Origin of the sequence: Dapis brunnea BLCC-M229 (genome assembly GCF_050015995.1) — a bacterium.
GTDB lineage: Bacteria > Cyanobacteriota > Cyanobacteriia > Cyanobacteriales > Microcoleaceae > Trichodesmium.
This window is the reverse complement of sequence record NZ_JBNHEP010000183.1, coordinates 1-55,959: the sequence shown is the minus strand read 5'-3', so window position 1 is coordinate 55,959 and position 55,959 is coordinate 1. Positions and strand designations below refer to the sequence as shown.

Sequence of the window (55,959 nt, the reverse complement as noted above, 5' to 3'; positions counted from 1 at the left end):
TAGTTGCTCTTGGCAGTTATAATCATTCCCTACCCCATCATATTGAGTGGATACAATTTTTTCATCTTGGGTAGCAGTTGGATAATTAGAGCAATTTTCTCTCATGTTGACTAGAAAAATTCTGTCTTCTGTTCTCAGCATAAGTGCCTTTAAATCTCTGTTTTCTCTGTTAATGAAAACTGCTATAACTTCTAGCTGTTTTGTATTCTTAGTAGCTTTTGAGTTATATTGGTTAGAGGACATTTTTTTACTCCTTTCATAAAAAAAGGAGTTAAACCTGAATCGCCATAAAACAATAATTTAATAAGTTACACAAGATAATATAGATATAGTTGAATTAACTAAAGCATTTACTGTATCTTGACTAAGAATTGGTTGAGAGTATATAAAGTTCAAAATCATTTTATTTTCAAAGGTTGAAACAGCAACAGAAAAAACACTTCCTAGAACATTTAGAGATACAGCATAACTAATTTTTTCTAGTTTAAATAGACCATAGTCTGATGAAATTTTTACCTTACCAATATTAGTAACAAATATAGAAAAATAACTCCGCTCAGGATTATTTAAAATATACTTTGTTCCTTCACGATAAGATAAAATTACATTGTAAATTTCTGGTGTTTTTAATCTAGCTTTAATTTGTGATTTTACCTGTCTCGCTAAATCCCAGAATGATGTTTTATTATTAACAGTATGAAAAGAATTTAAAGCAGAAACCAACATGGCAATATTTTCATCACCAATAGGTGGATATACTCGTCTTCTAATATCCACAGAAGAACGACAACTAAAATAAAAATCCTTGTTTTCTTTTTTCAATTGTTTAGCTAATGCTAACATCATTGCCGAACATATTGCTCCATGAACTGTTGATTTTTCTTGTCTAGAGCGCTCAATTATCTGTTCAGTAATATCCGTATTTAGCTGTTTTTGAATTAATCCACAGCGACGTTGTTGATGAGGTACATATTTTTCAAAAGGAAGTGTATCAATTTGTCTGTTTAATTTGGGTAATTCTTCATTTTCAACAGTGTAATTAGCAATTATTTTTTCCAGAGATTGATAACTTTCCAACTGATTAACTTGAGTAATTTGATAATTTGATGCGATTTTATGACAAAAACTAATAATCTCTGAATGTAAGTAAATACCACACATTGCATCTGCAATTGCATGATGAATTGTAGTGATTAAATAATTGTTTGTGCTTTTTTCACTTGCTTTAATTAGAGTAGCTCTAAGCAAAACTTTTTCACTATCAATTTTTGTACTTAATTCATTAATAACAAGAGTATGCCAATATTCTGGAGATGGATTCAAAACAACTTTTAAAGGTATTTGCTTTGTACCTTCAGTTTTAAACATTAAATTATCTAGCACCTCTACAATATGAGAATTTAATCGAGGATGACGAATTTGCACTAAATCTAGGGATTTTCTCAAAACTTCTCGATCTAGAAATCCTTTGATTTGACTAATTATTACCACATTTAATGAATTGGCATAGCGATTAAAAAGTTCCATACCTTCTTCCATAGCAATAAGCTTTCTCTCATCAACCATATTTTCATCCTAATTAAATAAATGTTAAAAAAAATGCGGGACTAATCGATTTTAGCCAGGCTAGCAATAGGCGAATATTGCCTTCTTTAACCAGTTGTTCAAACCTAGATTTGTTGATTTCTGCCAAAGCTCTTGCTTGCCCTAAAGTCAGTTTATCAGTTTAAAATAGCATAATCGCAATTTCTAGTTTAAATTTGGTTTGTGTCATGCCACAGGAGGTTAAGGTTGAATCGGGAATAATTACACTCATGGTTGTTGGTTAAAATTGAGTTACTATAGTTTTTGATTTGATTACAAATAATAATATAAGAGAAATTTTTTCCCATGCAATTTAACACTTTTGTCTCATCCATCAACGACTTAAAAAGATCCGTCAACGCTCCTAATTTACAAGAGGTTTTGCTACAACCAACCCTCCTTGCAAAACAGGGGCAACTCTCACCACAACAAACACAGTCATTAGCATCAACCGCAACAGAATATGGTTTGCGTCCGGTATTGGTGTGGGATATTTTGATGCCAGAAGAAGTTATGAACCAAATTTGCCAACAACTGACTCAGTGGGATATGAGCAAATTTCTAGCAGTACGGGTTGCTGATCCAGGAGCAGCTTGGTGGTTGAAAATTCATCATCCGAATATAGCACTACAGTTGATTGTAGAAACAGGTAATCACAATTTAGAAGCTTTGCGGGGTTGGTGTGAGATTTTTTCTGACTCTTTGGAACGTTTGATATTATCTATCGAACTGCCAAAACAAAAATTGATTGAATATTGTCAAACTCTCCCCGTTGCTTGTGAAGTTTTGGGAGTGGGGCAAATTTTGTTGTTTTATTCCCCACGTTCCCTACTGTCTCGACATTTGTTAGACTCTGACTCAGAAGAAAAATTTCCCCTGCAAACTACTGTGTCATCAGAGGATAGCAATAACCGACCTTTCCCTACTTTGGAAACAGCGCACGGTACATTTATGTTTTTAGATAAAGACCAATTTATTCTGGATAAACTTGAGGGTTTACAAAACGCTGATTTACATACAGTTTGTATAGACTTGCGACATTTGGGAAAAGATGGTGATGTGGCAGTAGATGTTGACAAAATTTGTTCTCAGATTTTAACTGACCCCGTTTCTTTGCGGAAAAACTGGGCTAGACCGACGCGATCGCCTTTTTTTAATGCTAACCGCACTACTTCTATATTTTCGCGGATGAAGTCTAAGCACAAGTTAGTTCAATATCGACAAGAAATTGGTTTAGCTGAGGTTTTAGCTGGAGAAAGTGGAAATTATGTTGTGTTTCAAAGTTTGCGACCTTTTGCCGTTACTCAAATAGAGAAAATTATTATACCTACTGGAGAAGAAATTGAAATTCCTGCAGAAATAGTATTTCGGAACTTAAATGGTGAGATAGTTGAATCATGCGATCGCGAACAAATATTAATTACAGACTGGATTAAAAAAGCGATGCCAGGTTCATTATTGTTAGGTAAAAATCAAGTTTGAAATGCTATAATTAAAAGTACAAAATATTATGGGAGGCAAGATGGTTTCTCAACTAGAATCTGAGCTAGAATCTCCAAAAAAATCAACTATTATTTATCCAGAAAGTGATGGTAAACCTATGGCAGATAACACCAAACAATTTCGTTGGATAACAGTTATCCATGGTAATTTAAGCTGGTTATTTGCCAATGATGAAATGGTGTTTGTGGCAGGAGATTTACTTTGGTATCCGGTAGAAGGAAGTCCGAAAATTACCCAAGCTCCTGATGTGATGGTAATTTTTGGAGTGCCGAAAGGCGATCGAGGTTCCTATAAACAATGGGAAGAAAATAATATTGCGCCCCAGGTAGTATTTGAAATCTTATCTCCTAGCAATACTCAAAAAGAGATGAGTAAAAAGTTGTTATTTTATAACCGCTACGGGGTAGAAGAATACTATATTTATGACCCAGATAAAAATGAATTAAGTGGTTTATTGCGCTCAGAGGAAAATTTAGAAGTGATAGAATCAATGGATAATTGGGAAAGTCCGAGATTAGGTATTCGCTTTGATATGTCTGGGGAAGAATTACAACTTTATCATTCTAATGGGCAGATTTTTCAAAGTTTTGAACAAATCAAGGAGCAGTTACAACAGAAAGATGAACAGTTACAACAGAAAGACGAACAGTTACAACAGAAAGACGAACAGCTACAAATTTTAGCTGCAAAGCTACAGGAAATGGGTATTAACCCAGATGAATTAACATAGCAAATAGGGAGGAAATTAAATCTAAAGTAATTATTTCCTCCCACTATTTTTATGAATCAGCGATCGTTATCAATAATATCAAACATCTCAAATTATCTAAATATCATACAAATTAAAGAAAAATTAAAGTTCGTAGTAAGGCTTCAGCCCTATCTATAATTAGGGCTAAAGCCCTACTACAAACAAAAACTTTTTTATTACTGATTATCCGGACATGATATAACTGTTCAACCGGAAATGATATCAATTGAACTGTTCAAGACATAATTTCAAAGTTTCAGCTAACACTTGAACATGAGGTTCTCTCAACATGGTACTATGATTACCAGATAAGATATGAACATCAACGGGTAAGCTAGAAAACTGACTCCAACCCCAAGTCTCATCAGTGGGAAACTCGCCAAACATTGCCAGTTCTTCGCTTAAGGTACTGGTACGCAACAGGGTAATCCGTCCTTGATAGCCCACCTTTGGAACATAACTGAGAAAAGCTAGTTCATCAGCTTTGATAGTCTGGATAATTCCGCGTACTAATTTACGATCAGAGTTGTCGGGCAATAAATTGACCGCTTCCATTCGCAATTTCAAGTAAGATAATTGCCCTTCGTAATCTAGAGAATCAAGAGTTGCCGAGTCAATTGACAGACTTTGACCAGATAATGATTCTATAATCGACGCAATAACAGTCAACCATTGAGTGTCATTCCAATCTAGCTGCTTTGGGGTACTGTTAGCAAACCGTGCGGGATGGTCTAACAGCGCAAGTAGGGCGACTTTTTCCGATCGCTCTTGTAACTGTTGTGCCATCTCGAAGGCAACGTCAGCCCCAAAAGAGTGACCTCCCAGTAGGTAAGGGCTGTGTAACTGAATTGTCTGTATCGCCTCAATGTAGTAACTGGCGATGTCTTCAACGCGCTCGAAAGGAATCGATACTCCATCTAAACTAGGAGGTTGCAAAGCGTAAAAAGGATGTTCGCGGAGCGTCTCCCCAGGAGAATCGCCTCTTAGATGACGCGCCAATTGGTGGAAATACACGACATTTCCGCCTGAACCGGGCATCCAGAAGAAAGGCAAACCCTCACCGTCTGGTTGAATGGCAACTAAGGGAGACCAAGATTGGTCAGTAGTTTCTTGGTGCATAAGCATGGCTAACTTTTCAACTGTCGGACTTTGGAATAATGCTGCTAAAGATAGATGTTTGCTAAATTTTTGCTCTATCGTTGCCATCAAGCGCACCGCTAACAGGGAATGACCTCCTAAGTCGAAGAAATTATCCCTCACTCCGATGGGAGCAACATTGAGAATTTCCGACCAAATTTGCGTCAGTTGCAGTTCAAATGCGTCACGAGGAGCAATAAAATCTATTTTAGTTGGGAGACTGGAAGGATCGGGTGCTGGCAAGTTATGGCGAGAGACTTTTCCATTGGGTGTTAGGGGTATTGCTTCTAATCTGACAAAAGCTGCTGGCACCATGTATTCCGGTAGTTTGGTTTTCATAAAATCCCGTAACTCTGGAACTGTGGGTGGTTTGGTGTTAGCTACTATATAAGCTACCAGGCGTTTTTCACCAGGTATATCTTCTCTGGCAATGACTACTGCTTCTGTTAATAGCGGATGTTGGGTTAATACTGCTTCAATTTCTCCCAACTCTATTCGGAAGCCCCGAATTTTGACCTGGTTGTCAATGCGACCAAGAAATTCGATATTACCGTCTGGCAGATATTGAACTAAGTCTCCAGTTTTGTAGATTCGTACTCCTTTTTCCTGGGTAAAAGGATTAGGGATAAACTTTTGGTAGGTTAAGTCAGGGCGGTTTAGATAGCCTAGAGCTAAACAAATACCACCAATATGCAATTCTCCTGGTACACCAATGGGAACGGGTTGGAGATTTTTGTCTAGGATATAGGTTTGAACATTAGCAATAGCACGTCCTATTGGAACTTCTTTCTGGAGAGCGATCGCTGCCGTTAGTTGGCATATTGTTGCCCCAATTGTGGCTTCTGTTGGTCCGTAAGAATTAATTAGTTTCGGATAGTCGCCAACTTGCTTGTGCCAGGTTTTCACAGCTTGCGGAAGCACTTGTTCTCCCCCAATAATCACCAAGCGCAGTAACTGGGGTAGGTGTAAAGCAGCGGTTTCTAGTTGGCTAGTTATTTCCTGCCAATAAGCTGTCGGCAAATCCCAAACGGTTATGCCCCATTCCTGAGATTTTTGCACGAATCTAGAGACAGAACTTAACATCTCATCGGTTCGGAGGACTAGAGTTGCACCAGCAGTGAGACATGAGTAAATTTCTTCAGCAGCTACATCAAAGCTAATTGAAGCAAATTGCAGGAGGCGATCGCTATTTTCGATCTCGTACTCAACCTGAATCGCTTGGACAAAGTTGCTCAAAGATTTATGCGCGATCGCTACTCCCTTTGGTTTACCAGTTGAACCAGAAGTGTAATTTACATAAACTAGATTATCAGGTTTTACTAGGTTAAGAAGATTCTCCTGATTGAAACTGCTAATTTGCCTCCAATCGGTATCCAGACATATCACTTTTGCATCACTTAAAGTTAGGGAATCAACTAACTTTGACTGCGTTAATAAGACTGACAATGACGAATCCGCAAGCATATAGGCAATGCGCTCTTGAGGATAAGTTGGATCTAGCGCTACATAAGCTCCACCTGCTTTGATAATTCCCAACAATCCCACTACCATTTCAATAGAGCGTTCTACACAAATACCCACCAATACTTCCGGTGCCACCCCTAGAGATTGCAAATAATGTGCTAATTGATTAGCTCGATTATTTAACTGCCGATAGGTCAATTTCTCAGATTCAAACACCACCGCTACTGCATCTGGAGTCTGTTCTACCTGCTCTTCAAATAACTGATGAATGCACCGATCCAGGGAATAGTCTACTCTGGTATCGTTCCATTTTACTAATAACTGATGCCATTCCTGAGCAGTCAATAACGGTAATTCGTCAATTCCCAATTGTGGGTTATTTACAATTGCTGCCAACAACACCTGGAAATGCCCGATCATCCGGCGAATCCTTGCCCCATCAAATAAATCGCTATTGTATTCCAACTCTCCTTTGATTCCGGTAGATGTCTCCTCCATTTCCAAGGTGAGATCGAATTTTGCCACTCCACTTTCTACTTCTAATATCTGACAACTCATACCCGGCAATTCTAGCGTAACATTCTGAGCATTTTGCAGCACAAACATTACCTGGAATAAAGGACTATGACTGAGATTACGTTCTAGTTGCAGAGCTTCCACTACTTTCTCAAAAGGCAAGTCTTGATGTCCGTAAGCATCCAAGCAGACTTTCCTGACTTGATGCAATAATGAAGCAAAACTGGGATTGTTTTCCAACCCGATCCGTAGCGCTAGGGTATTGACAAAAAATCCAATTAGTGGTTCTATTTCCGAGCGGTTGCGATTGGCAATGGGAGAACCGACGACAATATCGGATTGCCCGCTATAGCGATAGAGTAAAGTAGCAAATGCTGCTAACAGAGTCATAAATAGAGTCACCCCTGCTGTTTGACTTAACTGCTTTAGCTTCTGAGTAAGTTCTACATCTATCTGAAAGAACTCTCGACTCCCTCGGAATGTTTGCACTGGCGATCGCGGTCGGTCTGTTGGCAATTCTAATAGAGGTGGCACCCCAGCCAACTGTTGCTTCCAGTAATTAAGTTTACTTGAGAGGACTTCCCCGCTTAACCACTGACGCTGCCATAAGGTAAAGTCAGCATATTGAATTGCTAATTCTGGTAAAGGTGAGGATTCCCTTTGCACAAATGCTTGATATAAAGTTTGTAACTCCTGGTAGAATATTCCTATTGACCATCCATCCGATACAATATGGTGCATCGCGAGCAAAAGTACATGAGATTCTGGAGACAGTCTCAGCAGCATGACTCGCAACAATGAGTCTTGCGATAAGTCAAAGGGTTGTTGCGCTTCTTGTGTGGCTAACTGCTGAACTTCCTCTGCTTGTTTGAGTTTTGATAAATGCTGTAATTCTATAACTGGAAGGGCGATTTTAGCTACAGGAGCAATCATTTGAACTGCAGTACCATTCTGAATCTTAAACGTTGTCCGCAAGACTTCGTGACGACGTACTATTTCTGTTATTGCTTGCTCTAGAGCTATTACCGCCAGCTTTCCATCCAGGCGCAATACTGTTGGTATATTGTAAGTAGCGCTTTTACCTTCCAGTTGATCGAGGAACCACAGTCTTTCTTGAGCAAAGGATAACGGTAATGTGGCTTCCCTTGACACCCGGACAATAGCAGATGCTTTTAATTCCGATCCCTCTTGCCTTTCTATTAGTTTTGCGAGTTCTGCTATGGTGGGAAATTCAAATACATCCCGTACTGGTATTTCTACACCGAATACTCCTCGGATGCGAGAAATTACCTGAGCTGCTTTCAGGGAGTGTCCCCCCAATGCCAAGAAGTTGTCATGGATACCGACTTGTTCTAATCCTAGAACTTCATTCCATATCGTGGCTAGCAGTTCTTCTGTAGGTGTTCCCGGTGCTACAAAAGTGTTGCTATTTACCAAAGCAGAAACATCTGGCGCTGGCAAAGAACGGCGATCGACTTTCCCGCTTGGTGTCAGGGGTATTGCTGCTAATCTAACAAAGGCAGAAGGCACCATGTACTCTGGTAGCTTTCCTTGCAAGAATTTGAGTAACTCCTGGACTGTGGGTAGCTCTGTCTTGGTAACTATATAAGCTACCAGACGTTTGTCACCAGGGACATCTTCTCTAGCTATGACTGCTACTTCTGGAACTAAAGGATGTTGAGTTAATACTGCTTCTATTTCTGCCAGTTCAATGCGGAAGCCTCGAATTTTCACCTGGTTGTCAATGCGACCGAGAAATTCGATATTGCCATCTGGAAGATAACGTCCTAAGTCGCCGGTTTTGTATAAACGAGAGGAAATTTCTGGGTTAAAGGGGTTGCTAATAAATCTAGCATTAGTTATTTCCGGTCGATTAATATAGCCCCGCGCTAAACACACCCCACCAACATACAATTCTCCAGCTACACCGATGGGAACTGGTTGTAGAAACTTATCCAGCAAATAAATTTGCGTATTAGCAATTGGACGACCGATAGCAGGCAAAGTTGGCCAGCATTGGGGAGAACTTGGCAAAGTCAAGGCCGTTACTACATGGGTTTCCGTGGGTCCGTATTGATTGTGTAGTGTACAATTAGGTAGTTTAGTGAAGAAGTTAGCGATCGCCCTTGTCACTTGCAACTGTTCCCCTGCTGTAATCACCTCTGACAAACTCCCAGGTAGCAAATTAAAACTTTCAGCAACTTCGGTTAGTTGTTGTAAGGCAATAAAAGGAAGAAATAGCCTTTCTACTTCCTGGGTTGCCAGCAATTGCAGCAAAGCTACCGGTTCTCGTCGCACTTCCTCTGAGATTAAAATTAGAGTTCCGCCCCCACACCAAGTAGTAAATATTTCCTGAAAGGAAACATCAAAACTCAAGGGAGAAAATTGCAGAGTTTTCGCCTTTTTCGAGATGCTGGTATGTTCTAGCTGCCAACAGATAAGATTTACTAACGCTCCGTGTGTCATCCCTACCCCTTTTGGTCTTCCTGTGGAACCGGAAGTGTAGATCACATAAGCCAAATTTTCTGGTCTAACGCTGTTCAAAAGATGGTGCGAGCTTTGGCTGAAAATTACCTCCCAATCTGTATCTATACTGATAACCCGTCCTTGATAATCTGCTAATTGAGGAATTAATTGGCTTTGAGATACTAATATCTCTGCTTGAGAATCCGAAAGCATAAAAGCTAAACGCTCTAGAGGATAGGCTGGATCTAAAGGAACATAAGCACCACCCGCTTTAAGTATAGCCAGAATTGCCACGACCATATTCAGGGAGCGCTCCATACAAAGTCCCACTAGCACATCTGCTCCTACTCCTGACGAGCGGAGGTAATAGGCTAAGTTGTTCGCGCGATCGTTCAATTCCTGATATGTCAGTTTTTCTGACTCAAATACAACAGCAACTGCATCGGGAGTCTGTTCTACCTGCTGTTCAAATAATTGATGAATGCACTGATCCGATAGATACTCTGTTGCGGTATTGTTCCATTCCACCAATAACTGATGCTCCTCCAATTTTGTCAGCAGCGGTAATTGGTTAACTATTAATTGTGGGTTGCTGGCAATTGCTTCTAACAACACCTGGAAATGTCCGGCAATCCGGGATATCGTCTCCGACTCAAATAAATCTTGATTGTACTTAAATGCTCCGCCAATACTATCCCCAGTCAATTTCATTTCTAAAGTCAAATCAAACTGACCTTCTTGCTGGATAATATCCCAATCTTCATCAGTCAGTTCTTCCCACTTGAGATTACGACATTCCATTTTACCAGAGTTTAACCGAGGATCTTCGACTGCAAAAACCACATTAGATATGGGCGCTCGACTCCCATCCCTTTGTGGCTGCAATTTCTCTACCAACAATTCAAAGGGATAATCTTGATGAGCGATCGCTCCCGCCACTTTTTGCCCCACTTGTGCTAAAAATTCAGCAAATGTAGGATTACCGGAAACATTGCTTCGTAAAACCACTAAGTTAGTCAATTCTCGTTGCTTCTTTTCCAAGAAAGGAGATATTACTAAAATATCCTCTTGCCCCGTGTAGCGATAAAGCAGAACTTTGAATGCTGCCAATAGCAGAGTGTAAAGGCTGACTTGCGACTCTTGTGCCAGTTTTAGCAATTTTCCGCTCAGTTCCCTGCTGAACTTAAAGCTAATGTTGTCAGCCCAACTTTCCGGAGCCAATTTGTAGAATAACCACAGGGCTTTCTGGCCTGATGATAAAGGAAACTTGTTCACTCTTTTCTCCATAATGCTGCTTCAGTATAGTAATATATTTACAGCGCTTTTCAGATTGATGAACCACATCGTCACAATCAAAACCCAGTAGGGACGTTCCATGGAACGTCCCTACTGTGGTCTACTGAAATGAAAACTGCTGTAAGAAATTAGCAAACACAACTGACTACTGACAACTTACCATAACAATGACAAAACAATTAGAATTAGCTTCAGAGGAAAAGAGCAGAACCACAAGGGCAATAGTGGCCATCATAGGTGCCCTCATCATCCTTGCTTTCATGCCAATCTTCATCCGAGTCAGCGAAAGCGAAATCAGTCCTAATGCCACGGTATTTAATTTTTCTTGGATAGGAACCGTATTCCTTTTGCTATGGAATGGACTCTTAACCCTAAAGTCCAGAGAGTCTGTTAACTCAAAACCCATTGAACAATCTCCTTATACTCCTAAAAACTTGGTATTCTTGCTAGCTATAGGGTTATTTACTACAGCTATAGGAGTGCTGTGGAGTTGGTCTTTAGTTAAAACTAGCGTTGCTAACTCAGAGCTACTCCATAGTATTACTCCTTTATTTGCGGTCTTGGGAGGAGCAATATTTCTTGGTCAAAAGTTCGATCGCTCCTTTGTCATTGGAGTAGGAATAGCGCTCGCAGGAGCAGTAGGTATTGGACTTGATGATATCTCAATTGCTCCTAGCAAACTAGAAGGGGATGGACTAGCTATACTCTCTGCCATTTTTTGGGCTGTATCTTTACTGGTTCAGGAAAAACTGAGGACTCACTTTAGTGCAACTACCATTGTTTTTTGGTGTTCGGCACTGAGTACTCTTTTCATTTTACCCATTATTCTTGTGACTGGCGATCAACTTTTTCCCTATTCTGGGAACAGTTGGTTAAGCGCAATTTTTATCGGTCTGGGGGGAGTTCTCAATATGATTTTAACAGCCTATAGCCTCAAATGGTTATCTTCAGGATTAGTGTCTACTATTCTGCTTCTTAATCCAACTCTGACCGCTATATTGGCTTGGGCGATATTCTCAGAAACCTTAAGTATGCTTAATTTGTTGGGTTTTGTTGTTATTTTGTTAGGTATCTACCTGGTGATCTCAAGTGAAGGAGGAGTGAAGACGACGTAGAAATATATTTACGACCCAGATAAAAATCAATTAAGTAGTTTTTTGCGCTCAGAGGAAAACTTAGAAGTAATAGACTCAATGGAGAATTAGTAAAGTCCGAGATGCCGATACTATAACAGGATCGGGACTTACGCAAATTGACTTTTCAACCACCATCTTGTAGGGGCGAATGGTATTTGCTAACGCAAAGCTCCCCTAACGCCCTTGCCATAAGTAGAGTCTCTGCGTAAGTCCTGATTACTAGAGATTAATCGCAAACATTTATCATGCATGATATAATACTTAGGAACATAAATTAAATAAGATCAGAATTTTCTGGCTTGTACCTGGAAAATTTATTAAGCATAATCAATTTTTTAAGGTTTTATTTTCAGGACTTACGCAAATACACTATATATAGTGTATGGCAAATATAGCGATTTTAGGAATAACTATTTATCATCTAAAACATCAATTATTGTCTAAATATCTAGTATCTGAACTTAAATATCCTACAATTAAAATGACTGCTGTTTAAGTTTTTATGAATTGTTTATAATCAGCAAAGCTTGGCGATCACTAAAAAAAAATATAGCGTTGGCGGAGCCTAGCGGTAGCTATATCGCTCTATTTACCATGCCCTATATATAGTGTCTTTGCGTAAGTCTTGATGGTGAAGTAGTTGAGTCATGCGATCGCGAACAAATCTTAATTACAGACTGGATTAAAAAAGCGATGCCAGGTTTATTATTGTTAGGTATAGCTGAAGTCAGAAGTTAAATTATTATCATAACCCAGTTTCTCTGTAATTCCTAATATAATTATTCTGGTCAAGGGAATAGTGGGAGCATCTTGCTCCCATGAAGCGGAGTTATTCATCCCCATGTACCATAACAACCTTTAATGTTATACTAACTAAAAATTCGATTATATGGCTTTAAAATTATGCCTAACTCCAAACGTAATTCCTCTGATAATAAAAATGCCAAAGGCGATCGCATAGTTTATTCAGAATTTGGTAATAATGCTACTTCTCCAGCAACAGAAAGAGCATTACCAAACTTACCGCCAAATCAACAAAATTTAAGAGTACAAGCATCCCGCAAAGGTCGTAAAGGAAAAACAGTTACTATTATTAGTGGGTTTCAGTCAAACTCAGAAACTTTAACAGCTTTACTCAAACAACTTAAAAATCAATGTGGCGCAGGTGGAACTCTTAAGGATAATGAAATTGAAATTCAGGGGGAACATAAAGAAAAGTTACTGGAGGTTTTAACTAAATTGGGTTACAAAGCTAAAATTAGTGGAGGTTGATTTAATCAAAAAATAATCATTGAAGGAGTAGGGGCAATTTATGAATTGCCTCTACAAATTTTTGTGACCTGTTCTATCAGTTTGATCGAGGGAGTTAAGGTATTTTAGAGATGATTAACTTCAACACCCCTGTAATTAAGAAAATTAAGAAATATCTACAGTTCCACTGTAGATATCTATCAGCAAAGCATTAATTATTCAAGATCGAGTTACCAATAATATTTATGGAACTAAGCGGAATTTGGATTTTGGCTTTGTAAGTTTAAATAGGGAGTAATTAAACTTATATTATTGGAGAATATATAAATGTTTAGAACAGTTGCTCTAGTTTTACTAGGAACCTCTGTTGGTTTTGGATTTTCTATGGTAAGCGATGGTAATGGGTTTGCGATTAAAGTACCTCAAATAGAAGCAGGAAAATTAGAATGTCGTTGGTTACCTGAAGATACCTCTAACAAATCTTTCAACAGACAATTCTTGGAACCAAGGTATTAAATTTGCTCTGAACTGCAGTTGATTAACTATAATTAATATCATGTGCTGCCTCCTCCGGGGGAGCTACCCTATCGTTCATTAATTGATAATGGATAATTACCTCTCCCTAAAACGGATTGGATTGACGCGGAGCGTGAAAATTTTTTCTGATCAAGGGGAGATTAGATATGACGAGGAGACCTCGCCATCCCATCCTACTCCATGCTCCACTAACGACCGCTCTCTTGGTCGATTGGATATGGCGTTTCGGCTAAGAGCCGACATGAAAAGCGCAGCGGCTCTGAAAGAGCGGGAGACTTCGCCATCCCATCCTACGGAAAGCTCCGCTAACGACCGCTTGTTTCTCCTTTAAAGGAGAGGCTTTTTACCTTAATTATTCGGTAAAATACTTATAATTAGGCGTTGCTGAACCAAGGGATGAATCTTTGCACAAAAGGTAAATTCCATCTTTTACTTCCTCTTTCTCTAAAGCTATAATTGCAGGACGCAAAAGACCTAACGCCCCCCACACTCCCGACACTCCCGACGCTCCCGACACTAATTTATCCCGCAAATATGCAACGCCTATAATTAGATTCGTTGTTGCGCTAACTACGCCCAAAATATATCTAGGAGTGCTAAAGCGCTCCTACAAACAAAAACTTTTTTGATGGCAAATGATATAAAATCAGTTTAAAGACTAAAGGGAAGCAATCTCTAAGACCTTGGGATTGCTTCCTTCCACATCGTTACTTTAATTAATCCTCATAATATCTTTTGCAACTGAGATTTTCTGTACATAACTATAATTTATAATTTTTAAATTCTTCCTACTTTATGATTTACAACATACTTCTCATAGCTGTCATTAATCCTTGACAAACTCCTGTGAGAAAATCTAAATCTAAAGTGTCAATAGTATCACTTTTTTGATGATAATTAGGATTTCGCATATTTGCAGTATCGGTAATCATTATAGCCTTATATCCTCTATCCCAAAATGGTGCATGGTCACTGCGACGAGTATCGGGAACAATTAAGCCTCGATTTGGCACTGGCAACCACTGACAATTAGTTCCTATTTTATTTATCTTTCTACTTATTTGGAACATATCAATAACTGTAAATAAATTACCGATTAATGCAATGAAATTACCCTGGTTTGGATAAAAATATTTTAATCCAGGAGGATAACTTTGGGAATTGGGAGTAGAGTCACAATAACCAAGCATTTCCAAAGATATCATTAGTCTAAGTTGCTGTTGTTTTTGTTTAAGTTTTTCCGCATAATGATGACTTCCTAATAATCCATATTCTTCCATATCAAAAGCAATTAAACTAACAGGATATTTCAAGGGTTGAAAAGAGAATTCTCTAGCTAATTCTAGTAAAACTGCTACACCAGTAGCATTATCATCTGCTCCTGGTGTACCTAGTACTGTGTCATAATGAGCGCCAATTAATATTGATGGTAACTCTAGTTTTTTATTGTTGTTCAAAGAGGGTAAATTTAAGATTAAATTTTCATGGGTTTTGCCTCTCACCTGAAATTTATCAATTTCTACATTTCCAAACTGTGATAATTGCTGATAAATATATTTTCTGACATAAAAATGTCCTGTTGATGCTAGATATGGGTCGCGATCGCGCACTATTTCTTTTAGATGATTTTGTAATCTTGTTTGTAAGTCAAATGTCATTTCAGTTATCAGTTATCAGTAACTCCTGTAATAAGCAGAAGGCTTGAAATACGGAATATTCTTTTTTTATCCCCTTAAAATAGGAGGCTGAATACCATAAATTTTCGGTCATTTTTTTTTATTAGAGTTGTTGGGAAATAGTAATGAAAAATACTCCTGATACCATAATTACTGCACCTAATAATCGTTCTTTAATGCCTTTTTCTTTGAGAATTATTTTTGCCAAAAGAACGCTAAATAATGCACTGGTTCTTTTGACCGAAATTACATAAGCAACAAAAGTTAAATTTATAGCTATCATTTGACATCCCATTGCTACGGAATTAATCATACCATAGACCCCTAATTTCCAGCCACCAGTTTTTAATTTGTATAGATTCTGATGGGATTTATATAAAACAATTGGTAATAAGAAAATTGATATTGTGAAAAATACGGAAATTCCCCAAAAAATAGGTGAAGAATTTTGCACGCCTACTTTATCAAAATTAGCGCTAATACTCCAAATAAAAGCTACTAACAGAGCTAGTCGCGAACCTTTATCAGTAGTTATTGCTCTAAAAGGAGCTAAATATCCTTTCTGTTTCTCTTTAAGATTTAATAGATAGGAACCTACTACAATTAATAAGACGCCAGTCATACCCAGTGGTTGAGGAAATTCTCCCACAATTAATGGGGAAGTTACTAACAAAAATAAGGGACTAAAAGTGGTGACAGGAGCAATAATTGATAAGTCAGAAATTTTAATAGCTCTGAGATAAAGGATGTAGGCGATCGCGTTCAAAGAACCACTGACTAATAGAGCCAACCAAAAATTATTTCCTAACTGAGGAATGTCAATTAAAAATAATAGGGGACTCAGAAATAAAGAGGTAAAAAATGTCAGACTACATCCAATAATATACTCGTCAAAATTTTTTAGTTGTGTCTTGTTATAAACATCTTTCATCGATTGAATAAAAGCTACTGAAGTAGCGAAAAAAAGCCAAGGCATTAATTATTTTCCTGCTTAACTAAAGAATTTTGCAATAGTAGTGGCGGGTTCCGCATTAAATTCATCTTGCTCAACATTAAATTAAATGAACCCGCCCCCAATGATATTAATGCACAAAATTACTATTGTAGTAGACTGTTTCATCTTAAATTTTGCAATAGATGTAGGTTGGGTTGAGGGACGAAACCCAACAACAATCTTTCTCCCCTACTTCCGTACGGACGTTGCATGCAACGTCCCTATCCTACTCCCTAATGCACTATTTTAGGTGAAACAGTCCAGTCGTGGCATGACACAGCTAAAACTGTGCAATTGAAAAAACCCACTCTTGTCTGTTGTCTTTTGTCTGTGTTGGGTTTCACTATCGTTCTACCCAACCTACATTTTTAGTCGTGTCATTCCACTACGTTCTTTTTCCACAGATGTCTAATTTATGATGCGATCGCCTATTTTTGCGTATAAAGTAAAAAATATTACTACTTTATATTGCGTACTTAAACTGGCATGAGATTTTTTCGCCTACCGAATATCACTAATATAATTAGTAAAATAAATTACATATAAGCACAAGTGCTTACACGAGTGATACTATTTTTTAGCTGTTCCTATACAGTGTTAGAGTTAAATATTATTTATCCAAAAGCCTTTTATAGTAAAGCTTTTAGAATATCTACGTATAGTCAATTCATTATTTAACTCAAAAAGCAGTAATTAATCTCATTTATTATTATGATTTTCGTCACAGTATAAAACTTTAAAAATTTATAAAAATAGATACAAGGACGCAGGCGGTTCATCTACAACATAACAGTGGGTGTTAGTGAAATATGGCCTAGTTCAAAAATCAAAGTAACTAATTACACGAACACAAACTAAAACCATGATTAATAACATTGTTAACTCTAAATTCTTTGCTGGTTTAACTGCTACAGTTGCATTCACTGGCGTAATGGCTAATGCTGGTGTTGCTAATGCTCAGAGCGTAACGTTTACAGATACTTTTGAGCTAGCACCAACAGATATTACAGATGCTCTCTTATCAATCGAAAAATTCGACGATCAGGATGGTCGTTTTGATCTTCTAGGTGTCACAGTCGGCTTTGATGGACAAATTGTTGGTAATGCTTCAGTAGAGAGTCTGGATGCACAAGCTCAAACTTTAACTTTTAGTCTTTCTGGTCTGTTAAAGTTACTTGAGCCTACTGATAGTCTCAATAACCCTTTGTTTGAAGAAACAGTGAGTGCATCAGATTCATTTGATGCAACTGCTTTTGATGGTAGTGTAGACTTTGGAGGTACTTCTGGTCAAGCCTTTAGTGGACTAACAGCTACACTAAGTGGAGAGAACTTTTATGATGACCAAGGTATATTAGACTTCTTCACTGGTGATGGTGATGTAAATTTTTTATTCTCTGCTAATACTAATTCAAATGTAACAGGTGCAGCTAATATTGCTTCTATCATTTCTACACAAGCTGGAGCAGGTGTTAGAGTGACATATGAATATGAAGAGTTTACTGGTGATGTTAAATCTGAGAAAGTACCTGAACCTTCTGCGATACTTGGTTTAGGTTTATTTGCTGGAGCAGGTATTTTATCCAAAAAGAAATTAACCAAAAAGGCTTAAGTCAAACAAATTTTTCAAAATAAAGTCCTGATAATTCCCCACCACTTCAAAGATTATCAGGATTTTATTTAAAATAAAGTTATCTTCACAAGAGCCTCTTAGTTATGAGTGGTTCTTTTTGTTGTTTTTCCAATATTAAGTAGGTGAGCAACATTAGAGGGCGGGTTTTGAGAACTAGATGGTGTTTAGGTTGAACCCGTCCCTAAAATTTTTTAACTTTAATTAGAGCTACTGGACTGACACAGCTAATTATGCTTACTGAGAAATGCTATATAGAATCAGGCTGAAAAGTCGTCATTGTGAGGATGGGAAATAATCTAGCGCCACTCCTGAGATTGCTTCGTTCCACTCGCAATGACTTAAAATAACTAATCATCAGAACTTACGCAGTACCACCATATCTAGTAGGGGTTAACGCAATACAGTTCAGATAAGACGAAAACTCCTATGGTATGGAACCATTAGATAAGCTTTTCAGATTAAATAACTGCAAAAAAAATCCTTAACTGAACCGTATTGGGGGTTAACGGCCGTTAATCCCTACAGGTGGTGTATATTTTCTTATGTTGCGTAAGTCCTGATGATATAAAATCTGCTTAATTCGGTATAAAAAAATGGTTCATCTGAGCGCTAAAGTGCAAATCTTTCTAAATTCTCTTCCCTCCTGACTCCTGACTCCTGGCTCCTGACTCCTTACTTCTATTACTATAAAATAACTTCAAAGCTAAATCTGGTCTATCTGTAATTAATGCAAAGGCTCCTTTATTCACAATTTCAACCATTAATTTTTCATCATTAACTGTCCAAACATAGATGTTCTTTTTTATCAGTTTCATCCGCCACGCAAAACCGAATTTTATTAATTGATAATTAGGAGAAACAAAATCAGCTTGAGTTGTAAATAAACGAAATTCTGGAAAAATTTCTGATAATCGAGTAGGGATTAAATTTTGGGGATTACCAAGTCCTAATAACAGCCCAGTTGTAATTTGATTATCTGCTTTTTTAACTGCAATAATCGCAGCATCAAGAAAAGATTTAATTACGTAATCTTGATAATCTAAATATTTTTTGACTAAATTAACTATCTCCAATTCATATCCCGCTTCTTTCAATTCAATATCAAGTTTTATTTTTCCCCGGCATAACTTCAACACATCTTCTACTAATGGAACTTCAAAACCTTTTTGGCGTGAAATATCTAAAAGTTGTTCATAAGTCAAATCGCTAATTTTGATCCCATCAATTGATTCATTGTGAAAAGCAACAAATAAATTATCCAGAGTTTTTCTAACATCAAACTCTAGCATTGAAACACCTAACTCAATAGCTTTGGCAAAAGATGCAATAGTATTTTCAAACTTCACCAAGCCAGATGCACCCCGGTGAGCAATAATTAATGGTTTAGTAGTCATGAGCAGAAGTCAGAAGTTAGAAGTCAGAAGTTAGAAGTTTAATTCTTGCTGTAACTATATTTGAGAATGTCCGCGCCAGTAATAGCGATTGCTATAAAATTTTGCAATAGTAGGAGCAGGTTCTCCTTCTTAATAATATCAACATTTAATATAGGCAGGTTCGTTTTTCGGGCTTAATAATATCAACATTTGATCAGATGAACCAGTCCCACCCCAATTCATCTTTTTTTTATCTCCAATATTAGTCTAATCTAGAGCTATCGCTAATATAAATAGAATAGCCATGACAAATACACCGACAAAACCACCGTCACGGCCAAGGCCAGTGGAACGTGATGAGTGGATTGCAATATTTGTAGCCTTAGCGACTCTTGGCAGCATATTTTTCTGGGCAACAACTAGAGAAAATAATGGGTTTAATCTACTTTCTAAACCCATGCTTTCTACACCTCTATCTGAAACTGTTGATAGTCCCGATATTGCTTCTCAGGAGTCAATCTTTAGCTTAGGCACACCTCAACTTAAGACTCCTACTGGTGAGTCAGCATCAAATATCGATCAAGCATCTCTAACTTCTGAAGAATTAGGAACAAGTCTAGCTACTTTGACCCCTATTACTAATACTGTTGAGGAGTTAGAGCCAAATATTCAGGGTTTAGATGAAGTCAAGACAAAGACTGAGACAACACCCAAATTAGCCAAACCGCTAAAAACAACTAATCCTACCCCACAAGTTGCCAAGAATTTGGCAGCATTGGGCATTGGCAAGATGTTATCTGAATCTCCACTTCCTACATCACCGGAAGTTACAGATTCTCCCATAGCAACTGAGACTCTACCTGTGGCACCTCCTATTCCTAGTCCAACAACAGAGTCACCCCAAGCAACGGAAACTTCTCTGCCTCCAAAGGTAGAAACTCCAGAGTCACCCAAAGCAACGGAAACTTCTCCGCCTCCAAAAGTAGAAACTCCAGAGTCACCCAAAGCAACGGAAACTTCTCCGCCTCCAACAGCAGTACCATCTCCTGACACATCTCCTACTGGCAGGGTTAAATTTTCTGATGTTCCTAATAGTTTTTGGGCAAGTAATTTTATTCAACCTTTGGCAGAACGGGATATTATTACTCAGGTTGATAATGATAAATTCGAGCCAGATAAACCTGTAACGCGAGCTGAATTTGCCACTCAAATTCCTAAAGTATTTGAGGAAAAATCAACTAGAAAGTCTATTAATTATGAAGATGTAAAAGCAGATTCATCAGCTCAAACCGAAATTCAAACAGCTACTAAATCTGGTTTTTTAAGTGGGTATCCAGGGAATGTTTTTCGCCCAGAACAAGAAGTATCACGATTACAGGTATTAATTTCTTTAGCTAGTGGCTTAAATCTGAAAATTCCATCTAATCCCGATGAGGTTTTAAGTATTTACAAAGACACAGAAAAAATACCTGATTGGGCTAAAGAAAAAGTAGCTGCCGCAACTGCTGCTGGATTAGTAGTGAGCCATCCAGATGTGAAAAATTTGAATCCAAATCAACCTGCTACTCGTGCTGAAGTTGCAGCAATTTTTTATCAAGCGTTGGCGAAATTAGGGCAGGTAGAACAGGTTTCATCTGAGTATATTGTGAGTCCGAAAAAATAGAATTAGCTATCTTTTTTGATCGGAACTTTTTCCCGAAATAATTAATTTATTAAAACCCGGTTTCTTCTAGAAACTGGGTTTTTAATCTTCTTATTAGGGAGTAGGGAGTAGGGAATAGGGAGTAGAGAAGATGGGTTGGGAGCAAGTAAAAAATATTTACCCCATCAGTTGTACCACTATAAGCAGTAAGTAAAGTTCAATAAAAACATGATTATAGAACTTTTGAGGATAGTGAAGTAAAGTTTAACACTAAATTCTATTCCCTATTCCCTAAACTCGTAAAACTTTGTACCTTATTAACTCCAAAACTGCTGTAATTATGACAGAGCACTCCCCATAACATAAAATAATTAGAATCTATACCAATTCACTTTAAAGATGTCACAAATAGTTGAAAACTTTAAATGTCAAATAATTTCCTGAAATTACTGTGGCATAAAAGTTTATAGTCTATAAAGTCTTAATGCATGACTTTTTACTTCCGTGAAACGGTATAGTTGCTATAGATAAAAATTTAAAACTCTATGCTTGAAGCAATACAAAAATTATTAGTAAATCTAACTCAAATGTTTACAACTCCTCTACTTTTCATAGGGGATACTTATATATCTTTAAGTTTACTTTTCCAATTAGGTATATATTTAATCATAGTCCTGCTCTTAGGTAGACTATTCAAAAATTTACTCAAAAAAGTATTTTTAGTAAAACTAGGCATAGATAAAGCCAACCGAGAGGCAATATCTACAATATTTAGTTATGGACTCAGCACCCTAGGTATAATAGTTATTCTCCAAACACAAGGCTTTAATGTCTCCTCATTAGCAGTTTTAGCTGGGGGTTTGGGTGTAGGTATTGGTTTAGGATTTCAGAATATTACTAAAAACTTTATTAGTGGTTTGAATGTACTAATAGAAAGACCTATTAAAATAGGAGATTTTATTGAATTAGAGAATGATTTAGGTTTTGTGGAAGAAATTGGTTTACGTTCAACTAGAATTAGAACATTAAAAGATAGTCATGTAATTATTCCTAATGGAATATTAATAGAGGGGAAAATACATAACTTAAGCTACGATAATTTTAAAGGTCGGATTGAAGTTGATATTTTTGTTTCTGATGATAGTGACCCAGTATTAGTTACGGAAGCTATATTAATGTCAGCTTATATGGAACCAGCAGTATTACGGGAACCTCCTCCAAAAGTTTTGTTTTTAGGGTTTCAAGATAATGCTTTTAAATTTCAATTATGGGTATGGGTAAATGAAATTTATAATCAACCCGTTTATATGAGTTCTTTACGGTTTCTAATCCAGCATAATTTACATCAACAAGGTATTTTAATTCCTTGGGATCATTTTAATATATATCTTCATCATCCACAGGATTCCAAAAATTTAGAATCATCTCAAAATACTGTTCTTCACGGGTTAAAAAATCATCAGTCTATACCTAATAAACCTCTATCAGCTAGGGATTTATTAATGCAAGTTAGTTATTTTGAAAATTTTACTGATGTGGAGTTAAGAAAACTAATAGAAGTAGGATATAGAAAACGTCTCAAGCAATTAGATTTTTTATTCCATGAAGGAGACCCTGGTGATACTTTTTATATTATTCTTTCCGGTTCAGTAGAGGTCTTTGCTGAAAAAATTAATAAACATCTCACTACTCTAAAAGCTGGAAAATTTTTCGGAGAATTAGCTTTAATGCTAGGTATTCCTCGTACAGCTTCCGTTAGAGCAATTGAAGATACTATTTTATTTGCTATTCAGAAAAAAGGCTTTGAAAAAATATTGCATGAAAATCCAGAATTAGCAGAGGTAATTGTGCAAGAGTTGAGTAAACATCAAGAAGAATTATCTGAACGTCAAAATGAACTTAGAACATTAGGATTAGTTGATGCAGAAGAAGATGATAAAAATCCTGTAGTTTGGGTCAGAAATCGTCTCAAAAATTTGTTTGATTTATAGCAGGGAACAGGGAACAGTTAGAAAAACATTTCCTAGTCTAAGATTCATCGTCAGTCTATGTCCTAACCAATTCTTTTTTAGTCATATAATTAGGGTTTGCGATCAAAAGTCTTTTTGTTGAGGTAGGGAGTAGGTCGGAGGGAGTAGGGAGTAGTTAAGAATTAGGAGAAGCAGGGAGTTGTAGAAGAGGTAGTCGTTCATCATAGCCACTTAAATTTTCTCCAGAACGTTACTCCAAAATGCTTAATTTTTCAGCTTTATTAACACAAAAGCTGGTACTTTTTTCAGACCATTAGTTTCTCAAACCTCGATCATGTAAATGCTTTTATATTTAATCAGCAAGCCCTAATTAGGGTTTGCTGAAAAAGTGTTATGGGTGAAGGCAGGAGAGGAGTCAGTCCTCAGGAGTCAGGAGAAATGGGAATTATAGAGGAGGTAGAAGGAATTATTGTTCCTTGATTTTTCTGCCATAATCATCCCCAAATATTAGCTTTTTAAGCTTTTTTCACCGAAAATCAGGCACTTTTTCCGGACAAAAAAATGCTACAGCCTTTATCTGTCAATACGCGCGAGAATTAATCAGCAAGCCCTAATTAATGAATAAAAGAAAGGTCGATTCTACCAAAATTTGTACTTAAAGCTATTTGCATATTTTCTAGTGCTTTGACTAACCATTGAACTTTTTTTTGCGTAGAAGATTCGTAATGGTTAAACAATATTGCAAATCGTTGTTCTAAACCTGGTCTGACCTCTTGACAAACTAATAAGATTTTTAGTAGTAGCCCTGTTGTAATAATCGGTCCTAAATTATCAATGAGGTTAACAAACAAATAATGTTGTAGCTGTTTTTGATTATTAACAATTAAAAAACTCAACATTTTGCTACAGGTCTTCTTCATTAAAAATTCATTGAATAGCTGATTATCATTCTCAGACATAACATTTTGTAAATGCTTGTAGAGTTGCTCCTTGAACCTAACTCTAATTTGTTGAGATTCAACATCAAAGGATGTACTTAGATATTCATAAAAACTATCTTTAAAAGAGTGATATGGTTGAGGTATTTTTATATAAGTTAAAAATCGTTTAGCATAATCTTGATAAGTCTCTCTACCTTCTACTTTACCCACAAATTGTTTGATAGATAATAATAGTTCATTATTCGATAATAAGGTAGGATTTTTGATCGATTGTAATTGTTTAACTGATTGTAATTGTTGAAATTGACAAAGTTCTATTCGGGCTTGATTAGTGATATAGCGGGATAAATTAATTTCAAATTTTTGCTGTTTTTGCTCTTGCAGTTTTCTGATTGCTTGTTGATATTCTGTACTACTTTTTGGAGTTAATAACAAATAGTTATATAGATAGGGATAGCGGGGGATAATAATTTTCAAAGGTTGATTTAAGCTGCTGCGACTCTTACTTTCAAATCCTTGATTCATCAGTGCTGCCAAACGTTTCAAGCTCAAGTATTGTTGACTATGAGTAAAACCTCTGACAAGTTCTAAAATTTTTTTTGTTTGGCAATAACCGTAATAGGAATAGTCAGATTTAGAGGTTGCTTGACTAAATAACTGAATCAATTTTTCTAAAACATTTTTTTGATCTTGATGTTGTTGTTGATAGTTAATTAAAATATAACAGCAACGATTCAGGATGTAGTTAAATTGTTCTTCACATTCAGGGAATTGTAAAATTCTTTCTAGAGCTGTCGATATTTCTGGAGTTTGGTATGAAGAAGATTGGAAAAATAGTATCCGAAATCGCTCAATCATTTGCTCGATTGATTCAATCGAAACCAATTTCAAAAAGTGATTATAAATCTTTTCTTCTAAGATTTGTTGCTCATAGGAATTAGTGACTATGATTTGTTTACTTGTATATTTCATAGATGCCTCCCACCCTGAAAAAAGAAGATTATTACTAATCATTAGTCGCAATCTTAATACTAAAAGTTAGTAAACCTTTTATTCATTATTTTCAGCTAAACTGATATTAGAAATATAGTAAATATTAATCATACTCCAGGTATGAAAGATTGTCATAAAATATTTTTTGATTCCCTATACCTATTCTAAATGAAAAGCCTCCTATAAAGGTTATTGATGGCAACTAAATCATTAACATACGAATTTTATTTTATTTTTATAATACCATGTGTTTGAATTGACGATCCGATTAAGTTAATATACTTAACATAGTCTTTCAAATCCTCCCTGCACTTACAGGCGTTTTCATAATTCATAGAGCATAGTAGGGACGTTCCATGAAACGTCCTTACAAGGGTAGTATTTTTATTCAACTATGAAACCTATAGCACTAGGCAAATAGGTTAGGACATTGGTAAATCTTCAAACTCAGTCATAGATTGCTTTTGACTTTTGACTTCTAACTTGCGCGTAGCGCTATACCTCAGTATTTTTGATAATTTTAATTTTAAAAAAAGTTTGCTTCTAGCAGCTTCTTCAAGTTGTTGCTTAAGCAAAAATATCGACAAAATCATCACTACCGATATCGCTTGCTGCTACATCCTGCAAAGTAATAGAAAGTCTGCGAGTAGTAATGCTAGTGTCGCTACCTACCTGAGCAATTGTCAAATCCTCGAACGTCAGGTCGCCTCTTAAACGAATCAAATCTATTCCATCTTCAAAATCAGTGATAACATCATCCCCATAACCACGACGGAAGTCAAACAGATCTGCACCAGTTCCACCAGTAATAATATCATCACCTCTATCAGCACCAATAATATCACGACCGCCACCAGCATTAATTATATCGTTACCTTTGCCGGAATGGATTAAGTCGTTACCATCTAAACCTTGGATAGTATCATCACCACGACCGCTATGTATGTATTCACTTGCATCAGTTCCAATTAACTCATCATCTCTGCGTGTACCAGTTATCTTATTGGGGGTAAGTAGAGACTGAGCTTCTTCCCAAACCTCTCCTGCTACCCGTTGCCCTAAAATTCCACCATTGACATCGCCATCCTCAAAATGAATGCCTCCGTAAAGACGAGAAAAACCAGCCTCATCAGCAGCTTCGCTGAAAGTTTCCCACTCCAGAGTTACGGTTTCTGTTGGTGTTACACCAGGTTCAAAACGAGACTCACCAGGGGCAAAAGTTACCGAAGCACCAAACTCATCATTACCAGTAAACCGTTGGAGAATTTCTGCGGCAGAAGCACTGAAAGTGCTATGACCGGATACATATTCAGCAAAAGGAGGTGAAGGATGGCTACCAGGAGTTTGATAGGTGAGGAAATCAGTTGCTAGAATTCTTTGGGTTCCTTGTCCTGGACCTGCCCAAGCATCAATAGCATAACCACCAAGCTGTTCATCAAACTCGCCTATCAAACCTAATTCGCCTAATTCGCGCACTGTGCGTACTGGACGAGCATAGTCGTAGAAAACTTTAGCTTCCCAAGTAGCAACACCAGCATCAAATACTGCGTTACCCAAATTAAAGAATAGTTCGACGTCTTGATCTAATGTATGCTCATCTCTGGCAGAAACAAATTGACCAAAAGTCATCCAGGTTCCTGGTGGGAAGGATGTACCACCCCCATCTTCCCAAAATTCCGCAATTAACTTTTGTTCGTCTGTCAGATTGGCACTAAAATTAACTACCTGTTCTGTTTGGGCAATAAATTCAGGATTAATAATAGTGCCAACAATCTCTGGACTGATTGGAACTACAGACTGGTCTGCCAAAGTAATTGTACCTGCATCCAAGTCTACCTCACCATCTACCAGCAAAAATGGTTCTGGTGCTACTGGTCGTAGTTCGTCACCTGATTCGAGGCCAAAAGGTGTCACATTACCCCAGTGTGGAGTCAGGAAGTTTTGGACTTGAGCATTAGGATCGTCAATAGGAACATTTTCGGGAGTCCAGAACTCTATATTAATAGGGTTCCCAGCAGGATTTTGAGGTTGATAACCAGTGATATCGGAGTAGGGATTACCATTACCATTGGGGTTATTTCCTAGTTGGTTAGAACCATCATTCTGGCGGAATGCTAATAGTGCTTGAGCGGAAACGTTACCAATGCCAGCAGGAGTACGTACATTGGTGGTAGTGTTGTTGGGGTCATAACCCAGTTCAGCCATCACACCATTGAAAATTTCTTCTTGCTCGGGGAATAAATCTATCAGCACCCGGTAAGCAGAAAAACTCATTGCCTCAGCTTTATTAGCTTCTGTGTTTTCAGAGCTACGACGTTGCAGATCGTCTCCTAACTGAGTTCCAATTGCTGATGGATCGTAAGCTGCCCAAGCATCATAGATGGCTGTGTGTACCATAGAATAGGCACGGGAAGCCACGGTTGGACCGGGAGCGGTATTAATAACTGCTTGTTGGACTGCGCGGTCCCATAACACTGAAATAGTGGGTGAAGGATCGTTAACTGTTACGAGTTGAGTGTTGGGGTCAAGCTGAAGTTCATTCATAGGTAGATGTGATAATAATAGTTTTGTTTGTTGTTCTAATAGATACTTCTAGGGTGTATCTCAGTTATGCAAAAAGTAAAAATACTCAGCGAATTAAGCGGTAAAGTTACACTTTACCTATTATAACTTGGGCTTTTAGGTATATTTATAGTTCAATTTTCTGGATGTGTTCGTTCTAAGTCTCATGAATACAAATCACTAACATTAGTTAGTGTGTATACAGGAAAAATTTACAATGGTTTTATCCCACATTCCGGATATTTTAATGATAATTTTAACTATTTTTAAAATCAGACATAGCAAGGCTTTTAGGAATTAAGCTCTCTGTGTCAGATAGGCGGAACATAAGTTTTAGACCTGTTTGCTTTATATTTACGATGATAAACAAGTTTTATCTCAGTAGCAACAGTATAATTATTGATTTTCAACAATATTTTTTTCAATAAAAAAATTCAAAAAATCAGTAATAATTCGGTAGTGCAGAGCGCAAAGTGTGGGGATAAGTAATTAAGTCATTCCAGTTCCAAGGAGCGATATAGCTGCTGCACTTGCTCCACCAACGCTAAACCTGCCCTTTGTTCTACTGTATTTTCCTTACGAGTTTGAACCAAAATTGAATTGAAATAGGCGATGTAGCTACCGTACCTGCACTTTATAATAGCGATACTACCGGACTTAATATCAAATACTTTGGTGTTGCACAATAGAGAATGATATTCTAGAATTTTATTGAGAAATGGATTGTCCTTATTGTCAAAGCCATAAAGTAGTGAAAAATGGTCATCGTCAGGGAAAACAGAGTTATCTGTGCCGTGACTGTGGCCGTCAATTTCGAGAAAGTCCCTCTCCTGCGGGTTATAGTTCTGATGTTAAAGAGCTTTGTGTAAAAATGTCCGCGATTTGGCATGGGATTCCGAGGCATTGAGAGAGTGACTGGTATTTCCCATAACACAGTGCTGAACTGGGTACGACTTGCAGAAGCACAGATTCCCGATAGTAACTATGAAATACCTGAAACTGCTCAAATAGATGAACTACAAACTTTTATTGGCTCAAAAAAAACAAAATTTGGGTCTGGACCGTCGTCAACAGCAAAATGCCAGGAATTCTGAAGTTTGTACTTGGCGTTAGCGAAGCTCCTCTGTAAGAGGCTCGCTCCGCCGTTACCTTTACAATATTATGGCAGATGATTCACGGTTGGGCCTGTTTTCTCTACATTACAGATGGATACAAGGTATATCCTTGCTTAATTGACGATTGCGTTCGCGTTAGCGGTGCGGAGCACTATCACCTAGTAAGTAAAACAGCAATGACGAGAGTAGAAGGAGAAAACTGCCGTCTGAGACACTACGCACGCTAGGTTACATCGCAAAACTTTGTGCTACTCCAAGTCCATTGATATGCTGTATAGATCAATTAACTTGCTGATCTATTATTTGAAACATCGGCAAATTCCTCAATTCTCATAATCATTCGTCACTGTGCAACGCCAATACTTTTTCAGGAATAGACCTCTCCAAAAATTCAAAATAAAATCAATTATTATTGATAAATTATCAATTACTTCTCCCTATACCCTATTCTCTCTTTTCTGGAGAGGTCTAATCATATTATTAACTCACAAGATGGGAAGTGATATCCATTTTTTGAGTATATTCTTGGATATATTCCAAGAATGCTTGAGCTATAACTGATAACTGTTTGCCATCTAAATAGGATACATACCACTGTCGCTGAATGGGAAAACCTTGAACATCTAAGGTAGTGAGTTCCAATTCAGAACTTTCACGATATAGGGTATGTTCTGACAAAACAGAAATTCCTAAGCCACCAGCGATTGCTTGTTTTATTGCTTCATTACTGTTAAGTTCTAAGCGCACGTTCACATAAATTTTGTGTTTAGCAAATAGTTGTTGCACCGCCTGGCGAGTGCCAGATCCCTGTTCTCTCATAATAAAAGCTTCATCTCTGATACGTTTAATGGGTATATTTTTCTTCCCTGCCAATGGATGATTTTTGTTAGCTACCAAGACCAAGGGATTATTCATTAGAGCTTCACTACACACAGGAACGTCTTCAGGAGGTTGACTTAATATATATAGATCGTCTTGGTTTTCCAGCATTCGTCTAGTGATATTTTGATGGTTTGTCACCTCTAAGGCAACATCAACCTTTGGATATTTTTGGCAGAAATGACCTAAAATTCTCGGCACAAAATATTTAGCAGTAGTTACCACGGCCAAACGTAACCGTCCTTGTTTTGTACCTTTGATGTCAGCAACTATCATCTCGAAGCGATCGAGCTGTTCAAAGACTTTTTGACAAGTGGCTAATAATTCTCGACCAACGTCAGTTAAGTGAAGTTGCTTACCAATTTGCTCAAATAAAGGCATCCCTACTGTCTGGGTAAGTTGCTTCATTTGACTAGAGACAGTGGGTTGGGTAATGAATAATTCTTCAGCAGCTTTAGTAAAGCTACCATGACTAGCTACTGTTTGAAACACTCTTAACTGATGTAAGGTGGCCTGAATCAAAGACTTTTCCTCCAATGATAATAAAAATAAAGAAAAACTTAAGACTGGTATAAGCAATTAAAAACTATCAGGTATTGCATTCCCAATTAATTTTTATAATAATCTTGACATAGACGATAGTCAATGGTTAAATTAAATTGCATTGACTTAATTCAATATAACTTACACAGAAACTCTAGTTGAGTTGTAAGTGCGTTATGTGGAGTTGCTACCGATGTCAAGCCTATGGATATCATAAGGTTACATATTCCAGTTAGTGATTCTCACAGAAGCAGGAACTGAGCTACCAAAACCCTGTTGGGTAAGTTTGGGTAAGTTTAGTATAGTTGATGTAAGTCGTGTTTAATAAAAAAAAGAAGTTAATAACATAAAACAATGGCTACGCAAGTTTTTAACAAAATACATTTTAGAAACCTTAAGGGCGATATGTTTGGTGGCTTAACAGCTGCTGTCATTGCTCTCCCTATGGCTCTTGCCTTCGGTGTTGCCTCTGGTGCCGGACCTGCTGCAGGTTTGTATGGTGCTGTATTAGTTGGTTTGTTTGCAGCACTATTTGGTGGTACACCAACTCTAATTTCTGAACCTACCGGACCAATGACGGTGGTAATGACTGCGGTGATTGCTAACTTAACTGCTGCTAACCCAGAAAACGGTATGGCAATGGCATTCACAGTAGTAATACTAGCTGGATTATTCCAAATCGGTTTTGGTTTATTAAAGCTGGGTAAATACGTTACCATGATGCCTTACAATGTGATTTCTGGTTTCATGTCAGGCATTGGTCTAATCCTCATCATCCTACAAATAGGTCCGTTTCTCGGACAAGCTAGTCCAAAGGGGGGCGTAGTTGGTACTATTCAGAACATTCCTGAACTTTTAACCAATATTAATCCTATAGAAACAGGGTTAGCAGTTCTTACAGTAGCGATCCTCTTCTTAGTCCCATCTAAAGTTAAGAAATTCGTCCCACCACCATTGCTAGCATTGGTAGTAGGAACAGTAATTTCTGTTGTATTTTTCTCAGATACTGCAATTCGTCGGATAGGTGAAATCCCTAGTGGTTTGCCTAGCTTACAGTTACCTTACTTTACTCCCGAACAGCTAAAATTAATGGTCGTTGATGCGACAGTGTTAGCTATGCTTGGCTGTATTGATGCTCTATTAACTTCTGTGGTTGCTGACAGTTTGACTCGTACTCAACACGACTCTGATAAAGAATTAATTGGTCAAGGTTTAGGTAACTTAGCTTCTGGTTTATTTGGTGGTATTCCAGGCGCTGGTGCAACTATGGGTACTGTGGTGAATATCAATACAGGCGCTCGCTCTGCTTTATCTGGTGTTACCCGTGCTGTGATTTTGATGGTTGTAGTTTTGGGAGCTGGTAGTTTAACAGCACAAATTCCCATGGCGGTTTTAGCAGGTATTGCTCTCCAAGTTGGAATTAAGATTATTGACTGGGGATTTCTCAAGCGTGCTCATGACATCTCCTGGAAGTCTGCAATCATTATGTATGCTGTTATTGGTCTAACTGTATTTGTTGACTTGATTGCTGCTGTAGGTATTGGGGTGTTTATTGCTAATATTCTGACTATCGATCGCTTAACTCAGCTAAAATCTGAGGATGTTAAAGCTATCACTGATGCTGATGATGCGATTATCTTAGACAATGATGAGAAAGAATTACTGGATCGTGCTGAAGGTCGGATTTTATTATTCCACTTGAGTGGTCCGATGATATTCGGTGTTTCTAAAGCTATCTCCCGCCAGCACACACTTCTGAATAATTATGAAGTCTTGATTGTAGATTTGAGTGAAGTACCTCACATGGGTGTAACTTCTGCTCTAGCAATAGAAAATGCGATTCAGGAAACTGTTGATACGGGTCGTGAAGTATTCCTAGTTGGTGCTTCGGGTAGTGTTAAACGACGCTTAGAAAAATTGGGAGTTTTAAATATTGTACCTTCACAAAATCTGTTGAGCGATCGGAGGCAAGCATTAGTTAAAGCAGTGTCTTTAGTTACTTCTGATGTCAATATTAATGGTGTAAGTCAGAACGGAGTTAGGGGTCAAACTCGCATTGATACTCTGATTAAATAGAAATCTCCCTGAAGTGGTAACAAAGAGATATAAAATACAGATTGGGCAATGAGAATTGCTCGGGTTTTGAGTAATACAGCGCTTTCCACTTCCTGTGAGGTAAACCTATCGCGGGCAATATGCCCGCAATACAAAATTTTCGGCTTTGGTGAATGCGTAATGCTTTTGTCTCAAATATCTATGAAAAAACTATAGTTGTACGGTTCATAAATATTGAAAAGCATTACGTAATCAGCAACCCTAGATTTTCACTATTCACCTTCTACATCATTAGATTTGCTTGAAATCTTGTGTATTAACATCTTCCTTGTGCAGCATCTCCGCGTCACAGACATAGGTCATGCCGGAATAATCCTCGAAAAACTCCCCTGTGACCTCTACTGAAATCTTTAGGGTGATATCCCAACCGGACACGAGCACCTCAATCTTCATATCCGGGATATCCACATACGCATTGGTATATCCAACTGCAACCACCGTAGAATCGTTTGCAACCCTATAACTGCTTGCCCCAGCTTCCTTAGGAGCCGTGTAAGAATAACCTGAACAGTTTTTTTAATGGAAGCTAGATTTCAAAATCTATTTCAGATAAAATTTGTACAACTTATTTTTACATGATGCCTTAATAATCTTAACGATCTCTTTTTAAGCAACTTTTGTGTGATGATGACGAACTTGATGACTTGCTGGGTCATGTGGGTTACTTCTTAACGCTTTCTGTTGCAACAATTCAAGACTCTATAAGTTTTGCATGGAACCATATCTTTGAATATGATACCAAAGATCGGCGAATCCACAACCATTTTTTGACAAAGATTTACTCAGATTTGCTCAAGCATTTCATAAAAAATACTTATCCTTTTTGTGCGAATTTTAAGATAAACTTAAGTACATAACCTGCAGTCGTGACCCCTAATACCATTTCTCAAAAACCTTGCTATACCCAATAGGGTGGGAAAGTTTAGCAAGTGGGGGAGCTTACAGGGGTAAGTTTTTTTCTAAAAACCTTACGGGATAAGGCTTTTAGAATTCACAATCCGAATGACTAAAATTCTTGCCCTATCTAGGTTTCATGCTTTTTTCGTAGCAAAAACTTAACCTTGTAAGGTGGGGGGGAGAGGTAAAAGTAGGAATAATATATACAAAACGACTAATAATTGTGAAAAATAGACTTTGAATTTTTTTAACTATTGAAGTGTTGAAGTACGGCTAAAGTATAGCATTACTTTTGGTAATTAATATAGTATCTGAATCAAGGAGGAATTACAACGTGGATTTTTTGTCTGATTTCTTGACGCTCTTTCTGGGGAAGTTGCAGTCCCCGACAATGGGCTTTCTGATTGGTGGTATGGTCGTTGCTGCCGTCAATAGCGAACTGCAAATTCCAGATGCGATCTATAAGTTCATTGTCTTCATGCTGCTCATTAAAGTCGGCCTGAGCGGTGGCATTGCGATCCGCAATGCAAATCTGACGGAGATGCTGTTGCCAGGGCTGTTCGCCGTGGTAACAGGTATCCTTATCGTGTTCATCGGGCGCTACACGTTGGCGAAGCTGCCGAAGGTCAGAGTCGTGGATGCTATTGCGACCGCAGGCTTGTTCGGTGCCGTGAGTGGCTCTACCCTCGCCGCTGCCCTGACGTTACTGGAATCGGAAGGCGTCAAATACGAGGCATGGGCTGCCGCACTCTATCCCTTCATGGACATCCCAGCACTCGTGACAGCGATCGTTTTGGCCAGCGTTTATACCAGCAAGCAGCGCGATAACGCACTCGAGTCTCTGAGCAAGCAAGAGTATCTCAGCAAGCAGCGCGTTACCGCAGGCGGGTATCCCAATCAGCGGCGCATTGAGCGACGCATTACCGCAAGCGGGTATCCCAAAGATCCGCGCGATACTGCAGGTGCGCGGGTCAGGATCTGGCCTATTATTCAGGAAAGCCTCCAGGGATCTGCCCTATCAGCACTGCTGCTCGGCCTCGCTCTAGGTCTGCTAACCCGGCCGGAAAGTGTGTATGAGAGCTTCTTCAATCCCCTCTTTCGCGGCCTGCTTTCGATACTGATGCTAGTAATGGGTATGGAAGCCACGACAAGGCTCGGTGAGCTGCGCAAGGTAGGCCAGTGGTACGCCCTATATTCCTTTGTGGCGCCACTGCTGCATGGGTTCATAGCCTTCGGTCTCGGCATGATTGCCCACATCACCACAGGATTCAGCCTTGGCGGCGTTGTGATACTCGCCACCATAGCTGCCTCTAGTTCAGACATTTCAGGGCCGCCCACTTTACGAGCAGGTATCCCGTCGGCTAATCCCTCTGCCTACATTGGCTCGTCCACAGCCGTCGGTACGCCGGTTGCCCTTGCCTTGGGAATACCGCTCTTCATCGGGCTCGCCCAGGCGCTGGGGGGCTGAATCCCAGACGAGTCCTGGTCTGCCGGTGCTCTCCTGACCCGGCGACCAACGCGGCGACTATATCAAGGCTGCGTCGTCTCCATCAGTCAGGCAGCTCATAGATATAGCCCAATTACTTCTTGTTCGGCGTTAACGTCCTGCGGACACGAAATACTGCCAGCAAAAAGCCGGGGCATAACCCCGGTTTTTTTGGTTTGACGGGCTAAGTTTTGAGTCAGAATGTGTGCGCGTGCAGTACCTCCATCACGTTACAGAGATAGGCGATGCCAGAATAATCGTCGAAAAACTTCGCTGCGACCTCATCCGAAATCTTCACAGCCGTATCCCGATCGCGGGTGAGCACCTCGAACTTTATATTTGAGTTGTTGTCGCCAACAATGGGTTTTCCCGAGGAGCGTATGTTACGACTGCCTTTACCGCCAACTTCCACCACCGTATAACCGGTAGCCCCGGCTTCGTCGATTATCTTGGCGATCTTTTTCAGCAGCAACTTTTCTGTAACGATGACGAGCTTGCTAGCTTGTTGGGTCATGGGGGTTACCTCTTGATGCGTGTAGTAATTGAACTATATAGAAACTCAGGAAAACAGCAGAAACGCCCGCTATCGCGCCGATCCGATTTGACGATGGTATTCCCATCGCATTCGTATACACGTTGCGTAATAGCGCGCTTGCCATAGTCAATATTTTAGCACTATACCATCGATCAGTCAAGAGGGGCATGGTTCAACAATTAATAATTAATAATTACCTTTTCTTATAAATTAGAAATAAGAGGATTGGGCTAAAAGGAATTTTTTTTCTTCTCTTGGTCGATTGGATATGGCGTTTAGCGCTCCGCACAACGCGCGTTAACGTGGAGCGCTAAACGCCATCCCTTAGGTCATGCTCGGCTAACGACCGCTTTCTCTCCATGAATGGAGATGTTTTATCCCACATTCCGCACTTCAAAATGTAGCATACTCTGAGAATGAAAAAGGGAAAGGAATTAATTAAGTATTAATACTGGAAACAAAGAAAAATTACTGTGACTAGAACATTCAAAAGAAAAAGCAGCTTGGGTGATGGCAAAAAAACTGCTCCAACCCAAAATGTGAGAAATAGGTTGGAGTTAATTCAAAACTCCATTAAATTCAAGGTTATTTGATGCCAAAAGAACTGGGAAAAAAAAATTATTTTCTCTAGATAAGGAGATAATAACCCTGACAAGATTGAGGGAAAAACTGGAGTAAATATAATCGTTCATTGGTTAAATTAGATATCTGTTTTACCCCCTGTAGATAGAAGACGTGAATGGATTGAAAACATTGAAATATCCATCGTAGAGTCGGTCTATCTGTGAGGCGACCTAACTGATTTTTGACCCCAGTTTTCATTCTTTTTAAAGTTTGCCGAAGTTCCTGTTGTCCCAAGGTATAAACTAATAAACATAAACCCATAATTAATCCCAAAGATTCAATTCTTTTAGGAGATTTCAAAAAGACACTATCCGTTAAAAAAATGGGGTCTTTAAGGAAGCTAAAACCTCGTTATACTGACTGTTGCTCTTTTGCTATTTGTATTTAGAGAGTATTTCTTCTGTTGTTAGTTCTTCTTTATTTAACACATTAGTTGCCAAAAAAAATCGTCCGGTACTGCGTTTTTCCAGAGCTATTTTTTCTTCACAAATAGCTACTTTAGCCTCGACTTTATAGTTCTGGGAATTGGCAGTTTTGCTGTTGTTAACCTTGGTGATTTTTAAGTCGGTAAGTTCGTGGTACTTAGACTTATTTAATAGGTTGGACTTTGGACAAAAAAATAAGTTAGCGTAATATTTACACTAACAACCTGGATTAAGGTTTAAAGAGCAAATTAAATCTGGAATTATCTTCGTTTCTGACATTATTTATCATCCTGAAAATCATCGGATGGGTCTGGTTCAATTTCTCCACCGAAACAGATATATAAATAACTTTCTTGAAGGGAATGAACAACCCTTTCCAACTCATTAATAATATTTCTTCGAGTCATTTTTTCCACTGCATTAATATGAGGTTCACTTCCGGCTTTTCCGTTCATATTTATATTTAGTTTTTTTGTGAGAATCAGTAGCCATTGGAAAAATTGGCTCCGCAGATTGTAATTTATAATAATAGTAGAGTTTCTGATTTCTATTGACTTGATAAGGAATGATATGACAATCACGGGGAGTTACCTCTCCTTCTCGTTCAATTTTCTGAATTTTCTGCTTGAGCTTACGAATTAAACTCTGAATTTGTTTTCCTCTGAGGGCTGCTGATTGAGTGGTTTGCTCTGATGTTTGACTAGGCATGAGACTGAATAATTAAAAAAGGCAAATGTTGGCGTAAAATATACACTAACATTTAGGGGCATTATTAACAACAATGAAAAATCAAGAAAATAGGCAGTCAATTTGTAGTCAATCCATGTTTACTACTAAAAAAGGTCGTCAAATGACAGTGACAATTTCGGGTGGGAACCAGATGTTAATGAGGGGAACTAAAAACCATAAAATGAACCGTTATCCTTTTACAAAGAGTGCGAATTACTGTCACAGATGAAATTGGTAATCAGATTGGGAAACCGATGTGGCTAATTGTGATTGGTTCACCTATATGAAGAGTTAAGCCTCATTGATTGCTATGAATCTGATCGACAAGGTTATGACATGGAACAACTAGCTCCTATTTTGGGTAAACAAAGATTGTTAATGACAGCTTATTCAATTCCAGATGTTAAACACGAAGAAAATTGGTTCAAATTAACACTTATTGCTTATGTTAATTTATGGGTTGCAAGGAATAATCGTGTTTTTTTACCCCATCATTGGGAACAGTATTTGAAGAATAACAAATCAGTTAAAATTACTCCCAGTTTAGTTCAAAGAGACTTTTATAGAATAATTTCGACTTTGGGTACAATGACTACATCTCCCAAACGTCGAGGTTATTCTACCGGACGGATTAAAGGATATAAAATAACACCACGAACTCGTCATCAAGTGATCACAAAAGGGAATAAAAATTCTCGAAAATAACTAAAAGTTGGCATCCCTGTCGGCGACAGCTCTCCATTGTTTCTATTTTTCAGTGATTAAATTCACTAGAGATAGAGGGATATTGCCAGATGTAGTTAGCGTAAATATTACGCTAACTACATCTGAATTTTGTCCAAAGTCCAATTAGAAGAAACCCTTCAGCATAAGTTCCTTCTGCTCTCTGCTTTCCTTCCACCAAAGTATAAGTATTCAAGCGGATATGATATTAGAGAACTTTTTACCAAAACTCTTGATATTGCAGCGACTTTCCATGAAACCTCACTACATTCTTTTTCGGATGGTGGTGCTCGCGTAATGGTATAGGAAGTCCTGACTCAGGAGAGATGATTTATAAATGTCCGCGCCTTATTTGCCTGGTGCTATAATATTAAATCTGCTAGCTTCCACGGCAAACCCATCTTAATTCTGGAAGCTTTTGCTGTTAAGGTCGATTGGATCGATCGGTACAAATTTAAGAAATCTTTAAAACGTATCTAATGTGACAGATAATTTTTAATTAATTATTCAATAATAAACACAAATATAAAATAATATCAAATTAGAAACATCATTGGTCAATAAAATATATTGTTGTTTGTGAGTAAATATAAGCAGAAGTAATATCAAATTTGATTTGGGGAGTTTTAGATACAACTATCCCTTTTGTTTCCTATTGATTATAAGTATTCAACTCTCTCAGGATATATACTTCGTGTTAGTTGTTAGTCAAAAATAGAATTAATCTTAATTTTGTGGGATAAATCCACAAGAGACACAAATTATGTTTAAATAGCAAATGAAATTATGTAATATTCAACGATATTTGATATTAATGATAATTTCATTTATTTTTTAGTAAAAAAAATTTAAGTAAACCATGGAACCTACAAAAACTCTTTGCCCCTATTGTGGGGTTGGCTGCGGGTTAGAAGTATCACCACCAGCAATGCCAGGAAAAGCAACAAATCGAGATAGCAAAGGTAATCCAATTTGGCAAGTACGAGCCGATCGCTCTCATCCATCAAGTAAAGGCAAAGTTTGTGTTAAAGGTGCTACGGTGAGCGAAGCATTGGATAAAAGTCGCCTCAAATATCCAATGATGCGTGATACCCTAGATGAACCTTTCCGTCGCGTCACTTGGGAACAAGCTTTTCGGCGCGTTGTTAACCGGATTCAAACTGTACGTTTTACCCAGGGACCAGATGCCATTTGTATGTATGGGTCTGGTCAGTTTCAAACAGAAGATTATTATATTGCCCAGAAGTTGCTCAAAGGATGTCTAGGAACTAATAACTTTGATGCCAACTCTCGCCTCTGTATGTCTTCGGCAGTATCTGGATACATTCAAAGTTTTGGTTCTGACGGTCCTCCCTGTTGCTACAACGATTTAGAACAGACAGACTGTGCATTTTTAATTGGCACTAATACAGCAGAATGTCATCCTATTGTATTTAACCGTCTCCGGGTATATCACAAGAAAAATAAGAAAGTGAAAATGATTGTGGTAGACCCCCGTCGTACTCAAACTGCAGAAGCAGCAGACCTACATTTAGCAATTCGACCAGGTACAGATATCGATTTACTTAATGGTATAGCTCATTTGCTCATGCGTTGGGGTTTACTTGATGCAATGTTTATTGATGAGTGTACGACTGGTTTTCCTGAATATACTGAAGTGATTCGTCACTACCCACCGGAACTCGTAGCACGTCATTGCGGAATTCGCTTGGATGAGTTGGAAAAAGCGGCTCGTTATTGGGGGGAGTCTAAACGAGTTTTATCTTTGTGGTCAATGGGGATGAATCAGTCCTCTGAGGGTACAGCAAAAGTGCGAACTTTGATTAATCTGCATTTGATGACAGGTAATATTGGCAAACCAGGTGCAGGTCCGTTTTCTCTGACTGGTCAACCTAATGCTATGGGTGGCAGAGAAGCAGGTGGACTAGCTTATATTTTGCCTGGTTATCGAATGGTGAAAAATCCTCAACATCGGGCTGAGGTCGAACAGTTGTGGGAATTGACTCCCGGGCAAATTTCTGGTGTACCTGGTCGTACCGCTTGGGAAATGATTATGGCTTTGGAACGCCGGGAAATCGGTTGTTTGTGGATTGCTGCAACGAATCCTGCTGTGAGTATGCCCAATTTAGAACGGACTAAGGCTGCTTTGTTGCGATCGCCTTTTACTGTTTATCAGGATGCTTATTATCCTACGGAAACTGCTGAATATGCTCACCTGTTATTGCCAGCAGCTCAGTGGGGAGAAAAAACAGGTACTATGACAAACTCGGAGCGAGTGGTGACTTTATGCCCGGCGTTTCGCGAACCTCTCGGAGAAGCTAAAGCAGATTGGGAAATCTTTGCCGAGGTAGGTCGCCGTTTAGGATTTACAAATCAGTTTGATTTTGCTGACTCGGAGGCTGTGAGAGCTGAGTTTCTGGAATTGACACGCGATCGCCCCTGTGATATGACAGACATTACCTATCAACGACTCCAAGAACAGGGCCCGACTCAATGGCCTTGCCCCGATCGTAGTGGCGTATCTCAGGAGCGTCTGTATACTGACTTACGATTTAATACTCCTGATGGCAGGGCAAGGTTTGCAGCATATTACTCTCAAGGATTAGCAGAACCACCTAATCTTGATTATCCATTCGTCTTGACAAGCGGGCGGTTATATGGTCATTGGCACACTCAAACCCGTACCGGACGTATTGAGAAAATTAGAAAAATGCACCCAATGCCGTTTATAGAAATTCATCCCAAGGATGCTCAGAGGTTAGAAATTTCAGAAAATGATTGGGTAGAAGTAAGGTCGCGAAGAGGCTATGGCAGATTTCCAGCAAAAATTACTAAAGCTATTACTCCTGGTACTGTATTTGTGCCGATGCACTGGGGTGCACTGTGGGGAAATCAGTCAGAGGCGAATGCTTTGACTCATCCTCAAGCTTGTCCTGAGTCTGGGCAGCCAGAGTTAAAAGCTTGTGCTGTGCAGTTGCAACCAATTAAATTAGAAGTGGCTACTACCGAATATTTTCCTGTGGAGCAAGTGCTGTCGCTCTGATTCAAAGATGATATCTTACCTTAGAATCCCCGTGACTTAAGTCCGGGGAGTAGTCAAGTATAGAACCCATTTAGGATCTTATTGAAAAATAGATGGTTTGATAGGGAGATGGCGAGAGAGGTTGATGGGGTGATTCTTTTTGTATTTGATATAAGGTACAAAATTCGGTAGTGGTATACAAGTAGTGATATATTAAAAAAAGTCAAGTAGTCAAGGAAATACTATTTCTTTGAAACTAAGAATTTAAGATAATTTCTGTTCCCAGTTAAGTGTTAAGTGTTCCCTACCTCTACCCTAAATCACTACATCTACAGGACTACCCAAAATTCTAGGTTTTAGGGAACAGGGGACAGGAAATAGAATAGAATATACCTCATTAGCCTGAGAAATGCTATAATTTATTGTTGAGTTTGTATAAATAAAAACTTTTTATGAACCTGTTTTTTGATAATCTTAACAGAAAATCTTGGTAAATATATTTAAAATTATATAAATAATGCAGCTATCACCGCAAGAAAAAGACAAATTAATGATTTTTACTGCTGCTCTACTTGCAGAAAAACGAAAGGAAAAAGGGATTAAATTAAACTATCCTGAAGCAGTAGCGTATATTTCTGCAGCTATATTAGAAGGTGCTAGGGAAGGAAAAGGGGTAGCGGAATTGATGAGTCACGGCAGAACTATTTTAAAACAGGATGAAGTAATGGAAGGGATACCAGAAATGATTGAAGAAGTGCAGGTAGAAGCAACTTTCCCAGATGGTACTAAGTTAGTGACAGTACACAATCCTATACAGTAAAGTAAGGTGGTGGTCCATAAGTAATCGTAGAAAGAGTGTGGGGAGTGTGGGAAGAAATTAAAAAATATATCTTTTATACATTATACAGGAAACCTATTTTTTTCTTAGTAATAATTAACAACTAAAATAACAATGATTCCAGGAGAAATAATTACTCAAATAGGTGAAATAGAATTAAATTCAGGGCGGGAAACAATTCAGCTAATAGTAGCGAATACAGGCGATCGCCCGATTCAAATTGGTTCTCATTTTCATTTTTATGAAGTCAACTCAGCCTTACAATTTGAGCGCGAACCTACTAAAGGAATGCGTTTAAATATTCCAGCAGGGACAGCAGTTAGATTTGAACCAGGAGATGAAAAAGAAGTAGAGTTAGTAGCCATTGCAGGTAGTCGAGAAATATATGGTTTTAACGCTTTGGTTAATCAAAAGTTAGAATAAAAAAAGAAGATTTCTATGATGGGAAAATAAGGTCTAAAGTCTCTCTTTTAAAACGGATAAAAAAAAGAAAATTGAGTATACATCTCTAGAAAAGAGGGAGTAGGTAGGGACGTTGTATGCAACTACAGAATAGGGGGAGATAATTGATGATTTATGTACGATAATTGATTTTATTTTTTATTATTTTATTGGAGATGTCTAGTATTTCAAACTTCCTTATTCCAAGAGGTACTTTTAACTAATAACTGAATTTCAAACCTCCTTATTCCAAGAGCTACTTTTAACTGAAAACTAATAACTAATAACTGATAACTGAAATGGCAACAGCAGCTAGGTTAGGAATTGGCGGTCCTGTAGGTAGTGGCAAAACTGCTTTACTAGAGTGTATTGTTCCCCTTTTGACCAAACAAGGAATTGAAGTAGCCATAGTAACTAATGACCTGCTTACTACTGAAGACGCAGAGCGACTCAAAAGTGGAGGAATTTTACCAAGCAATCGTATTATTGGAGTGGAGACAGGTAGCTGTCCTCATACAGCTATAAGAGAAGACCCAACTATGAATATTTTAGCAGTGCAAGATTTGGAACAAGTATATCCTAATCTAGACCTGATTCTTATTGAAAGTGGGGGGGATAATCTTGCCTCTACCTTTAGTTATGATTTGGTAGATGCCTATATTTTTGTGATAGATGTGGGGGCAGGAGATGATATTCCCCGTAAAAAAGGACCTGGTTTTGTGCAAGCTGACTTAGTAGTAATTAACAAAATCGATTTAGCTTCTTATGTCAATGCTAATCTAGATTTAATTCGGGAACAAGCACCAGTATATCGTCAAGGTAAACCAATTGCTTATACTAATTGTAAAACCGGAGTCGGATTGAATGAAGTGGTTAATTTTATTCTAGAGAGAATTTTATTTCGCAGTCCTTTGTCAATAGACCTCTCTGGAAAAGAGGGAGTAGGGAGTAGGGAGTAGGGAACAGGGAGTAGGGGGAAATAATTGATGATTTATTTACGATAATTGATTTTATTTTTGATTATCGGAGATGTCTAATAGACCTCTCCAGAAAAGAGGAAACAGGGAACAGGGAGAATTAATTGATAACAAAATGATAAGAATTGATTTTATTTTTGATTATCGGAGATGTCTAATAGACCTCTCAAAAAATACTGATTTTAGAACAGTGCTTTAAGGCAAGGAATTACGCATTTTTGAGTTATAAACACTATGTATCTATAAGGTTATAGTTTTTCAACGCTGTATATAGTATTTCCCTGTAATTTATATATAGGACTTACGCAGAGACCATGTATGTAGTGTTACAAACCATAACGTTATAGTTTTTACACTCTATATATAGTACCCTTGCGTAAGTCCTGATATAATACCAATTACCAAAAGCAATGCTATACTTCAGCTATACTTCAATAGTCAATATAGTTACCAAGATTTAAAGTCTTTATTTTGATAATTATTTAGTCGGTATTTTATAGATTTTCCTACTTTTAACCTCTCCCCCCACCTCCCCCACTTCCCACACTTCCCCACCCAATTAGATATAGTATTCTTTTTGAGAAATGGTATTAATATCATGTCCGGTAGCATCGGTATTGTATAGCAAAGGTAGGGAACAGGGAACACTTAACTGGGAACAGAGAAGAGGGACTAGAGGGAGGAAGGTTTAAGAGCAAGAAAAAACTTAAATTTCCTGTTCATATTTACGCTAACTTTTACACAAACGATATAAACGGACATGATATAAGATAGAATTTACTCAGGGATACTATATATAGAGTGCTAAAACTGTAGCGTTATAGTTTTTAACACTACATACATGGTCTCTGCGTAAGTCCTATAAGAGTTTGAGAACCTTTTCTGGAGATGTCTAGTAACTAATTTGAAACAGTGATGAGCAGAGATAATTTAGAGATCAAACTAAAGCGCAATAGTTGGAGCAGGAGTATCTTGTTCCCATACCAGGTATTCGTTTTTCCTGCATAGTAATGATGGAGGACTAGCTTTTTAGGTTCTAAACACTACATATCTATAACGTTATAGTTTTTCAACGCTGTATAACGCTGTATATAGTGTTTTCCTGTAATTTATGTAAGAGTTTGAAAACCTTTTTTGGAGATGTCTAGTAACTAATTTGAAACAGTGATGAGCAGAGATAATTTAGAGATCAAACTAAAGCGCAATAGTTGGAGCAGGAGTATCTTGTTCCCATACCAGGTATTCGTTTTTCCTGCATAGTAATGATGGAGGACTAGCTTTTTAGGTTCTAAACACTACATATCTATAACGTTATAGTTTTTTAACGCTGTATAACGCTGTATATAGTGTTTATCTGTAATTTATGTAAGAGTTTGAAAACCTTTTCTGGAGATGTCTAGTAACTAAGTTTGAAACAGTAATGGGCAGAGATAATTTGGAGATACAACTAGAGCGCAATAGTTTTGGTCAAACTGTAGTAACTCATCAGTATACAACTTATCCTTTGCGTTTATCTAATGTATTTCGTCTGGATGCCGCCGATCTACGTACTGCTTACTTGTACCTTACCAATACATCACCTGGGTTATTGGCAGGAGATAACTTGAGTTTATCTTTACAGCTAGAAAAGGGAGCCAGTCTTTATCTTACTGACCAAGCTGCCATTAAAGTTCATGCTATGCCAATGACAGCTACCAAAGCAACAACTAACATAAAAATTACAGTTGAAGCAGGAGCGAGATTAGAATTAGTACCAGAACCTCTAATTTTATTTGCAGATGCAGCATTGGAACAAACCACTGACATTCAACTCCACTCTGACGCAGAACTTTTTTGGAGCGAGATTATTCTTCCTGGTAGACTAGCTAGGGGAGAGTGGTACGAATTTCGCTACTATTTTAGTCAGTTAGAGATTACCTCAATGGCAGAAGAAGTATGTTTTAGGGATACTATTCATTTAGAAGGAAAACATAATCTATTTAAACACAGCGATATATTTGCTTCAAAACCTGTACTGGCTAATTTAATCCTAGTCCAACCACACACCGATCTTGAGGTACTTAGTCAAAAGCTCGAAAATCTTGGAGCAGCTAATTGTCCCGATCTGCTCTTAGGTACTTCTATATTACCTGAGAATAAAGGTTTATTAGTTCGTACTTTAGCCAGTAAAACTCTAGAAATAAAAAAGTATATTAAGTATGCTTTAAATTGTGTCCGTCATTTAAATAACCGCTCCAGTTTACCCTATATTCCTAAATAAATTGAATGGTCGAACAAATCAGAGAAATAGCAGAAACTTATCTAGGTAATTTGACAAAAGATGCCAACTTAGAAGAAAGGGTAAAATCAGCCCACACTTTAGACAATTATTTAGAGATATATCTGAGTCAAACCGATAGTTGCAAAGGAAGAATTCAGGCTCAATCAACTTCTGGAATAATTGTGGGTATTATTAAAAATAGAGATTGGTCGTTATCTGAAGGAGATGTATTTATTACCAAATCTGGTAAGCTATTATTGATTCATCTACAAGAGCAAAAATTGATGGTATTAAGTTTTACTGAACCTGTCGAAAACTATGCTATAGAATTATTTCATTTAGGTCATGTTTTGGGCAATCATCACTGGCCAATAATTATTAAAAAAAATAAAATTTATATTCAACTAATAATAGATGCAGCGATAATTGAAGCCACTATTGCCAAGTTTAAAATTCCTGGTTTGAAAATAGATTATGAATCATGCTCTTCCCAAGAACATTTACAATTTTCCTACCATAGTCATAATAGCCAATGATGGGGTTGGCTATTATGACTATGATCGAGAGATGAATCATAAATACCCTAAACACTTCTTGGTTCCTTTCCTATTAGACCTCTCCAAAAATTAAAATTAAAATCGATTATTATCTATAAATTATCAATTATACTCCTCCAAAAATGCCGATTTTGGAACAGCGGGGTAAAGGTGTTATAGCACTACGCAAATAGGGCGCGGACATTTCTAAATCCTGAAACATTTTGATAGTCAACTGTTCCCAGTTAAGTGTTCCCTATTCCCTAGCGCTACGCGCTATAAAACTTTTTTTGGAGATGTCTATTAGACATCTCCAATAATAAAAAATCAAATCAATTATCGAACATAAATGATCAATTATTTCCCCCTACTCCCTCCGACCTACTCCCTGTTTTCTGCAGATGTCTATTAATTCTCACTATTTCCTATTCCCTACTCCCTACTCCCTAAACCCCAATGATTAATTCTGAGATACCCGAACAACTTGCCTTGATGCAGTTATCTGATTCTTTTTTCCCAAGTGGTTCTTTTACCTTTTCTCACGGACTAGAAACTTTAGTTCAAACTGGAAAAATTCAGTCAAGGGAAGAAATTTTGTATTTCTTGCAAATATTATTGCGTAACAAAGTTGGAGTCAGTGATGTGGTAGCCTTAATTCATAGTTATCGCGGTAGTAAAAACGGAAATATAGAGGCAGTCAGAGAAGCCGATCGGCAACTATTTATTCAAACAGCGATCGCTAAAAATAGAGAAACTCAGCGTCAAAGCGGACGTGCTCTACTAATGGTGGCTAATTCTACTTGGCAAGACGAACGACTAAAAACTCTCAATAAAGATGCTGTTGAGGGGAAAATACACTGTTTACATCCAGTTATTTTTGGTGCAATTACTTCGGTAGCAGGTTTAAAGGAACGAGATGCAGTGTTGGCTTTTTTGCATGGTTTGGTAACTAATATATTGGGAGCAGCTATTCGTTTGGGTATTTTAGGACATATACAAACACAGCAAGTTTTACTCCAATTAGTACCAGATATTGAAGCAGTTTGGTCAATCGCTGCATCAATGAATCTAGAGCAAATGTGGTCTTGTACTCCTTTTATTGATATTGCTCAAATGCAACATCGAAAGTTGGCTCAGAGGTTGTTCGCTAATTAGGTATGGGCGAATGGCATTCGCTCTTATAGGGAGTAGGTTTCATTGTTTCGCTAACGCGAATGTTTGCGGAGCATTCCGTCAGGAAACGCCCTAGCGTTGTGCAGCATAGAACGAAACCCAACAATTTTTATATTAGAGACTTAACACAATTTCTTTGGCCACAATATCATGTTCAAGATATTTCAGGATATCGTGTGCGTCTTCATTACCATTGTCTAACTGGTCAAAGTTCATAATCTTATCGCATCCAAAAGTTTCGCCAGTTAGCTTTGTTTGGAGGGCAACAAAATCTTCACTATCTGATACATTTACCCATTTATCGACATTTGGCAGGCATATAAGGGGTTGGCCTAGCCGACGTTTGACTATCTCAATGCCAAGGGGTGAACCAGCAGTGAGTAAAAACTTAACTTTTACTTGATGTCTGAGACGACGCATTAAGTCATAAGACACAATAGTACCAAGTGAATGACTGATAACTACAACTTTCTCATCTTCTGGTAGTCGATCTATTATTTGCTCTCTAACTAAGTCATCAATCTTTTCTTTTAAACCCGGTTTATAGAGATATGCAGCAGCTTGACTTAAAAAAGCTCTCGCTACTCTTTTACCCTTTGAAGGAAGTACCTTTTCCAAAGCTCGTGCAATTGCTTTCAACCAACTTTTGTGAATTCCTTTAGCCATGCGCTTTTGAGCTTGAAGATTATTCCTAGCGTCAAGTTCCTCAGAGACTTGCTCGTCGCTAATACCATATTTCTGCTGAAATTCAAGATATAGTTCTGCAAGCTCATCATCTGCATAGTCTTCGTCTGGTGATTCGACACTCATAGGAGTTAAGACAGGTTTATTTTTCTTCCAAGATTCTGTTTCCTCAAAGAGTACATCGCCATAGAACGCTGCGATAAATTTCACGTCATCAGGTATTGTTAATCCTGCGTTGTCAGAAGCATTTCTCAGGGCATCGCTCCAAGTTTTCTCAATGTTATCCTTTGAATTATCCTGATTATTGATGCCGTGAATTAAAAGAACTGTTGTCATTGATAAATATTCCAAATAATATTGAAAGGTCGAAAGTGGTTAGTGTCTTACTCATCAGTATCAGTCTGAATAACCTGATAATCAAAGGCTTTGAGAAACATTTCCAGCCCCTTTTGCGTTAAGCTTGTTGCCGATCTCCCGGTTATATTTTCGCCAATTCGCCTGATATGTTCTGGAATTTTCAGGTATAGCTCAGTCTGCATAAAACTCCAACCTTGAGAAAAGATTGGTGCTATGCCCCAGAGTCGGACATTTTTGCGTTTCTTAAATCCACGTCTGGCATAGTAGGGGCGATATTCCTCCTTGTCACTTGTTTGTAAGGGTTCAACTGCTGGCAAATCTGCAAATGCAACTAATCTGCCTTTTTCTTTGCTCCACCAGATTTTATCTGCACATAATAATGCGAGGTCAAATGGCACCACTCCATCATAAGCCATATAATGTGCAGTTCTAGCGATATTGTCGTAGTCGTTGGAAAATTCGTAAAGATATCCTGCCGTCACTGCTTGATGAGGATACTCTTCTTTCCCAACTCTAATTCTATCTGCAAATTTTTGAGCATCTGCGGCACGCAATGGAACACTGCCAACAAGATTTGAAAAATCACTTAAATATGTATCCCATAATTCATATTCTTCTCTATGTCTTTCTCTATGTCTATATCTAAGGTAGATATAGTCTCCGGTTTTTAAGAATAAGATATCACCAGGTAAATTATGAGAAATGATAGTAGCAACATTGGGATAATTAGGAACAATTATCCATTGTTGGTCTTGTAGGATTAAAATAGGGTAATCATAGCAATTAATCGCTCCTATCTGATAGAATGTTTCTTCCTGAAATACTTCAACTACTCCACTTTTAGGTATAGCAACATACTTTGGTCTAAAATCGCTAATAGTTGAAAAATTAGGAATATCGGGGTTTAGCCTACGATTAAATCTAACTATTCTTGGTAGAATATTTTCTGCAATACGGTCTTTCAATTGCAAAATAGTTTGTTTGCGACGTTCTTGAAGCTCTGTTAATTCTTCATTACGAGAATCGCGTATTGCCATTTGGATTGCTGATTGCCAAACAACTGCCGGAGGATCAAGTGTTATACCTACTCTTTTGTAGAAGTTATAAGGAGGACGAATTCCGGTAATAATATCAGGTTCCATCCTTTCTTCAATTTCAGCAGCACAATTTCTAACTTCCTTCTCCAGATAGTCCGCCAACTTGTGATTCGTAACAGCAGGTCTAAATTCTCCCTGAGTTTCAATTGCTTCTTTTACTTCGCCATGTAAGGCACTCAACATCATCTCCGAAAACAGACAGTATGCACTTTGACTATCCGTTTGATTAATTTGGAATGAGTAATCACCAAGACTTGTAGACAGAAACCTATCTAGCTGAATACGCCGATTCATCCTTGCTCTCGAACTTAGAATTGGACTGCCGTAAAAGTCAATAGCATTTCGCCCTGTATTTCGACAAGCATCACCAATAATGCACAACTGACCAGCAAAATTATCATTACCAATATTGCATTTCAGTAAACCCCGTTTGAAAGCTTCTACATTAATTCCTTGTTGCTCATCATTTTCTGCATCAGTAAGAAGCCAAAATTGGTCGCCTGCTGAACGAACTATACCATGTCCAGCGAAATACACAACAAGTCGATCTATGAAGTTATTGTTAACAAAATCATGGACTTTTTCGCCCACGAGTTGAACATCAATTTTCGGATAAACATCATCAGCTAGATAAAGAACGTTGTAATGACAGTCCTCACTAGGCTGTTGAGCCCATTCATGCAGTCTTCTGGCACTTGTTATTGCCCCTGGAAGATTATCATAAGCCCCAGCATACTTTGATACTGCGATAATAATCATCGCTTTGTCTTTTAACATTTTGTTCCATATAGAAAAGAGAATTGTCACTTAAACTTAATTTTACAGTCGATGGGGATATTTCGTCCAATTTTTCTATGTTCCCTATATCCCTGCTATAATTACTTTTCTAACAAATACAAGCAATTAAAGTTATGAGTTATCGTATGAATCGACGCGCTTATGCCGATACTTATGGACCAACAGTAGGCGATCGCCTTCGTTTGGCAGATACAGAATTATTTATTGAAGTTGAACAAGATTACACGACTTATGGTGATGAGGTAAAGTTTGGTGGTGGCAAAGTAATCCGTGATGGAATGGGACAATCACCCATATCTCGTGAAGCTGGTGCGGTAGATTTAGTAATTACCAATGCTCTGATTCTAGATTGGTGGGGTGTCGTCAAAGCTGATATTGGCATCAAAGACGGTAAGATTCATAAAATCGGTAAAGCAGGTAATCCCTATATTCAAGATGGGGTAGATATTATTATTGGTCCATCTACTGAAATCATTGCCGGAGAAGGACATATTATTACGGCAGGGGGAATAGATAGTCACATTCACTTTATTTGCCCTCAACAAATAGAAATAGCGATCGCTTCTGGTATCACGACAATGATAGGAGGTGGCACAGGTCCGGCTACAGGTACTAATGCTACGACCTGTACTCCTGGTCAGTGGAATATTTGGATGATGCTACAAGCTGCTGATGCTTTTCCCATGAATTTGGGTTTTTTGGGCAAGGGAAATAGTGCAAAACCAGAAGGGTTAATAGAACAAATTAAAGCTGGGGCAATGGGTTTAAAACTCCATGAAGATTGGGGAACAACTCCTGCTGCGATTGACACTTGTTTGAGTGTTGCAGATAAATATGATGTACAGGTAGCCATCCATACCGACACCCTGAATGAAGCAGGTTTTGTAGAAAATACGATCGCTGCCTTTAAAAATAGAGTAATTCACACCTATCATACTGAAGGTGCGGGAGGTGGACACGCACCAGACATTATTAAAGTTTGCGCCCTGAAAAATGTATTACCTTCTTCAACTAATCCTACTCGTCCGTTTACAGTCAATACTTTAGAAGAACATCTTGATATGTTGATGGTGTGTCATCACCTTGATAAAAACATTCCGGAAGATGTAGCTTTTGCTGAATCTAGGATACGCAGAGAAACTATTGCTGCAGAAGATATTTTGCAGGATTTAGGAGCATTTAGTGCTATTGCTTCTGACTCTCAGGCAATGGGTAGAGTGGGAGAAGTAATTATTCGTACTTGGCAAACTGCTCACAAAATGAAAGTCCAAAGGGGTGTTTTAGATTCCCAGACAGAGGAAGTAGCAGATAATTTTCGAGCTAAACGCTACATTGCTAAATATACTATCAATCCAGCAATTATGCACGGTATTGCCGATTATGTTGGTTCCATTGAAGTAGGAAAACTAGCTGATATTTGCCTTTGGAAACCTGCTATGTTTGGGGTCAAACCGGAAATAGTTATTAAAGGTGGAGCGATCGCTTGGGCACAAATGGGCGACCCCAATGCTAGTATTCCTACACCTCAACCTGTATATATGCGTCCTATGTTTGGTAGTTTTGGCGGTGCAACTCCCGCCACTTCTTTGACCTTTGTCTCTAAAGAAGCATTAGATGCTGGGATACCCGGACAGATTAATCTAAAAACCCTTGCCGTAGCTGTTAGTAATACACGAAATATCGGTAAAGCAGATATGAAACTTAATTCAGCAACACCAAAAATAGAAGTAAATCCTGAAACTTATGAAGTGAGAGCAGATGGTGAACTATTAACTTGTGAACCCGCCTCTGTTTTACCAATGGCGCAGCGTTATTTTTTATTTTGAAGTAGCACTCAGCACTCAGCTATCAGCTATTAGTTATCTCCGAAAATCAAAAATCAAATCAATTCTTATCCATAAATTATCAATTACTTCTCCCTGTTCCCTATTCCCTATTCCCTGTTCCCTCTTTTCTGGAGATGTCTATTAGTTATCAAGGTCTATAGAACCCCCCTTATATTAGACATCTCCGATAATCAAAAATCAAATCAATTATTTCCCCCTACTTCCTACTCCCTACTCCCTACTCCCTACTCCCTACTCCCTACTCCCTCTTTTCCGGAGAGGTCTATTAAATCCGCTAGTATTAGTATAATTTAGATAAAGAGTGTGGGGAGGGTTGGGAGATGCGGAGATCAATAAAGATGTGGCAATGGCTTTTTATGGAACATTTTTTTATACCGAATTAAGTGGATTTGATATTATAAGCTAACTAGGGCTTGATGATTAAATCTCGCGCGCATTGACAGATAGAGGTATTAGCCAAATTTAGCTGGAAAAAAGTACCTGGTTTTGAGCCCTTCACGCTCAAAAAGGAGCGCATTTTGGGGTGAAGCGAGGCAGAAAAATCACTCAAGCTATAATGAACGACCACCTTATTATCTGAGCAGTATGGGATTAAGTTCGTTGAGACTGAGGAAAGCTATACGAGTAAAGCTAGTTTTTGTATCGGATGATTTTCTACCGAAATTTGGTGAAAAACCCGAAAGGTGGGAAGCATCAGGAAAGCGCGTTAACCGTGTCTTGTAACGTTCGGCAACAGGTAAATTGATTAATGCAGATGCTAACGGTGCAGCTAATATTATCAAAAAAGTAGCAACACAGCTAACTATTGACTTAGCCAAGGTTAGTAGGAAAGTTTTGATGCTTCCACAACGATACAAGTTAGATTCTCTAACTAAAAAATATCGTAAACAGTGCGTTGCGTGGCAATAGCGCCCGCATAAGCGCATCCGCTTGAATCCAGGCTGTTTTAACGCCTGGAGACATCAACCTAACTAGATACTCCGGAAATGGACAGGAAGAGCGATCGCAAACTCCGTACCCTTTTCCGGTAGAGAAATTACTTCTATTTTTCCCCCATGTTTTTCAATAATCTGATAAGAAATTGACAGACCCAAACCAGTCCCCTTCCCTACTTGCTTCGTTGTAAAAAACGGGTCAAAAATTTTATCTTTGACTTCTGGTGGTATTCCTGGACCACTATCTCGAATTTTCACAAATACTCGATCTTCAGCTACCTTTTCCGTTTGAATTACAATCTGTTTCGGTTTAGTATCCGACTCTAATATCGCATCAATAGCATTGGCGATAATATTCATAAACACCTGATTTAATTGAGCTGGATAACATTCGATCAAAGGTAAATCTCCATACTTTTTGATAATTTCAACTCCTTGTTTGAGATGATGACTGAGAATTAACAGCGTGTTATCAATTCCTTCGTGAAGGTCTGCAGATTTGACTTTACTTTCATCCAGCCGAGAAAAATTCCGTAGCGACAGTACAATATTCTTAATCCTGTCAGTTCCCATCTGCATAGAAGAAATTATCTTGGGCAAATCATAGATGATATAATTAATATCAATCTCAGCCATTAAATCTTCTATTTCCGGATGTGAATCAGGATACAACTTTTGATAAAGATTGAGTAAATCAAGGATATTTTGTGTATATTCCTGAAGAGGAGTAATATTACCATGAATAAAATTGACTGGGTTATTAATCTCATGAGCTATTCCCGCCACCATCTCCCCTAAACTAGACATTTTTTCTGTTTGAATCAGTTGTGCCTGGGTTTGTTGCAGGTTTTGCAACGCTTGTGTGAGTTCTGTCGTGCGTTTTTCTACTCTTTGATTAGCTAACTTTAATTCTTGGGTGTACTCTCCTACCCATTGTATTAGCTGATTGAGAGAAATAGCTAATAACCCCACTTCATCAGTAGTGCTGATTCTAGCTTGTAGGTCAAAATTAGATTCTGCTGTTACCTGTTGGGCAGTTTTAGTTAAGGTTTTGAGAGGACGGGCGATCGCTCGACTGGTATAAAATGCCAAACAGGTAGCGATCGCCACCGATAGTACCATACTGCCAATAATAATTTCTAACCGCAAGGTTTCCGCACGCAGCAGTTTGTTATTAGCTCTAGTTTGCTGTTTTTTCGCTTTATCTATTAACTGGTTTAAACTTTCTGAAAGCTTTTCAAACTGAATGCGAATTTCAATTGCCTCTTTTGTTGTGTTGATAGCTAATACTCGTTGTTTGGCAGTTGGAATATCTTCTGGTGGCAAATTAACCGGATCTATTCCCTGCCAAATTTTCTCCATTAATTGAGTATATAAATCCCATGTCTGACGATAACTTTGCAAGACTTCCTGAAAAATTTCTGGCTTCACTACTAATTGACTTGATTGATTTTCAATCAGATCGTTGAGAGCAACCATTACTTCTTTTAATTGCTTATTCTTAGCCAAGAATTTAGTAGTTTCATACTTAAACCATACAGGACTGCCAACCACAGAAGCTAGTTGTTGGGGATGGAATTGTACCTGCCAAATAGCACTTTCTAATTCCTTTAACAGACTAAACTCATTCTGTATCAATTTTAACTCCTCTTCAGCTTTTGTGTGGTAGTATTCTCCTACAACTAGCCCTACGGTTGTACCCAATACAGCAATGCCAACTGCCAGGGAATAACCATAGCCAATTTTTTTCGCAATAGTTAAACCTTTGCTCCAGTGTTTTACCAAAGAGAAAAGTTTTCCAGTTCTCATCGCAAGTACCTCATCAGTAACCTGTTATTTGCATTACTTAATAAAATTTTCTTCTCCCATTGCTTTATACACCTCGCGAATCATGTCATAATCACTATCATTGGCAGGAGCTAGGGTAGCACCTTTGAACTTAGAATTAAGAAGAGATGCTGACATTGGCACAGATAGAATTGCTTGCAGTAGTCTGTCCTGATTTTTTAACATCCGCTGGCGAATTTCATCTACCAAGATTGGTTCCAGTTTGCTACTAGCAATAAAAACATCATGAGGCAACTGCGGACCCTTTGCAAGTATAAGATAATCACTCTCGGATACACCCTCCTGTTGCAGAGCAACTTCGTATCTGTGCAAACCTCTTCCCCAGGCATCAAGATCACCATTTTTTAATGCCTTTAGCTGATAATCTTTTGAGTAGACAATTTTGATATCTGATTGCGGATTCAATCCAGCATCTATCACCATTTTTATCGGCCCGATATAATTTGCCGTCATACCGACCTCACCTAACTCAATAATTTTGCCTTTTAAGTCAGCTAATGATTCGATCCCGCTATCTCTACGAACAGCAATAATAGAAAGATAATTAGGGCGTGTTAGGGCAACAATGGGTATAGCATTTGTCCTTGCCCTAACAATCGCATATTCTGATGGCCCTACATGAACTAAATCTACTAGACCTAACTGTAATGCTGTTGTCGCTTCCACAATGTTATCAACGGGAAAAAATTCAATTTTTGTCTCTAAAACATCCTCCAAAGCACTTCTAAATGGTTCATAATCACGCTGTAATTCTTCGAGACCTGGAACATCACTCACAGCAAATAGTAGTTTATCTTTCTCCTTCAGAAGAGAATTGTTATTGCTACGCTCATTATTTGTGGTTGCTGTACAGCTAGCAACAAAGAGGAGTAAATACCAAAAAAAATAACGTCTTAACATAGTTTTTATTCATTAAAGTATCATATTATATTATGTATTATGTCTGGGTTAACAGTTATAAATAATTTAGGGAGCACTCAGGTAGGGTCGCCGTAAGTTTGGCGAAGTATTTGGATTGGGGATGTACAGGAGGGAGAATAGCATTCAATAATTAATAATTAATAATTAATAATTACCTCTTCTTAAAAAGAAGAGGATTGGTTAAAAAGGAAATTTTTTTTCTTTTTTCTCCTTGAAAGGAGAGGCTTTAAACCTTTATTTTTCGGTAAAGAAAGAAGGTATTAGGAGGAGGACTTACAAGCTAAAGTTAAAACGACTCTTCAATCATTTCTCATCCATCAACTATTCTAACAGAAGGAAAATTAAATTAATATCATGTCCGGATAAAAGCTTGATAGAACTCTGTTCCGAGACGCGCGTTTCATTTCGCGTTTCATGTCGGGAAGCGAAAGCGAAACAAAAAACTTTCTGCTTTTTATACCTTCTTTTTCCACCTCTTCCCTCCTGACTCCTCCCTCTTTATTTATAACTATTTAAGCGGACATGATATAATACCAATTTAATAAATGTTTGTTACCGAAAAATTAAGGTATAAAGCCTCTCCATTCATGGAGAAAAAGCGGTCGAGGGATGGCGAGGTCTCCTCGCCATATCCAATCGACCAAGAAAGCGGTCGTTTGCGGAGCAGTCCGTAGGATGGGATGGCGAGGTCTCCTCGCCATATCCAATCGACCAAGAAAGCGGTCGTTTGCG

40 protein-coding genes and 1 pseudogene are annotated in these 55,959 nt (G+C 38.1%); 20 read left to right on the top strand and 21 right to left on the bottom strand.

Going from position 1 to position 55,959, the window contains the following annotated elements; all coding sequences use genetic code 11:
- A partial coding sequence (locus ACP6PM_RS21200; protein ID WP_426588125.1) for a hypothetical protein occupies positions 1-243 on the bottom strand: 243 nt, incomplete at its 3' end.
- A gap of 57 nt (positions 244-300) precedes the next feature.
- Positions 301-1,566: a phthiocerol/phthiodiolone dimycocerosyl transferase family protein gene (locus ACP6PM_RS21195; protein ID WP_426588124.1), complete on the bottom strand. Its 1,266-nt coding sequence runs from the start codon at positions 1,564-1,566 to the stop codon at positions 301-303.
- A 324-nt stretch (positions 1,567-1,890) separates the two neighbouring features.
- Between ACP6PM_RS21195 and ACP6PM_RS21190 the strand changes: the two genes are divergently transcribed.
- Together ACP6PM_RS21190 and ACP6PM_RS21185 are read left to right on the top strand one after the other, a co-directional pair.
- On the top strand, positions 1,891-3,066 hold the full coding sequence (locus tag ACP6PM_RS21190; protein WP_426588122.1) for a U32 family peptidase: 1,176 nt from the start codon (positions 1,891-1,893) through the stop codon (positions 3,064-3,066).
- Between the two features lie 28 nt (positions 3,067-3,094).
- Positions 3,095-3,817 (top strand): Uma2 family endonuclease, encoded by a 723-nt coding sequence (locus tag ACP6PM_RS21185; protein ID WP_426588120.1) that lies wholly within the window; start codon positions 3,095-3,097, stop codon positions 3,815-3,817.
- A gap of 243 nt (positions 3,818-4,060) precedes the next feature.
- Here the strand turns inward: ACP6PM_RS21185 and ACP6PM_RS21180 are convergent, their stop codons facing one another.
- Positions 4,061-10,696, bottom strand: a complete 6,636-nt coding sequence (locus ACP6PM_RS21180) for an amino acid adenylation domain-containing protein (RefSeq protein ID WP_426588119.1) — start codon at positions 10,694-10,696, stop codon at positions 4,061-4,063.
- A 188-nt stretch (positions 10,697-10,884) separates the two neighbouring features.
- Between ACP6PM_RS21180 and ACP6PM_RS21175 the strand changes: the two genes are divergently transcribed.
- From ACP6PM_RS21175 to ACP6PM_RS21165, 3 genes are all read left to right on the top strand, one after another.
- Positions 10,885-11,832 carry a DMT family transporter gene (locus tag ACP6PM_RS21175; protein WP_426588117.1) on the top strand — a complete coding sequence of 316 codons (948 nt, stop codon included), beginning with the start codon at positions 10,885-10,887 and terminating at the stop codon, positions 11,830-11,832.
- Positions 11,833-12,756: 924 nt separating this feature from the next.
- Positions 12,757-13,125, top strand: coding sequence for a translation initiation factor (locus ACP6PM_RS21170; RefSeq protein ID WP_426588115.1), 369 nt, complete (start codon positions 12,757-12,759; stop codon positions 13,123-13,125).
- Between the two features lie 306 nt (positions 13,126-13,431).
- Positions 13,432-13,620 carry a hypothetical protein gene (locus tag ACP6PM_RS21165; RefSeq protein WP_293096957.1) on the top strand — a complete coding sequence of 63 codons (189 nt, stop codon included), beginning with the start codon at positions 13,432-13,434 and terminating at the stop codon, positions 13,618-13,620.
- 373 nt (positions 13,621-13,993) lie between these two features.
- On the opposite strand, the gene ACP6PM_RS21160 is transcribed toward ACP6PM_RS21165, so the two are convergent.
- From ACP6PM_RS21160 to ACP6PM_RS21150, 3 genes are all read right to left on the bottom strand, one after another.
- Positions 13,994-14,221 (bottom strand): hypothetical protein, encoded by a 228-nt coding sequence (locus ACP6PM_RS21160; protein ID WP_426588113.1) that lies wholly within the window; start codon positions 14,219-14,221, stop codon positions 13,994-13,996.
- A gap of 220 nt (positions 14,222-14,441) precedes the next feature.
- Entirely contained in the window at positions 14,442-15,299 is an 858-nt protein-coding gene (locus ACP6PM_RS21155; protein WP_426588111.1) for a M28 family peptidase, read from the bottom strand.
- Positions 15,300-15,420: 121 nt separating this feature from the next.
- Complete coding sequence (locus ACP6PM_RS21150) at positions 15,421-16,293, bottom strand: EamA family transporter (RefSeq protein ID WP_426588109.1); 873 nt, start codon at positions 16,291-16,293, stop codon at positions 15,421-15,423.
- Between the two features lie 880 nt (positions 16,294-17,173).
- Between ACP6PM_RS21150 and ACP6PM_RS21145 the strand changes: the two genes are divergently transcribed.
- Entirely contained in the window at positions 17,174-17,920 is a 747-nt protein-coding gene (locus ACP6PM_RS21145; RefSeq protein ID WP_426588107.1) for a PEP-CTERM sorting domain-containing protein, read from the top strand.
- 647 nt (positions 17,921-18,567) lie between these two features.
- Here the strand turns inward: ACP6PM_RS21145 and ACP6PM_RS21140 are convergent.
- Entirely contained in the window at positions 18,568-19,335 is a 768-nt protein-coding gene (locus tag ACP6PM_RS21140) for a glycerophosphodiester phosphodiesterase (RefSeq protein ID WP_426588105.1), read from the bottom strand.
- A gap of 283 nt (positions 19,336-19,618) precedes the next feature.
- On the opposite strand from ACP6PM_RS21140, the gene ACP6PM_RS21135 reads away from it, so the two are divergent.
- Entirely contained in the window at positions 19,619-20,977 is a 1,359-nt protein-coding gene (locus ACP6PM_RS21135) for an S-layer homology domain-containing protein (RefSeq protein WP_426588103.1), read from the top strand.
- Between the two features lie 524 nt (positions 20,978-21,501).
- Positions 21,502-22,947 carry a cyclic nucleotide-binding domain-containing protein gene (locus tag ACP6PM_RS21130; RefSeq protein ID WP_426588101.1) on the top strand — a complete coding sequence of 482 codons (1,446 nt, stop codon included), beginning with the start codon at positions 21,502-21,504 and terminating at the stop codon, positions 22,945-22,947.
- Between the two features lie 593 nt (positions 22,948-23,540).
- Here the strand turns inward: ACP6PM_RS21130 and ACP6PM_RS21125 are convergent.
- Together ACP6PM_RS21125 and ACP6PM_RS21120 are read right to left on the bottom strand one after the other, a co-directional pair.
- Positions 23,541-24,839, bottom strand: a complete 1,299-nt coding sequence (locus tag ACP6PM_RS21125) for a hypothetical protein (protein ID WP_426588099.1) — start codon at positions 24,837-24,839, stop codon at positions 23,541-23,543.
- Positions 24,840-25,427: 588 nt separating this feature from the next.
- Positions 25,428-27,404, bottom strand: a complete 1,977-nt coding sequence (locus ACP6PM_RS21120) for a DUF6851 domain-containing protein (RefSeq protein ID WP_426588097.1) — start codon at positions 27,402-27,404, stop codon at positions 25,428-25,430.
- A 736-nt stretch (positions 27,405-28,140) separates the two neighbouring features.
- On the opposite strand from ACP6PM_RS21120, the pseudogene ACP6PM_RS21115 reads away from it, so the two are divergent.
- Positions 28,141-28,873: pseudogene (locus ACP6PM_RS21115) on the top strand (IS1 family transposase).
- A gap of 144 nt (positions 28,874-29,017) precedes the next feature.
- Here the strand turns inward: ACP6PM_RS21115 and ACP6PM_RS21110 are convergent.
- Entirely contained in the window at positions 29,018-29,938 is a 921-nt protein-coding gene (locus ACP6PM_RS21110; protein WP_426588095.1) for a LysR family transcriptional regulator, read from the bottom strand.
- Between the two features lie 375 nt (positions 29,939-30,313).
- Here ACP6PM_RS21110 and bicA point away from each other — a divergent pair, with 375 nt between their 5' ends.
- Positions 30,314-32,035, top strand: a complete 1,722-nt coding sequence (gene bicA, locus ACP6PM_RS21105; RefSeq protein ID WP_426588093.1) for a bicarbonate transporter BicA — start codon at positions 30,314-30,316, stop codon at positions 32,033-32,035.
- A 270-nt stretch (positions 32,036-32,305) separates the two neighbouring features.
- On the opposite strand, the gene ACP6PM_RS21100 is transcribed toward bicA, so the two are convergent.
- Entirely contained in the window at positions 32,306-32,512 is a 207-nt protein-coding gene (locus tag ACP6PM_RS21100) for a hypothetical protein (RefSeq protein WP_426588091.1), read from the bottom strand.
- Between the two features lie 793 nt (positions 32,513-33,305).
- Here ACP6PM_RS21100 and ACP6PM_RS21095 point away from each other — a divergent pair.
- The gene (locus ACP6PM_RS21095; protein WP_426588089.1) at positions 33,306-34,439 is read left to right on the top strand and encodes a sodium-dependent bicarbonate transport family permease; all 1,134 of its coding nucleotides are present in this window, start codon (positions 33,306-33,308) and stop codon (positions 34,437-34,439) included.
- 214 nt (positions 34,440-34,653) lie between these two features.
- Here ACP6PM_RS21095 and ACP6PM_RS21090 read toward each other — a convergent pair whose 3' ends face one another.
- The 4 genes from ACP6PM_RS21090 to ACP6PM_RS21075 form a co-directional block, all read right to left on the bottom strand.
- Complete coding sequence (locus ACP6PM_RS21090) at positions 34,654-34,971, bottom strand: P-II family nitrogen regulator (RefSeq protein WP_426588087.1); 318 nt, start codon at positions 34,969-34,971, stop codon at positions 34,654-34,656.
- 648 nt (positions 34,972-35,619) lie between these two features.
- Positions 35,620-35,916 carry a hypothetical protein gene (locus ACP6PM_RS21085; RefSeq protein ID WP_426588085.1) on the bottom strand — a complete coding sequence of 99 codons (297 nt, stop codon included), beginning with the start codon at positions 35,914-35,916 and terminating at the stop codon, positions 35,620-35,622.
- A gap of 403 nt (positions 35,917-36,319) precedes the next feature.
- The gene (locus tag ACP6PM_RS21080; protein ID WP_426588083.1) at positions 36,320-36,496 is read right to left on the bottom strand and encodes a hypothetical protein; all 177 of its coding nucleotides are present in this window, start codon (positions 36,494-36,496) and stop codon (positions 36,320-36,322) included.
- Positions 36,474-36,749, bottom strand: a complete 276-nt coding sequence (locus ACP6PM_RS21075) for a hypothetical protein (RefSeq protein ID WP_426588081.1) — start codon at positions 36,747-36,749, stop codon at positions 36,474-36,476. Before ACP6PM_RS21075 ends, ACP6PM_RS21080 begins: the two co-directional genes overlap by 23 nt.
- 291 nt (positions 36,750-37,040) lie before the next feature.
- On the opposite strand from ACP6PM_RS21075, the gene ACP6PM_RS21070 reads away from it, so the two are divergent.
- From ACP6PM_RS21070 to ACP6PM_RS21035, 8 genes are all read left to right on the top strand, one after another.
- On the top strand, positions 37,041-37,475 hold the full coding sequence (locus ACP6PM_RS21070) for a hypothetical protein (protein WP_426588079.1): 435 nt from the start codon (positions 37,041-37,043) through the stop codon (positions 37,473-37,475).
- Between the two features lie 877 nt (positions 37,476-38,352).
- Positions 38,353-40,536 (top strand): molybdopterin oxidoreductase family protein, encoded by a 2,184-nt coding sequence (locus tag ACP6PM_RS21065; RefSeq protein ID WP_426588077.1) that lies wholly within the window; start codon positions 38,353-38,355, stop codon positions 40,534-40,536.
- Between the two features lie 496 nt (positions 40,537-41,032).
- The gene (gene ureA / locus ACP6PM_RS21060) at positions 41,033-41,335 is read left to right on the top strand and encodes an urease subunit gamma (RefSeq protein WP_426588075.1); all 303 of its coding nucleotides are present in this window, start codon (positions 41,033-41,035) and stop codon (positions 41,333-41,335) included.
- Positions 41,336-41,467: 132 nt separating this feature from the next.
- Positions 41,468-41,776, top strand: coding sequence for an urease subunit beta (locus tag ACP6PM_RS21055; protein WP_426588073.1), 309 nt, complete (start codon positions 41,468-41,470; stop codon positions 41,774-41,776).
- Positions 41,777-42,093: 317 nt separating this feature from the next.
- Positions 42,094-42,753 (top strand): urease accessory protein UreG, encoded by a 660-nt coding sequence (gene ureG, locus ACP6PM_RS21050; RefSeq protein WP_426588071.1) that lies wholly within the window; start codon positions 42,094-42,096, stop codon positions 42,751-42,753.
- 1,438 nt (positions 42,754-44,191) lie between these two features.
- On the top strand, positions 44,192-45,031 hold the full coding sequence (locus tag ACP6PM_RS21045; RefSeq protein WP_426588069.1) for an urease accessory protein UreD: 840 nt from the start codon (positions 44,192-44,194) through the stop codon (positions 45,029-45,031).
- A 5-nt stretch (positions 45,032-45,036) separates the two neighbouring features.
- Positions 45,037-45,567: an urease accessory protein UreE gene (locus tag ACP6PM_RS21040; protein ID WP_426588067.1), complete on the top strand. Its 531-nt coding sequence runs from the start codon at positions 45,037-45,039 to the stop codon at positions 45,565-45,567.
- A 456-nt stretch (positions 45,568-46,023) separates the two neighbouring features.
- Positions 46,024-46,722 carry an urease accessory protein UreF gene (locus ACP6PM_RS21035; protein WP_426588065.1) on the top strand — a complete coding sequence of 233 codons (699 nt, stop codon included), beginning with the start codon at positions 46,024-46,026 and terminating at the stop codon, positions 46,720-46,722.
- 132 nt (positions 46,723-46,854) lie between these two features.
- Here the strand turns inward: ACP6PM_RS21035 and ACP6PM_RS21030 are convergent, their stop codons facing one another.
- Entirely contained in the window at positions 46,855-47,760 is a 906-nt protein-coding gene (locus ACP6PM_RS21030; RefSeq protein WP_426588063.1) for a hypothetical protein, read from the bottom strand.
- A 47-nt stretch (positions 47,761-47,807) separates the two neighbouring features.
- Positions 47,808-49,655 (bottom strand): hypothetical protein, encoded by a 1,848-nt coding sequence (locus ACP6PM_RS21025; protein WP_426588061.1) that lies wholly within the window; start codon positions 49,653-49,655, stop codon positions 47,808-47,810.
- Between the two features lie 134 nt (positions 49,656-49,789).
- Between ACP6PM_RS21025 and ureC the strand changes: the two genes are divergently transcribed.
- A complete protein-coding gene (gene ureC / locus ACP6PM_RS21020) occupies positions 49,790-51,502 on the top strand; it encodes an urease subunit alpha (RefSeq protein WP_426588059.1) in 1,713 nt (570 codons plus the stop codon).
- Positions 51,503-52,095: 593 nt separating this feature from the next.
- Here the strand turns inward: ureC and ACP6PM_RS21015 are convergent.
- From ACP6PM_RS21015 to ACP6PM_RS21000, 4 genes are all read right to left on the bottom strand, one after another.
- Complete coding sequence (locus tag ACP6PM_RS21015) at positions 52,096-52,341, bottom strand: hypothetical protein (protein ID WP_426588057.1); 246 nt, start codon at positions 52,339-52,341, stop codon at positions 52,096-52,098.
- Positions 52,342-52,494: 153 nt separating this feature from the next.
- A complete protein-coding gene (locus tag ACP6PM_RS21010) occupies positions 52,495-54,243 on the bottom strand; it encodes a sensor histidine kinase (RefSeq protein ID WP_426588055.1) in 1,749 nt (582 codons plus the stop codon).
- 57 nt (positions 54,244-54,300) lie between these two features.
- The gene (locus ACP6PM_RS21005; RefSeq protein WP_426588053.1) at positions 54,301-55,206 is read right to left on the bottom strand and encodes a phosphate/phosphite/phosphonate ABC transporter substrate-binding protein; all 906 of its coding nucleotides are present in this window, start codon (positions 55,204-55,206) and stop codon (positions 54,301-54,303) included.
- A 559-nt stretch (positions 55,207-55,765) separates the two neighbouring features.
- On the bottom strand, positions 55,766-55,959 hold a 194-nt coding region (locus ACP6PM_RS21000), incomplete at its 5' end, for a hypothetical protein (RefSeq protein WP_426588051.1).

Bases quoted from the DNA above. Each gene is read 5' to 3' on its own strand.
- ACP6PM_RS21090 (WP_426588087.1), bottom strand. From the start codon at position 34,971: ATGACCCAACAAGCTAGCAAGCTCGTCATCGTTACAGAAAAGTTGCTG.
- ACP6PM_RS21120 (WP_426588097.1), bottom strand. From the start codon at position 27,404: ATGAATGAACTTCAGCTTGACCCCAACACTCAACTCGTAACAGTTAAC.
- ACP6PM_RS21075 (WP_426588081.1), bottom strand. From the start codon at position 36,749: ATGCCTAGTCAAACATCAGAGCAAACCACTCAATCAGCAGCCCTCAGA.
- ACP6PM_RS21125 (WP_426588099.1), bottom strand. From the start codon at position 24,839: ATGAAATATACAAGTAAACAAATCATAGTCACTAATTCCTATGAGCAA.
- ACP6PM_RS21145 (WP_426588107.1), top strand. From the start codon at position 17,174: ATGATTAATAACATTGTTAACTCTAAATTCTTTGCTGGTTTAACTGCT.
- ACP6PM_RS21045 (WP_426588069.1), top strand. From the start codon at position 44,192: ATGGGCAGAGATAATTTGGAGATACAACTAGAGCGCAATAGTTTTGGT.
- ACP6PM_RS21155 (WP_426588111.1), bottom strand. From the start codon at position 15,299: ATGACATTTGACTTACAAACAAGATTACAAAATCATCTAAAAGAAATA.
- ACP6PM_RS21065 (WP_426588077.1), top strand. From the start codon at position 38,353: ATGGAACCTACAAAAACTCTTTGCCCCTATTGTGGGGTTGGCTGCGGG.
- ACP6PM_RS21195 (WP_426588124.1), bottom strand. From the start codon at position 1,566: ATGGTTGATGAGAGAAAGCTTATTGCTATGGAAGAAGGTATGGAACTT.
- ACP6PM_RS21165 (WP_293096957.1), top strand. From the start codon at position 13,432: ATGTTTAGAACAGTTGCTCTAGTTTTACTAGGAACCTCTGTTGGTTTT.
- ACP6PM_RS21185 (WP_426588120.1), top strand. From the start codon at position 3,095: ATGGGAGGCAAGATGGTTTCTCAACTAGAATCTGAGCTAGAATCTCCA.
- ACP6PM_RS21130 (WP_426588101.1), top strand. From the start codon at position 21,502: ATGCTTGAAGCAATACAAAAATTATTAGTAAATCTAACTCAAATGTTT.
- ACP6PM_RS21150 (WP_426588109.1), bottom strand. From the start codon at position 16,293: ATGCCTTGGCTTTTTTTCGCTACTTCAGTAGCTTTTATTCAATCGATG.
- ureC (WP_426588059.1), top strand. From the start codon at position 49,790: ATGAGTTATCGTATGAATCGACGCGCTTATGCCGATACTTATGGACCA.
- bicA (WP_426588093.1), top strand. From the start codon at position 30,314: ATGGCTACGCAAGTTTTTAACAAAATACATTTTAGAAACCTTAAGGGC.
- ACP6PM_RS21005 (WP_426588053.1), bottom strand. From the start codon at position 55,206: ATGTTAAGACGTTATTTTTTTTGGTATTTACTCCTCTTTGTTGCTAGC.
- ACP6PM_RS21030 (WP_426588063.1), bottom strand. From the start codon at position 47,760: ATGACAACAGTTCTTTTAATTCACGGCATCAATAATCAGGATAATTCA.
- ACP6PM_RS21140 (WP_426588105.1), bottom strand. From the start codon at position 19,335: ATGACTACTAAACCATTAATTATTGCTCACCGGGGTGCATCTGGCTTG.
- ACP6PM_RS21170 (WP_426588115.1), top strand. From the start codon at position 12,757: ATGCCTAACTCCAAACGTAATTCCTCTGATAATAAAAATGCCAAAGGC.
- ACP6PM_RS21175 (WP_426588117.1), top strand. From the start codon at position 10,885: ATGACAAAACAATTAGAATTAGCTTCAGAGGAAAAGAGCAGAACCACA.
- ACP6PM_RS21135 (WP_426588103.1), top strand. From the start codon at position 19,619: ATGACAAATACACCGACAAAACCACCGTCACGGCCAAGGCCAGTGGAA.
- ACP6PM_RS21040 (WP_426588067.1), top strand. From the start codon at position 45,037: ATGGTCGAACAAATCAGAGAAATAGCAGAAACTTATCTAGGTAATTTG.
- ACP6PM_RS21035 (WP_426588065.1), top strand. From the start codon at position 46,024: ATGATTAATTCTGAGATACCCGAACAACTTGCCTTGATGCAGTTATCT.
- ACP6PM_RS21055 (WP_426588073.1), top strand. From the start codon at position 41,468: ATGATTCCAGGAGAAATAATTACTCAAATAGGTGAAATAGAATTAAAT.
- ACP6PM_RS21080 (WP_426588083.1), bottom strand. From the start codon at position 36,496: ATGAACGGAAAAGCCGGAAGTGAACCTCATATTAATGCAGTGGAAAAA.
- ureG (WP_426588071.1), top strand. From the start codon at position 42,094: ATGGCAACAGCAGCTAGGTTAGGAATTGGCGGTCCTGTAGGTAGTGGC.
- ureA (WP_426588075.1), top strand. From the start codon at position 41,033: ATGCAGCTATCACCGCAAGAAAAAGACAAATTAATGATTTTTACTGCT.
- ACP6PM_RS21025 (WP_426588061.1), bottom strand. From the start codon at position 49,655: ATGTTAAAAGACAAAGCGATGATTATTATCGCAGTATCAAAGTATGCT.
- ACP6PM_RS21190 (WP_426588122.1), top strand. From the start codon at position 1,891: ATGCAATTTAACACTTTTGTCTCATCCATCAACGACTTAAAAAGATCC.